The organism is Paraburkholderia humisilvae, from assembly GCF_902859855.1.
Taxonomy (GTDB): Bacteria; Pseudomonadota; Gammaproteobacteria; order Burkholderiales; family Burkholderiaceae; genus Paraburkholderia; species Paraburkholderia humisilvae.
The window spans coordinates 1-56,901 of the sequence record NZ_CADIKH010000021.1; the positions used below are offsets into that span (position 1 = coordinate 1).

Genomic DNA, 56,901 nt, shown 5'->3' on the forward strand with positions numbered 1-56,901 from the left:
CGAATGGGGCGGCAACATGGCGCGCTGGGAGGCGATCACGCCGCTGATGCGCAATGCGCGCGTGAACTGGGAGTGTGAGCTCGAGCGGGTCGGCAAGCTGCAGTGGTGGGATCAGGTGAAGGGCAAGGTTGAAGGGTTTCCGGATAGTCCGGTTGCGCATCACATTCATCCGGTTGCGCTGGTGGGGAATTTTCAGTCTACGCCATTCCTATGTCCTCACTGTGGCAGCGACATGACGATTTCTGCCGGGTTTTTGAAAAAAATATTTCCTGGAATAAGCGATGAAAACGCCGCCGGTTATGCCGTCGCATTAAATCCAGTCTTTGTGAAATATAAGATCAATACCTGTAATCGTATTTCTCATTTTTTGGGACAATGTGACGTGGAATGTGCCGGGTTTACCGCATTCAAGGAAGATTTATTTTATAAGGATGGCGATAAATTATGGGGAACATATCCGAGTCCTCTAAAAAATGGATTGAATCGCCTTCATCCAGATTGGACTGATGCGCAAATCGAAAGCTATGCCAAAGCACATCTTATTCGGAATGATCCGGAATTGGGGATTGTACTGTTCGGAGACAGCGCATATCCCAACTGCGATTATCGGGGGCGAGGACTTATACACCTGACATGGCTCGAGAATTATCGTCGATATAAAGAATATAGCGGCGTGGACGTCGTGACTGATCCGCTTAGGCTGGAATACGACAAAGCCGTAGCTGCAGATTCTGCGGGATGGTTTTGGAGCATGCATTCCATCAACCAGCATGCAGATGCAAACAATCCCAAAAAAGTTACCACCATGATCAATCCCGGACTAAAAAAATTGATCGAGAGAAAGGCTGCGAGTCAACGAGTATTTTCGAAACTGAATAATGGTTGCGAACCATGCCGCGCCCAATGGGAAGCAACCGCAACAGGAGCCAACGGATGGTGATGAAAATATTGAAAAAAACTGGCATTGCCCTTGTGTTTTTGTCTTTGTCACCCTTTGTGTATGCCTATAGCGATTTGCCAGATAGAATACGTGCATCGCAAATAAAGGAAGGATGCTATATAACTTTTTTGGAAGAGGATTATGCGAGGGAGCAAGGAGATCCTAGCCGTCCTTACTACGATGCGCTGATGAAGTGGAGTTGTAAGAATGGCGAAACCACAATAATTGACAGGTACGACGTCGAAGGCGCCAGCCCGGAGATTGTCACCGTTCTCTTCTGGAAAAAGAGAAGCCTTGCCGTCCTTGTGAAATGGTCAATCAATTCCCACGCCGCAGATTTTCAGGGTGATTTTTATAAGGTTTACGTCTACCGGTATGTGCCATCAAAGGCAGGTAACCAATTCAGGAAGGAAGAAGGTGTTATGAAAAAATTCGGTGAAGGATGGGACGGTGAATGGGTTGGAAAAAACGCGGTTCGATATGACTTCAAGGATGCCGCTTCCATCAAAAAGCGACTAAACGAGCTTGGCTATCTGAAATAACCTAATTCCCGGGAGAAGGAGTGGTGATTTATTTAATGCCTCTTTTTGTACCCTGGCTATCTGAGCTTCATTAATGATGTACAAACGTCAATTTTCCAGCATTGCGAAATACCCCATTTTATTTAAAATATTTGTCTTCAGGCAGAAAGTAAATTGAACCGAACACCCACCCAAAACAACAATCAACACATCCCCTACTTCTCGCTAATCCCGACCTACGTCCTCGTCCGCCCCGGCGAGAATGGCGGATATCAAGTCTGTGGCGACGGCCGCGAAGACGGCGCTTCCGTTGGCTGTTACTTATCTCCGCTCCATGCGTTGATCGAAGCCGAATATAACGCGCTTACCGGCAGGCAATATGACGTAGCGCACGCGGGCTGGATTGACCCTCAGGTGTTTCGCACTGCAGATGGAAAAGGGCTCACCGCGGATCTTCGTCTAGGATGGCCAGTCCGTGACGGCAAGATTCTATTGCGCCAGGACGGCGGTCTAGCCTCATTCGCACGCCGCATGGTTCATTCCACAAATACTTCAACTCCACCCCCGTACTTCGAGATCGACCAGGAAGCACTCGACTACATTGACAGCCTTCACGAACGCGCCGGATTGTTCGCATGGCGCGAAGCGTATCGCAACGTGACGAAATGGAGTTCGCGGCGCGTGACCGATGTGGTGACGCGGGCGGTCGCGTCAATGAAAGTGACCGAAGGGGATATCTCGCGATGCGTCGAGGCCGCGCTCTTCGATCCGGAGTTCGAACAGTGGCACATCGTGCCCTACGCGGTCCTCATCGGCTAAACATCGACTGCCGCACACACCAACAGGGAAAATACATGAGCATTCGCTACGACATCTGCAACGGCGACACCACGACTGCCGGCGGCCTTGTCATCGCCACCTCCACTCGCGATACGCTCCAGCATCGCGCTGTCGCTTACGAAGGCGACCTTGTACGCTGCGCAAAATGCAACAGCACAGGCAAGATCGTCTGCAACGGCGCCGGTGCGCGCGATCGAGGCCCGGATGGTCGAATGTCGGCGCTCAGTGGCGATTGGTGCGTATGCAACTGTTCGGAACCTCCGAGACTGATTGCGCTGCAGGATCGCTCCGGCACACACGCTTGAGCGTCCCCGGGCGTAGCGGTGGCTCCATTCGCAAAAGACAACTCAACGAAGAGAAGAGAAAAGAAAAGAAAAGAAAAGAGAGCAATCAACCTACCCCAATCTTCCTCAACCACGGCACCGCGTGCCAACCATGCGCCCAAACATGTGCGACGACAAACCACGCACTGACCCAGGACGCCGCGACAATCAGCAAATCGCAACGTCCGCTATTCCACCAGTTCAATGAATGGCGCCCAACAATCCATGGCACGCCGAGTGGGTTCGGCCAGTCCGCGAGCAGATGCATCAAGCCTCCACACGCAAACCCGAACAGCGGTGCGGCGAACGGGGAATGTCCGAGCCAGTGATAAGCGCCGGCCAGCAACGCAAGCCAGCCAATGCCCCAATGCGTCGCGGTGCGATGCGTAATCCACAAGCGGCGCTTGCGTGACCACCACGCGACCTCAAGCCAATCCGGCGCGGTGCTGCCCGCCACGCCAGCGGCAAACGCCGCGACAATCCACCCGTGATAAGGTCCGCCCGCGCCTGAATGAGCGACCAGCGCCGCGGCGATGACGCCAGCCGCCCAACCGGTCGCATGGTGTGCTGCCGTCGAGGCCACTACGTCGTACAACGCGCAATTGCAAAACGCAGTTCCTCTTCAGGCGGATCTTCCGACGCGCCGCGCACCACCTTCACCACCGTTCCGCCTCGCGACGGCGTCAGCGTAATGAAATACGACCCGTTCGACGAAGACCCGACCGTCAGCTCAGTTGAGCCATTGCTCGTCGACGCATGCACGCGTGAGAGCCGGCTGTCGAGACAGCGCGCGATATCCGAAGTGGTGCGAGCAGATGACAGATAGACCATCGTGTCCGAACCCGAGTCCGGACCAGGGCCGCGAGATGAACCGCATGCGGCCACGAACACGAGAGGCGAGAGTAGTAAGAGTTTTTTCATCGTTCGGCTCGTCAGAATGCCTGTGCCGGCACAGACAACCGCAGGCACAGCGCGTTGACACGTGCGAAGCGTTTCACTCCGCGCTGCAAAAGCATCGCGATTGTCACACGCGATCAAGCCGCGCGGATAGACGGTTTACATCCGGTAACCGGTTTGCGGTGTTGAAACAAAAAAACGCGCACGTCGTAAAGACGCACGCGTTCCTCGATACGGAGCACGATCCAGCAACCCGGTTTCAAACTGCCTTCAGTTGAGCTTCAGGCCGCCTTCACGAAACCAGTCACCCCACTCCGCAAGCGTGACACTTAGAAGCGGTGACGCAAGCCCACCGCAGCGGCGACCTGATTGCCGGTCGACGACGGCTCGAGTGTGTTGATCGTCGCGACGTTCGAACCGAAGTTGCCGAATTCGCCCGACGCGTGCTGATACACGCCTTCGAGGTACACGTCAGTGCGCTTGCTCAGCGAGTAGTCGGTCATCAGCGACACGGTGTGCCACTTCGGATCGCCATTGTTCGCCGTGCCCGTCACCTTGCCGTCCGTGAACGTATACGCAGCTGCCAGGCTCAACGCCGGTGTCAACGCATAGTGGCCGTTGATTTCATAGTTGTCCATATGCAGGTTCATGCCGGTCACGCCCGCCAGCGGAATGCCACCAGCGTCGATACCTTGCACGCCATCCAGTTGCGTGTGCGTATAGACGAAGTTCGCGGTTGCCGGACCGTACGTATAGCCGATACCCGCACCGAACGTACGCTGCAGGTTCGACGCAATGTTCGCGTTGCCGTTCTGCACCGAGATCGCGCCAGTCACGTTGGTACCTGCGCTGTTCAGTTGCAGGTACGATGCCGCGACGTTCAACGGACCGTTGTTATACGACGCGCCTGCGCTCCATGCGCGGTTCTGCGAGAACTGGCCAGCCTGGTTCGAGAAGCCATACAGACCGCCGAACTGGAAACCGGCGTAGTTCGCGCTCGTGTACTTTACCGAGTTCTGCACCGAGAACGAGTTGTCGAGGTTATCGTTGTCGAACGGGTGGGCCGCGAGGTTGTTGCCGTAGCCGCCGCCCGCCTCCGACAGCGGTGCGAGATAGTCGACCATCGAGTCATATTGACGGCCAAGGGTCACGGTACCGTACTGATTGCTCTGCAAACCGACGAATGCCTGACGGTTGAACAGGTTGTTGCTCTGCGAGAACTGGCCGTTGTTCAGGTTGAAGCCGCTTTCCAACGTGAAGATCGCATGCAGACCACTGCCGAGATCTTCGTTGCCCTTCAGGCCGAAATACGTGTTCGAGACGCTGCCACTCGATTGCTGCCAGTTGCTATGGCCTTGCTGATTGTTCGAGTAGACGAGCCCAGCGTCCAGCGTGCCATACAGCGTCACGCTGCTCTGCGCGTATACAGCCGGCGCGGCAAGAGCGCCCATGATGCTCGCAACGAAAAGTGTTTTTTTCATGGTTTGTAAACTCCGAGACAGTGCGTAGAGAATCGCGTTGAACTGTGCATACCGCCGTTCTGCGCGGCCGACAGACGATCCGTAGCGGAGTTTATTCTGCTTATTCCAGGTCTTATCAACGTATCGCGCAACAGTTCGTTCCGGAATTCGGAATAGCACAATTAATCGTCGTAAGTATGGTTAAACAAAGAGAAAATCAGTTGTGTTGCTGGAGATTCAGCAGTGTGTCAACCTCGATGTTGTTGTTCAGGCGCGACGTGTCGTGCTTTCCGGGAAGAGAACCCATATTCGAAAATCGGAAAGGCGCCCCATTATTCGTACGGTTTTTTGCAAAGTACTCTTCCGCATAATGTAGTCGCCGGTGGCGCCGCTTACGCATATAATTGGACTGCCCCTTGACCAAGGGTGGTCTTTTTTATCTGTACTTTTGCACGCGGCTTTCGAGCCGCGTTTTTTTTACCGATTCGATTAGCAAGGCACGCGGATTATTCCGTAATTCGCATTCATTGCCTCATTGAAAAGGCCATATTCGTAAATAAAAACGGCCTTTCAAAAATACAATAACGGGTTACACGTCAGTGAGGTTACGCGTCAGTGGGCAGCGCGGCTTTGATCCGTTCGGCGAATTCGCGCAGTTGTGCGGTATCGGCGGGCACTGCGGCGTGCAGCTTCAGGTCGAGGCCCGCGTGGCGAGGAATCACATGAAAGTGCACGTGCGGCACGGTCTGGCCGGCGGCGCTGCCATTCAGTTGCACGATCATCACGCCGGGCGGATTCAGCGCGGCCTTGACTGCGCGCGCGACTCTGCGGGCCGTGCGCATGCATGCGGCGGCGCCTTCAGCCGATAACTCGAACACTTCAGCAACCGGTTCTTTCGTGAGGATCAGGACGTGCCCATCGGCTTGCGGCATGATGTCCATCAATGCAAGCGTGAAGTCGTCCTCATAGACACGCAGCGAGGGCAGTTCGCCGCGCAGGATGCGGGCAAAGGGATTGTGCGGATCGTATTCCATCAGTCGGCCTCGATAGGGGAGATAGGCGCGACGATTCTAGCCGACCCGTCGCCGGCTATCGCACAAGGCCAGCGTTTTCATCGATGCACCGGAGCGCAACGCGCCGCTGCACGGTTTGTGCGCGGCGCGAATGAATCCATGTGCTGTCAGTGACTTACCGCTGATATGCGCAGCTTCTCCACAGTCTTGTTCAGGGAACCTGTGGACAAGCGCGTCAATCGAGCGGGCAACCGCGCGCGGCCTGCGCCGAACCGCGTCAGCGCCGCTTGCAGAAGATCGCGGTGATATGCGGTCCGACATGATGAACGATCGCGTTGCTGCCGGCCGCGGTGACGGCCGCTTGCACCTTTTCGTCACCGCCGAACACGACCGCGCCATACGCGGACTTCGCGAGCGGCTCGCCTTTACCGTTCCTGAACAGCGGATCGTCCTGCTCGAAACCGACCACCGCAAACACAGTGAACCCGAACGCCGTGAGCCGCTCGCCGCGCGTCGGCTGGAACGCATTGATCGAATTGCTTTCGACCCGCATCGGCTCCGGGTCGATCAACTGCTGTTCGGCGAGATCGCCGATGAACCGGTGAGCGGATTCGCCGCAGGCGAGCGCCGCATCGAGTTCGGCCGCCCGCGAAACCAGCGGCACGGCGGCGGCAATCAGTCCCGCGAAAAGGAGTAATAAAGGGCGTTTCATGTTCTTGTCGAATGCGCGCGATGCGCGCCGTGTCGGAGTGCGATGCGCTGCATCGCCTTACACGGCAGCTAACAGCCGGTTCCGCGTTTCACAACAAATTGGCAACAAACCCGGCACTTTAGCCGGGTTTATCAATTCTTGCTTCGCGTACCTTCGATTTGATCCCGTTATAGCCGACAGTTTTCTGACAAAACGGGCATGAAACCCCAATCCCGTATATATTGCCGGGTTATGACATCGCAACAACACCCCTCAACAACGCCGGGAAACGCCCCGCTTCCCAGAATGTGGGACGCGAGGCTCGCGCGACGGCTCATCATGCCGCTCGTGAATACCCGAGTGACTCCGAATCACCTCACCACGGTCCGGCTGCTGATCGGCGTCGTCGGTGCGCTTTATCTCGCGCGCGGTGGTTACGGGTGGGTTAATCTGGGTGCGCTCCTGATCGTGATCTCGAACTTCGTCGATCATACTGACGGTGAATTGGCGCGGGTCAGCGGCAAGAGCAGCCGCATCGGTCATTTCTACGATCTCGCGTCGGACGCGCTTGTCACGGTGATGTTGTTCGCCGGCCTCGGCTATGGCGTGCAGGCGGCGAGCGTGCACGCATGGATTGGCGTGCACGTGTCACCGTTGCTGCTTGGCTGCGTGGCCGGCATCGCGGTTGCACTGATTTTTTTCCTGCGTATGCGCATCGAGGAAATGGAAGGGAAGGCGGGCACCAAGCAGGCATCGCTTGGCGGTTTTGAAACCGAAGATGTGCTGTATTTGCTGCCGCTCGTGACCTTGTTTAGTGGCGTGACACCGTTTCTGATCGCCGCGTCGATCGGCGCACCGCTGTTTGCCGCGTGGGTGGTGATCGACCATCGGCGCGTCGTGCGCCGCAGCCGTCCTCTACGCGAAGCGAAGCAGAAAGCCAGTCAGATGTGGGTTAGCCGATGAGCACGTCAGCCGAACATTTAGTCGCCAAGCAGGTTTCTTCTCATCGCGCTGCCGGCTCGTCGCCGGCAGCGGCCGTTCCGGACCCCGATCGGGCGGTCGCGAGCCGCACCCGTACCTTCGATAATCCGCGCTTGCGCAAGCAGTTCGCCGACCAGGGTGCGTTCCTCTATCTCGACGATTTCCTCGCGCCCGAAGTGACCGCGCAATTGATCGCGAGCGCGCGTGGGCTGCTGGGTGAGGTCAACCGCAACTATCTGCCGGGCCACAAGCAGGGCGGCAGCGTGAGCCGGCATACGATTGACCGTCTTGCGCCGTTCATTGCCGAGTTGTACCGGTCGAAGGAACTGATCGGCTGGCTCGAGCAACTGACCGGCGACAAGCTGCAGGAATCGCCGGCGGACGACCCGCATGCGTACGCGCTGTATTACTACACGCGCGCCGGCGACCACATCGGCTGGCACTACGACACCTCGTATTACGATGGCCGCCGCTACACGCTGCTGCTCGGCGTGATCGACGAGTCGTCGTGCCGGCTCGACTACGAACTGCACACGCGCAACCCGGATGTGCCCGACGCGCCCGGCTCGGTGCAGATCCCGCCCGGCGGCCTTGTGTTCTTCGATGGCGACAAGCTGCGTCACCGCATTACGCCGGCACGCGAAAACGAAATGCGCGTGTCGCTAACCTTCGAGTACGTGACCGATCCGAACATGCGGCCGTGGCGCCGTGTGATTTCGAACCTGAAAGACGCGATCGCGTATTTCGGTTTTCGCCAGGTATTCAGCCAGTTCGCGAGACGTAACCGCCGGGAGCGCGTGTGAGCCGGGCCGCGATGATTCTGTTGACGATCGGCGGCGCGCTGTTTGTCGCGCTGCTCGCGTGGCAGGGCTTCGGGTCGGTCGCGTCGACGCTGCTCACCGCGGGTTGGGGCCTCGCACTGGTCGCGGCGCTGCATCTGGTGCCGCTCGCGCTCGATGCGGGCGCGATTTCCGTGCTGTTCGACAAACGCCGCGATCCGCTCACCGAACGCGACGCGGTGTTCGCGCGCTGGATCGGCGAATCGGTGAACAGCCTGTTGCCGGCCGGCCAGATCGGCGGGCCAGTGGTGATGGTGCGCCAGCTCGCGCAACGCGGCATGCCGATGCGCGATTCCGCGGCGGCGATTACCGTCAGCACGACGCTGCAGGCGATCGCGCAGATTGTCTTTGCGATGCTCGGGCTTTTGCTGTTCGGCGCATCGGCGTCGCACGGCGCATTCCATAACCTGCAGACCGCGGCGATGGTCGCGACGGCGGTGCTGGGTGCGATGGTCGTTGGCTTTTACATGGCGCAGCGTCGCGGCCTGTTTGGGCGTGCGCTGCGCGCGGTCTCGAAGGTGTTCGGCAAGCGTGACTGGTCATCGCTGACGATGCGCGCCGATGCGGTCGATGCCGCGGTGCACGCGCTATACGGCGAGCGCCGTCGCGTGGCTGCGAGTTTTGCATTGAGCCTCGCTGGCTGGATTGTCGGTACGGCCGAAGTGTGGCTCGCGCTGCGCTTTCTCGGCCATCCGGTCGACTGGGTCGACGCGCTGCTGCTCGAAAGCATCGGCCAGGCGATCCGCGGTGCGGCGTTCGCGATTCCCGGCTCGCTCGGCGTCCAGGAAGGCGGCTATCTGCTGCTCGCGCCGCTCGTCGGACTGCCGCCGGAAGCGGCGCTCGCGCTGTCGCTCACGAAGCGCGCGCGTGAGCTGCTGCTTGGGTTGCCCGGGCTGCTCTATCTGCATTTCAGCGAAAGAAGCTGGCAACGGCGGCGCGCAACGCGCCTGCCGGCCACCGATTGAATCTCCCGAAAACCAGAACAGGAATAACCGCGAATGCGCGCCATCATTCTTGCTGCGGGCCTCGGCCTGCGTCTTCAACAGCAACCCGGCGAACAGTTTCCCAAATGCCTGCTGCGCTTCGACGGCATGACGCTGCTCGAGCGCCATTTGCAGATGCTCGACGCGGCGGGTGTGCATGAGGTCGTGCTCGCGTTAGGCTTTCAGCCCGAGTCGGTGGAAGCGGAATTGAAGCGGATCGGCTGGCCCCGGCCGGTCGAGATCATGCTGAACCCGCGCTACGACCTGGGCAGCGTGCTGACCGTGCATACGGTGGCCGATGCGCTGACGCGTGGCGGTGACGTGCTGCTGATGGATGCGGACGTGCTCTACGACGAACGTATTCTGGCCGCACTGGTGGCAGGCGATCATGCAAACCGGCTGCTGATCGACCGCGACTTTGAAACGGGCGATGAACCGGTAAAGCTGTGCCTGAAAGACGGCGTGCCGGTGGAATTGCGCAAGCAGGTGGCGGCGAATCTCGCCTACGACACGATCGGCGAGTCGGTCGGTTTCTTCCGTTTGCGCGAAGAGACCGCGCAGCGCTTCGCGCAGATCGTCGCCGGCTATATCGACAGCGGCCGTGCGAACCTGCCGCACGAAGAAGCGGTGCGCGACCTGCTGCTCGAACGCAGCCACGTGTTCGAAACGGCGGATGTGACCGGCGCGCCGTGGATCGAAATCGACTTCCCGAACGACGTCGAGCGCGCGAGCGCCGACATTCTGCCGTTGCTGCAACCGCTGGTTGGCGCGCCGCGCTAGCGCGCGGTCGCCCTGTTTTGTCGCGCGGTTTCGTGACCGGTTACGTGTCGTGAACCGCGCTTCCATGCGCTGCCGCATGCGGTTGTCGCTCCGTCTGTTATGCCTCTTGCCTTAGGCGCTTTCATCGTTCCTTTGATCGTCGCGTGTGCGATGTTCATGGAGAACGTGGATTCGACGGTCATCGTCACATCGCTGCCGGTGATTGCCCGCGACTTCGGCACCGACCCGATCACGCTGAAACTGGCGGTCACGAGCTACGTGATCGGCCTTGGCGTATTCATTCCGATCTGCGGCTGGGTCGCAGACCGCTTCGGTTCGCGCACGGTGTTCCGCACGGCGATCGGCGTGTTCGTCGCCGGTTCGCTGATGTGCGCCGCCTCCACGTCACTCGCGACACTCGTCGCTGCGCGCTTCGTGCAAGGCGTCGGCGGCGCGCTGATGGTGCCGGTCGGGCGCATCATCATCTTCCGTTCGATGCCGAAGTCGGACTTCATTCGCGCGGTCAACTATCTGACGGTGCCCGCGCTGCTCGGACCGGTTATCGGCCCGCCGATCGGCGGCTTCATCACGACGTATCTGCATTGGCGGCTGATTTTTTTCGTCAACGTGCCGATCGGCATTTTCGGCATCTGGCTCACGAACCGTCATATCCAGAACTTGCGCGAGCCGCATCCCGGGCCGCTCGACGGGTTCGGCTTCGCGCTGTCCGCGAGTGGCGCGGCGCTGCTGATGCTCGGGTTGTCGCTGATCGGCAGTGGCCTCGTTTCGGGCACCGCGACGTTCATCATGTGTGTGTCGGGCGCCGCGCTGCTATTCGTCTATTGGCTGTATGCGAGCCGTGTCGAAGCACCGGTGCTCGACTTGCGGCTGCTGCGCATCCCGTCATTTCATGCGAGTGTCGTCGGCGGTTCGCTGTTTCGCATCGGTCTCGGCGCGGTGCCGTTTCTGCTGCCGCTTGCGTTGCAGGAAGGACTGGGCATGACGGCGTTCAAGTCCGGGTCGATTACCTGCGCATCGGCGTTCGGCGCGATCTTCATGAAGACGATCGCGTCGCCGGTGCTCGCCCGCTTCGGCTTTCGCACCGTGCTGATGGTTAACGCGGCGTTCGCGGGCTGCGCGATTGCGATCTACGGGCTGTTCTTTCCAGGCATGCCGCATTGGCTGATCTGGTGCATCGTGCTGGTTGGCGGCATCTTTCCGTCGCTGCAGTTCACGTCGCTGAACTCGCTCGCGTATGCGGATATTCCAGGTCGCGATATCAGCCGCGCGACCGGTGTGTCGAGCGTGATCCAGCAATTGTCGCTGGGTCTGGGCGTGACCATCGCCGGCATCGTGCTGCAGGTTTCGCATGTATTGCAAGGGCACAAGACGATCGTCTGGTCCGACTTCTGGCCGGCCTTTCTCGTGGTCGGCCTGTTCTCGTGTGCATCGATTCCGATCACCCGGCGCCTGCCGCACGGCAGCGGCGACGAACTCGCGCGTGGCAAACGGGGCACGGCGTAGCGCGGTAACAGGGCCGACCGCGACGCGGCACGCTGCACCGCTGCACCGCAGCATACGCGACACACGCATGCGGCGGGGTTCGCAACGGCGCATGGGCATGTTATAAGCGCAAGGCAGGCTTTCTCACGAACGTTTGAGAATCGTGTATTCCTTGTCTTGGAGGACAGCCCATGGCGGCAAATAACAAAGCGAAACTCTCCATCGCGGGCCTGGCATTTGCCGGGCTCGTGTCCATTTCGGCGGCCTTTCTCGAGGCCACGCCGGTTTATGCGAAGGGCCCCGCGAAGCAGCCGGCGGTGCTTTCCGCCTCGGCGATTGCGGTTGCGGATAAATACAGTGCGGACGCCGCGGAACAGATCTTCAAGGAAGGCGGCAATGCGGTCGATGCCGCGGTCGCGATTGCATTCACGCTGGCGGTGACCTATCCGGAAGCGGGCAATATCGGCGGCGGCGGTTTTATGACGCTGTACGTGAACGGCAAGCCTTACTTCATCGACTATCGCGAGCGCGCGCCGCTTGCCGCGACTCGCACGATGTACCTCGACGAGCAGGGCAACGTGATCAAGGGCAAGAGCCTGTTCGGTTACTACGCGGTCGGTGTGCCGGGCACCGTGGCCGGAATGTGGGAGGCGCAGCGGCGCTTTGGCCGGCTACAGTGGAAGCAGGTGCTTGCGCCCGCGATCCACTATGCGCGCGATGGCTTCGTCGTCGACGAGCAGTTGGAGCAGCGCCGCGACAATGCCGCGAAAGACTTCGAGGGCAAGACGAACTTCGACACCTACTTCGGCGCCATGAAAGCGGGCGAGACCTTCAAGCAGCCCGATCTTGCCGCGGTGCTCACGCGCATCGCAAACCATGGCGCGAAGGAGTTCTACGACGGCAAGACCGCGGACCTGATCGCCGCATCGATGCAAGGGCACGGGCTGATCACGAAGCGCGACCTGCACGACTACCGAGCGGTCTGGCGTCAGCCGGTCGAGGCGAACTGGAACGGTTACCGCGTGATCACCGCGCCGCCGCCGAGTTCGGGCGGCGTCGGTCTCGTGCAGTTACTGAAAATGAAGGCGGACCTGAAGCAGGACTTCAACGGCGTCAAGCTGAATTCGCCGCAGTACATCCATCTGATGGCGGAGATCGAAAAGCGCGTGTTCGCGGATCGCGCGCAATACCTGGGCGATCCGGACTTCTACAAGGTGCCGGTTGCCCAACTGACCGATGACGCCTATCTTGCGAAGCGCGCGGCCGAAGTCAATCCGGATGCGCCGTCCGACACGAAGAGCGTGCAGCCGGGGCTCGGCACGTCGATGCCCGAAAAGGCGGAGACGACGCACTTCTCGGTGATCGACAAATGGGGCAATGCGGTATCGAACACGTATACGATCAACGGCTATTTCGGCTCGGGCGTCGTCGCGCAAGGCACCGGCATCGTGCTTAACGACGAAATGGACGACTTCGCATCGAAGCCGGGGGTGCCGAACATGTTCGGCGTGGTCGGTAGCGACGCGAATGCGATCGAACCGAAAAAACGCCCGCTTTCGTCGATGACACCGACCATTCTGACCAAAGACGGCAAGGTGTCGCTCGTGATTGGCACGCCCGGGGGCTCACGGATCTTCACGACGATTTTCCAGGTGGTCAACAACGTGTACGATTTCAACATGCCGTTGAAAGATGCCGTTGCCGCGATGCGCTTTCACCATCAACTGCTGCCGCCGAACGCGATCTTCTGGGAGCCGTACGCGCCGATCGACGGTGATCTTGCGAAGCAGATCGAAGCAAAAGGCTATGTGCTGCAAGGCCAGAACTTCAACGGCGACGTTCAGGCGATCAAGATTGACGGCGATACGCCGAACCCTGTGTCCGACCCGCGCGGCCGCGGCGTTACACGTGTGATCCAGTAACACTTTGAGCGCACGTCGTGCTTCGGCGTGCGCTGCGCGCCGTCGCAGTGTAGTCAACGGCAGCCGCTCTCGTGTGGCTGCCGTTTCGCATTGGGGTGAAGGAGGAGCGCACGATGGCCCGCAACCCGAACACGTCCGGGCAACAACCCGGCTCCGTCGACGCGCGCATCGAATCGCGCATCGAATCGCGCATCGAATCGCGCATCGAATCGCGCATCGAATCGATCAACGCGGTGACGCTTGCGACTGCTGACATGGCGCGTGCGGTGCGTTTCTATGCGGCACTTGGCTTTCCATTCGCGTATGGCGGTCCTGATGCGGACTTTACGTCGTACGCGCTCGGCGGATCTCATCTGAACCTGATCGCGCAAACGCATGGGCCGATCAACGGGTGGGGGCGCGTGATCATTCACGTGTCCGACGTCGACGCATTGTATCGACGCGCGCTCGATGCGGGCCTTGCCCCGGAGAGCGCACCGGCCGACGCGTCCTGGGGCGAACGCTATTTCCATATCCAGGACCCGGACGGGCATCAATTGAGCTTCGCAAAACGGCTGCGGTAAACTTTGCGGACACCCAGGTTCGATGACAGCGCGCTGACAGGTAACACGACTGACACCTCGCGCATCGATAATCGACCTTTCGGCGCTGCCGTTCGAGGGCAGTGCGCAACCGTGGAGAAACGCGATGAACGAGCTTGACCGTGAGTCCGACCCAATGTCGCTCGCCGCGCGCCAGCGGCGTTTCGAGGAAGACCTTATCGATGCGTACGATGAGGAACTGGAAATGGAAGTCGACGACCGCATCCTCGACGGCGCGGGCGCGATGACCGACGAAGCGCGCGCATTACGTAAGCACTATTTTCGTGAGCTGTTCCGGTTGCAGGGCGAACTGGTGAAGCTGCAGGACTGGATTGTGCAGACCGGCCACCGGATGGTGGTGATCTTCGAAGGTCGCGACGCGGCCGGCAAAGGCGGTGCGATCAAACGCATCACACAACGGCTGAACCCACGCGTATGCCGCGTTGCGGCGCTGCCGGCGCCGAACAATCGCGAACGCACGCAATGGTATTTCCAGCGTTACGTGAGCCATCTGCCGGCGGGCGGCGAAATGGTGCTGTTCGATCGCAGCTGGTACAACCGCGCAGGCGTCGAGCGCGTCATGGGCTTTTGCAACGACGCGGAGTACGAAGAGTTTTTTCGCTCGGTGCCGGAGTTCGAAAAGATGCTCGTGCGCAGCGGCATTCAGATTGTCAAATACTGGTTTTCGATTACCGACGAAGAACAGGAAATCCGCTTCCAGGCGCGTATTCACGATCCGCTGAAGCAATGGAAGCTGAGCCCGATGGACCTCGAAAGCCGTCGCCGCTGGGAAGCGTACACGCAGGCGAAGGAAGTGATGCTGCAGCGCTCGCATATTCCGGAGGCGCCGTGGTGGGTCGTGCAGGCAGTCGACAAGAAGCGGGCGCGCCTGAACTGCATTCATCACCTGTTGACCCAGGTGCCGTACAACGAAGTCGAGCATGCGCCGATTTCGCTGCCTGAGCGGGTGCATCATCCGGAATACATCCGGCAGCCGGTGGCGGCCGAGATGATCGTGCCCGAGCTGTATTGAACGACGCGTTGTCAGGGCGCGGACACGGCCGCACCGGCACGCAGGCCTCAAATAGCAAAGCGCGGCGGAGTTTGTTCTCCGCCGCGCTTTTTTGTTGCCGCCGCGCCGATGGGCCGCGACGCCCGATCAGAACAGATTGCGGAACAGCCAGTACAAGCCCGCCGACAACGCGATCGACACGGGTAGCGTCAGCACCCATGCGAGCACGAGACTGCGTACGGTGCCCCACTGCAGGCCCGAGCCGTTCGCCGCCATCGTGCCGGCGACGCCCGACGACAGCACGTGCGTCGTCGATACCGGCAGGCCATAGGCATCCGCCGCACCGATCGTCAGCATCGCGACGACTTCGGCCGAAGCGCCTTGGCCGTAGGTCAGATGCTGCTTGCCGATCTTTTCGCCAACCGTGACGACAATGCGTTTCCAGCCAACCATCGTGCCCAGCCCCAGTGCGATCGCGACCGCGACCTTCACCCATGTCGGGATGAATTTGGTCGCATTGTCCATCTGTTTCCTGAAGTTTTCGATCGCCTTCACGTCGTCAGGGGCGAACTCGGGCGTCTTCGCCTTGAGCATCAGGCGGATCGCTTCGGACGCAATGTACATGTCGTTACGGACATTGTTGACGCTGTCCTGCGGCACGTTCGCGAGCGACCCCGATGCGCCGACCTGCTGGCCGATGCGCTCCGACAATTGCTGCAACGCGGGAATCGTGGTCGGTGACAGCTGGCGGGTCTGCACGAAGTGCTCGACATCGTTGCGCGGCGCGACCGACGGCGGCGCGCCGTTCGTGTACCGGCCGAACGCGGCGGCCGCCTGTTGCGACACAGCAAGGAAGGTCTGCGTTTGCGCGGGCGTGACCGCCTTGTTCAACGCATAGGCGGTGGGTACGGTGCCGATCAGGATCAGCATGATGAGACCCATGCCTTTCTGGCCGTCGTTCGAGCCGTGTGCAAACGACACGCCGGTGCAGGTGAGGATCAGCAGCGCGCGAATCCAGAACGGCGGCGGTTCCTTGCCGGCCGGTTCCTTATAGAGCGCCGGCACGCGCACGATGGCTTTCAGCACGAGCAGCAGCAACCCCGCTGCGAGGAAGCCGACGATCGGCGAAAACAATAGCGATTTGCCGACGCCGAGTGCCTGGTTCCAGTCGACGCCGCTGGTGCCCGAAGCGCCGTGCATCAGCTGATTCATCAGGCCAACGCCGATGATCGAACCGACCAGCGTATGCGAGCTCGACGACGGCAGGCCGAGATACCAGGTGCCGAGATTCCAGATAATGGCCGCGATCAGCAGCGCAAATACCATCGCAAAGCCGGCGCTGCTGCCGACCTGCAGGATCAACTCGACGGGCAGCAATTGCAGGATGCCGAACGCGACCGCACCGCTGGAAGTGAGGACACCGAGGAAATTCCACGTGCCGGACCAGACCACCGCAAGGTTCGGCGATAGCGAATGCGTATAGATCACCGTGGCGACCGCATTGGCGGTGTCGTGAAAGCCATTGACGAACTCAAAGCCGAGCGCGATCAGCAGTGCGATACCGAGCAGCAGATACGGGAGGAACGAAGCTTGCCTGACGGCCTGCAGATCGTCGATCAGATGCGTCGCGCAATAGACCACGCCCGCGATGATGACCAGCAGAAAGATGATGAGGCCGACACTGCGGCCTTTTCCGGTTGCTGAACCCGCTTGCGGGAAGGAGAGTTCCGGCATGGCGTGTACCTCCTGGATGGTCGCGTGAATAAACGATGCTGAGTGGCAAGTGTGTCGACAGCATGACAAAGGCATGACCGAGATGCCGCGCTAAAAACTGACAAATGCACCCATTGAATCTGCGATTAAATGGGCGGGTAAGGGCGGGGTTCGCAGTGGAACTGCTGGGTCCGGTTCAACGGCGGCGTGGTCAGCTGGGGATGTGGAAAAACCTCCATAGCGTACAGCGCGGCAAGGATAAGCTGGTAGAATTTTTACCGCATTAAGCACGTCATACTCACCGAACGTCGGTGCGCGCATCGATTGGGTGTCCTTGTCTCCCGCAGTTCTTTGCCCAGGTGGCAGATGGCGTCAGAAACGGATCGAATGACCGAACAACCGGCCGATCTTCCGGCCGGCAGGGGAAAACGCTTTGTCGAGCGTCTTTACCGGCTTCGCATCGTCGGCTTCGGCTTGGGCTTTCTGTGCATCGCTTCGGTTCTGCTCGGCCAGCAGCGCGGCATCGTGCTATGGAGCCTTGCGGTGTTCCACGGCTTTATCTGGCCGCATGTCGCGCGCCGCGCCGCGCTTGCGTGCGAAGTTCCATATCGCGGCGAGCGGCTCAACCTGATGGCCGATTCACTATTCGGCGGCTTCTGGATCGTCGCGATGCAGTTCAACGTGCTGCCCGGCGTGCTGATCCTCGTGATGCTCAGTATGGACAATATCGCGGCGGGTGGCGTGCGTCTGTTCATACGCGGTATCGGCGCGCATGCAGCGGGCATTGCGGTTGGCGTGCTCGTCATGGGTGTCAAGTTCGCGCCGATGTCGACGATGACGACGATCATCGCGTGCCTGCCGCTCCTCATCATCTATCCGATCGCGTTTGGCTGGGCGATGTACCAGGTCTCGCAGAAGCTCGCCGCGCGCACACGCGAGTTCGAACACCTGAGCCGCACAGACGGGCTGACGAAGCTGTGGAACCGCCGCCATTGGGAGGGGCAACTCGCGGTGGAGTTCGAGCGTTGCCGCGCAAACGGCTACGCGTCCTGTCTGCTGCTGATCGACCTCGATCACTTCAAGCGCATCAACGACACGCTCGGTCATCCGGCCGGCGACGCGGTGCTGATCGCGTTCGCCGATCTGCTGCGCCGGCATTTCCGCGCAGGCGACAGCATCGGCCGCTATGGCGGCGAGGAGTTCGGCGTGGTGCTGCCCGGCGCAACGCTGCGCGAGACGCAGGCAATCGTGAGGGAATTGCTGATGCGGGTGCGCGAGCAGGCGCACGAGCCGGGCGCTTCATGCCCATGCACAATCAGCGCCGGGATCGCGCAACTGACATGCGATATGCCGGACTATCACCGATGGCTGCTCGAAGCGGACCGTAGCCTCTATCAGGCGAAGGCACAGGGACGTGACCGCATTGTCGTCGCGGGTACGGCCGCGCCCGTTGCGGCGGCGGACGCGAGGACGTGATCCGCCAGCGTCGCGCTGCGGTGCGTCATGTGAGTCTCACGCATCGTTCAGATCGAAATCAGGTGGAAGAGAATTGCCGCCAGGACGCGATCGCGCGTAGCGTCACTTCGCACGACGATTCCTGTTCGGCCGATTGGTCCGATCGGTCGCGGGACCGCGCGCGTTCTGCCGGCACCGGATCAACTGCATAGCCGCGGCGCTCCCACGCGTCGAGTCCGCCCTTGACCGCGCGCACCTGCTTGAAACCCTTGTCGCGCATTTGCTGCGACAACGTCCGCGCGGTCTCATGATCGGGGCACACGCAATAGACGACGGTATTGTGCTCAACCGATGATGCATCCACCTCGTCCAGCGAATTGCGCTCGACGCGCATCACGCGTGGCAGCCGGTACGGCTCCTGTTGCCGTCGCGGCTCCGGCCGCGCATCGAGAATCATCGGAGGCAGGGCCGGGCGCAACATCTCGTCGAGCCCCTCCGGCGTGACGCTTGAGAGTTCGAACGGAGATTGCATGCGCCAGCGCTGGATCAGCCGATAAAGCAGGTAGAGAAGCGCCAGCGCGACGAGGACGTCGATTGCCGTCCAGCCGTGATGGCGCACTTCGACGATGAACATCCGCAAATGCCGCTCGAACAGCGCGCCGCCGAGCAGCCAGAAGGTCGCCCATGCGGTCACCCCGAGCGCATCCCACGCGAAGAAGATAGCGGCGCTGACGCGCGTCGTACCCATCAGCGGCGGCGTGATGATGGCAAGACCCGGGACGAACTTCGACACGGCGACAATGCCGGGTCCGAAACGGGCAAATAGCGCTCGTGCTTTTCTGACACGCTTGTCGACGGTAACCGATAAACGCGCGAGTCCGCGAATCAGCCGGCGGCCGAATATCCGGCCGGCGGTGAACCAGACGCTGTCACCGGTCAGCGCACCGAGCGCCGCCGCGCCGAGCACGTGCCAGAACAGCAAGCGGTGGTCCATGACCGCGACGCCGGCGAATAGCAGCAGCGGCACCGCTGGAATCGGAATGCCCAGGCGCGCAATCAGCACATTCAGGAACACCACCGCGCTGCCCCATTTCGCGACTGCGTCGGCCGGAAATTCGATCACGGGAAGTCTCCTTGCGGCGCATGGCGGACCCAAGCTCAAGCTAAATGAGGTAAAGCCAATGCAGGTAGTGGACGTCCGGTCCTACGATTGTTGCATGGATGCGCGCCGCATGCATGACGCAGGGGATCACCGCGCAATCAGCGTGATCGGGACGCCTTTGCAACCCATCCCCCGCGACATCTGGAATTCCTGCCATTCCGGTCTGCCTTGATCGGCAATCATAGGGTCGATCCGATGGTCGGTGTACAGAACGTTGAATGGCCACGAAGGACGCAGCAGCCGTTCGTGTACGAGCGAGCCGAGCCAGATCGGCGTCGCGGGCGCGCCGGCCTTGCGCTGCACCGCATAGCCGGTCTGCCAGAAACGCAGCACATCGCGCTCGTCGCGGCGTTCGCGCTCGCGGGCGAAGACAAGGGGCGACGGTACGCCGTCGTTGAGCTTTGGCAGTACCGGCAGGTCCATCGCGGGCACGTCAGGCGAGATGAGTGAAAAGAGGCTGCGCGCGGAGAAACGCGTGCCCGGCACCCAGCCGCGGCTGCTGAGCTGCTGTTTAATCTGATCGGCGTCGCCGGTCCACTGCACGGTGATCGGCTCGCGCCGGTCACCCTTCAGGTCCGAGCGATAGCATGGGAAGGTCTTCCACAGCGAATCGGTCCATTGAGCTTCGCTGACGACAATGGCCGGGCGGTTCACCATCGGCGGCATCGCGAGCGACTCAGGCTGAAAGCGGTATTGCAGCACGACACTCACGCAGATTACCGCGAGCACGACGACCGGCATCCACGGGCGCGGCGACCGGATGCGCGGGTTGCGCCAGACTGCGGTCAACGCGACGATCGCCACCCAGAACGCGGCAAATGCGGCACCCCCGATCGCATCCGAAAAAGCGAAGCGGCCCGAATAGACACCAGCAAATGCAATTGCGATGAGGATCGCGGTACTGACCGTCGTCACGATGATCGCGCTGTAGACGCCGGCCCGGCGCGTGAGAATAAAGCCAAGGAAGCCGTAGATCACCACGCTTGCCGCGACGTGGTTGCTTGGAAAGGCGTATCCGTCGGCGCTGCCACCCCAGGGCGGGGTGCGATGCACGATGAGCTGAATCGCGACGATCAGCGCCTGCGAAAACGTGACCGCGACTACCCAGTAGACGACGGTGCGCCAGCGGCGCTCGTATGCCATCCATAGCACGCCGGTTGCGATCAGCGCGGTCAGCGTTGGCACCGTGCCGAGCGCGGTCACGCGGGCGAGTACGTCGGCAAGCCATGGCGAGTGGATCGAACGCATGAAGCGGTAGACCGACATATCGATCTGCACCAGCGGGTCGCTACGCACGACGTCCTGCAGTACCCCGAAGAAAATTCCGGCGCACAGCAACACGAAGATCGAGATCGCGATGACCAGCACGGCGCTGTGCTGGTCCGGATCGATCATGTGAAGCACGAAGCGGCCGGCGCGCCCACGATGATGGCGCGCCCACTGCACGACGTGCCGCTGTGACGTGATTGCCCATGCGTGCGCATGCGAAAGAAGGAAGTGCGCGACGACGTAGATGACCCACACGGCGCCGACGATGATCGCCAGCGCGGCGACGAGCCGGAACGACACGTCGCCGGCAAGCTGTATCGATGCGCCGAATACGACGCCCGGCAGGATATGCGCGGGCGCCCACAACGCCGCGGAAAGCACGTTCATTGCGTAGAAGCGCGCGGGCGGCATTTCCAGCATGCCCGCCACCACCGGCACGACCGCGCGCAGCGGCCCGACAAAACGTCCGAACACGACCGCTTTGGCGCCGTATTTGTCGAAGTACTGATGGCCTCTGTCGAGTAGTTTCGGATGCGTGCGGAACGGCCATACCCCAGGGATGATGTGCCGATAGCGATGACCGACCCAGTAGCTGATGCCGTCGCCCGCGACTGCGCCCAGGATTCCGAAGGCGAGTACCCAGCCGAGGTTCAGCGAGCCGGTGCCGACCAGCGCGCCCGCAATGAACAGCGTGGTGCTGCCAGGCACGAACGTCCCGATGACGGCGAGCGCCTCGAGAAAGGCGGCAAGAAAGACGACCGCCAACGTCCATCCAGTGTGCCCCCCTAGCAGGTGCAGCAACTGGATGTACGCATGCTCCATAGAAATCTCCCGATCTAGAACAGTGAGGGCGCCAGGCGCCGATACCTATCGGCATGGTGCGGCTTGCATCAACTTAACAGTCTAAGGGTAATACGCCTATGCGCGCAGCAGACCTTGCCTGAGCGCTGCATGGATGGAACTCAAGCGCGCAACCCGAACGTTGCACCGATAGCCGTTATATTCGAAACGTAAGAATGGCGGGCCTCGGGTTGGTTGAAGTGGCGAAGCGGTTCGTGTTGGCATGGTAATACCCGATCATTGAATTGAGGACACCTGGCCCGTGCGGGTAAGCTCACGAACTTTCAAGCAACCTGATTGGCGGATCACCCACACAGTGTCGATTCGATCTCTGGAATTTGCATTGCTGTTCCGGAATGTATCCGCATCTGACCTGAGACCGCACTCTCACGGCGTGTTGCACATGATCGACGTGCTTGCCGTTCTGTTAAAAACGGCTAACGGTTTGCCAGTGTTCATGCGGTGAAATAGGAAAAATGACGGCTTGACTGCCTTGCGCATAATTTCAATAGTCGTGATTCGCTTTTTTACGACGTTTGCTAAGCCTGAAATTGTTGTTATTACCTTACTTTACGTTCAAAACATAGCACTTCAATGTATATCCATGGCATAGTCCGTTTGTATCGTTCAACCAGGAGAGGAGTATGGCCACATTGGAGCAGATCCAGGCGCGTATGAAAAAGCTGCAAGCGCAGGCCGAAGTCATTATTGCAAGACGGGCTCAAAGCGCGCTTGACCAGATTCGCGAACTGATGCTCAAGCATGGGCTTACGACGCACGATATCGAAACGCGCGCGAAGGCCAGACGCGAACGGGAACGGGCGCAAAGGCTCGGGCTTGGCGCAGGCAAGCTCAAAAGCGCCGGCGCGACGAAAGGCAAGCTGCCTCCGAAGTATCGTGACCCGAAGACGGGCGCCACCTGGAGTGGGCATGCCCGGCCGCCGGCATGGATCAAGAACGTGAAAGACAGAAGCAAGTTCTTGATCGATGGCGGCAGCGCGGCAGTCGAGGCTAGCGCTGCGATCAAGACGGCGGCGAAGAAGGCCGCAAGCAAGACAGTGGGTCGTAAAGCGGCGGCTAAGAAGGCGGCGGTCAAGAAGGGTGTGGCTAGAAAGATTGCTGCGGGACACACCGGCGCCAAAAAGACTGCGGCAAAGAAGAGTGCCGGCAGGAAAGCGGCTAAAAAGGCTACCTCTGCGCGGACGGCTGCTGCTGGAAAGACGGCTGCAAAGAAGGGTGCGGCGAGGAAGGCGGTCGCGAGAAAAGCCGTTGCCGGGAAAACAGCTGCGCGCAAAACTGGTCGCGGCACGGCGAGAAAAGCGGTGGCGCGCACCGCAACGGCCGCCGCACCCGTGGCGGCCAATGGTGCGATCACGCTAAGCTAGGCGGCGCCCCAACTGTCGAGCGGTAGTAAAGGGTAACCGGCAGAGTAAAGGGCAGCGCAAAAAGCGGCGGCACGCACGGCGAGACTTCGCCGTCGCGTTGCCGCCGCTTCGCTTAAGCGGGCTTAACCGATGTTTGACGGAAAGACTGCGCGTCCCTGCGTAAGATCGCGCAATGCGTCACGTGCATCGTCAAGCATGGTAACGGGCATACGAATCGCGAAACCAACGGCCATTCCATATGTGCTGCTTTCCAGCGCGTAGTTTAGCTGTTCAATCCAGCGGCGCACCCGCGCTTCGTCCGCATAGCCGATTTCGACGGAAAGCGTGGCGAGTGCGATTCGTTCGACGCGTGGCGCCTCTTGCAACACGCTTGCAATGGCCTCGGTATAAGCGCGCACGAATCCGCCGGCACCCAGCTTGACGCCGCCGTAATAGCGAACGACCGCGGCCAGTACGCCATCGAGATCGTGATGGCGCAGCACCTCGAGAATCGGACGGCCGGCTGTACCTGACGGCTCGCCGTCATCGGACATCCCCGACTGGCCGCCGGCCAGCAACGCCCAGCAGACGTGTGTCGCCGCCGGATGCGCGGCACGCAGACGGCGCAACTCGTCCATCGCGGCATCACGGTCCGCGACGGGAATCGCGTAGGCGATAAAGCGGCTCTTGCGGATCTCGAGTTCCGCGGTCAAAGCACTCGGCAGGGTATAGGTCGGCAAGGCGGGTGATGGTGTCGGCGACGCGCAACAAAGCGATGCGCGAGGTTCCATGTTAACGGATGCGACGCGATCGGTGGGCGAAAGCATTGGCGGCCCCTCCAACGTTATGTCGAAGAGGGCCGCCTGTTTGCGTAACGCCGGCCTCGCTATAGGTACGACCCTTTGATACGGCCTTCGAAGATAGCTGTGTTGATATCCCAGTCGTCGACCGTGCCGACGCCGTGGCCATCGACGCCCACAATCACTGAGCGACCGCCGACGATACGTTTCATTTTGTCCCGCGCGAGCGCGATCCGTCGCAGTTCGCGAATGTGCGGCGCATTCGACGCGTCCGATACGTTTGACACTTCTGGCGAAGACAGGTCGTTGACGACAAGCGTGGCTTTCATGGCATGACTCCTTGATGTGAGGCGAGCACGACGTTGTGCCCGCATCGACTCGCGCAAGGTGAATGCCATTGACGAAACATTGCGTGCGGCAGCGCACGGTTGGGTTCAAAAGCGTTGCGGTTGGTACGTGAGGCGGCAGGTGTCGTGCGTACTGGCCTGTCGAGGCAAGCGGTTCGACAAGCGGCCTGTTGGGTGCCGCCGCACACCCGGACGCTGTCTGTTGGGTGAGCGGGAGCGGATCGCGTGCCGATCGTCCACACAAGCACGCGCACGCGCGTGCATCGCGCGATGTAACGCGGCAGGTCGACGTATTGCGTGCGACGGCTATTTGCGCAACAGGCTTTGCGGTGGAATTCGCTCGTCGACAGTTTGCCGCGCGGAAGAAAAGCCCGGCGGAAAATCGACGACCCTCGCTACCGTAGGGGACGCGGTGGGTTGATCCGTCGCGCCGAACAGGCGCGCACCGAAACGTGTACCACCGACGATCGCGGTCATCGCCGCGCGGTCGAGTTCGACGCTGGCGGACAGGTCTTTGATAACGAGCTTGGCCATGGCTGTTCCCGAAGCTTGATCAGATCACGCGGCGCATGCTGTCGATGTGGAAGTTGCATCGCATCAGACTTCACGCGAACCGCATTCGGCTCGAACAACCAGTATAGGAAAATGCGTACGCTTCGGATACCTGAAAGCGCGCGCTAGCGCACGGTGCGGAGGCCCCCGTGCCTCCACAGCAGACCGTGATTACACGACTGCATTCGTGCTTGCCCAAAGCTTCGGGCTGACATTCAGGTTCGGCGGCACGAAGCCCGCGCCGATCACACCGATATTGTTCAGTGCTTCGACGTTGACGAACTGCATCTGCGTGATGTTCTGGTTAACGCCGATATTGACGTTGGCAACCGGGCCGAGGCCGGCGAGCCATGAATTGCCGGGTGCGCCGCCCGAGACGGCGGACATCGCGCGGCGCTCGAGTGCCCGGGTACCGGACAGATCGCGGATGATGATGGACGACATGATATTTCTCCAAGGAAGCGAAGGGCAAAGGCAGCGGGAAGCGGTGGACAGGCGGACTGCAATGAACGGGAGCGCGTGCGGCATGCGTGCTCCCGGTTCCCGTGCGCGTGTCGCTGCGATCAGTACACGTTGACGTTGTTCGTGCCAGTCATCGTCGGCGTGATCGTCGTGTCGAAATTCTTCGTGAACGCGTTGCCGTTGTTGCTGACGTTGCTGACGTCCATCGACTGGTTTACAAGCTGCTGCGCGTTAACCGTCTTGCTGTTATCGAACTTCAACGACAGGTTCGGGTACGACGGGTACGCGATATAACCACCGCGCACAGCCTTCATGGCCTTGCTGTCGAGTTGTTCGGTCAGGGACAGGTCTTTGATGGTGAGCGATTTCATGAAAGTTCTCCTAACAGGGAAAAGATGGGTCTTGCGGTTCGTTTGAGCATTCTGTCTGCTCGGAGGTCACTTACGCACAGGCTGTGCCAGACGTGCGATCAGACAGCCTTAAAGCGATCAGGCCATTGATGCACAAGGGCCTATCCGCCTGCAACGCAATCGGCGCGCATCGCATGCGATGAACGGCACGCCGACGATGACGGTTCGAGGCCAACGGATTGCCCAAAGTTGTTGGCCGTTTCGCAACACAGCCGGTTCGCGCGGCACTCGGTCAATTCTGTTTGCGAAAGAGAAACGTGCGGGCTACTATCGAACGAGCGCATGTAATTGATTACGACAGGATCCCTCTCATCCCAACAAGCGCCGCATCGCTTTGCACCCATGGCCAACCTTGCGCATCTGATCCGGGATTACCAGAGCGGCGCGCTGTCGCATGATGCGTTCGTCGCTCAACTCGACAACACGTTGACGACCGAAGGTCTCGGTCCGGCGCGGCTGCTGGAAATTCTCGACGAAGCACACGCACGGGTGGCGCTGCCAGCGGATCTTCATGCGGAGGTGCGCCGCAGGATCGAACAGTTGCCGGTATCGAACCTCGCGGGGGGCGGTGAGGAAACGCGTGTGCAAACTCCGCCCGTGCAAACGGGCGCGGCAGCGCCACCCGCGCCGCCGTCTTCGCCATCGGGAACCATTGGCGCAACGCTCGCGCAAGGCGCAACGTCCGACCAGGTGAAAGGCACCGGCGATACGTTGAACAATCGCTTCGTGCTCGAAGAGTGTCTCGGCGTCGGCGGGATGGGCACCGTATACAAGGCGCTCGATCTGCGCAAGCTGGAAGCATCGGATCGCAAGCCGTATGTGGCGATCAAGGTGCTCAACGTGCAGTTCCGCGGCAATCCGAAGTCGCTGATCGCGCTGCAGCGCGAAGCACGCAAGGCACAGGTGCTCGCGCACCGGAATATCGTCACGGTGTACGACTTCGACCGCGATGGCGCGATCGTCTATCTGACGATGGAGTATCTGTCCGGCAAGCCGCTCAGCCAGATTCTACGGACACCGGATTTTCACGGGATGCCGGTTAGCGCGGCGCTGCCGATCGTGCGCGGCATGTCGGCTGCGCTTGCGTATGCGCACGAGCGCGGTTTTGTGCATTGCGACTTCAAGCCGGCCAATGTGTTTCTGACCGAGCAAGGCGAAGTAAAGGTAATCGACTTCGGCATTGCGCGCGTATTTCAGCGTACCGAAGAAGAGAACGACGCAACCGTTTTCGACCCGGGCAGTCTCGGCGCATTGACGCCCGCGTATGCAAGCCCTGAAATGCTCGAACATCTCGAACCCGATCCGCGCGACGATATCTATGCGCTCGGCTGCATCACCTATGAGTTGCTCACCGGGCGCCATCCGTTTGACCGGCTGTCGGCGACCCAGGCGCGCGCCGCGCATCGTCAGCCGCAGCGTCCCGAACAGATCAGCACGCGGCAGTGGCGCGCGTTGCGCGCGGCGCTGTCATTCGACCGCTCGACGCGCATACCCACCGTTGCGCGCTTCGTCGAAGAGTTTTGCATCGACGAGCCGCGCGCGTCGAACGGCAAGACAACGGGCTTTCAGGGTGCGGCGGGAAAGGCGGCAGGCACGTTCGCGTCGCTGTCCAACTGGCCTTTGAAGGCGGGGGTCGCCGGTCTGCTGGTGCTGATCGCGGCTGGCGTGGGTGTGTACCGGTATCGTGCTTCGCCAGTTGAACACGACGCCGATCGACAACTGTCCGCGGCATCGGCAACGCCGGCAGCGGCAGCGTCAGAGGCACCCGCTCAACCGGGTGGCTCCGTAGCGGCGCATCAGGCAGGAACGCAAAACGACGCGCAGGCACCGCATGCCGCTCCGCCGCCGACGCTCGCCATGGTCGCGCCATTGCTCGCGAAAGTGCCGTGTTCGGCGCTTGCGCCTTCGATTCACGATCGGGTAGTGCAACTGCGCGGCTTTGTCGCGCAACCAGGTGATCTCGACAAGTTGAAGGAAACGGTCGGCACGACGCCGGGTGTCGACGCGCTCAAGCTTGATGTGCAGTCACTCGGCGCGGACAAATGCGCGGTGCTCGATGCGTACGCGCCTTACTGGGCGCGCAACTGGCAGGCGGGTCGCGTGGCGACGCTTCACACTCGCGCACCGGGTGGACAACTGACTGAAGGCGACCCGCTGGTCGTCGACATCTCGACGCCGGGTTACGACTCGTATGTGAACGTGGACTACTACGTGCTCGACGGCAGTGTCGTGCATATGGTGCCCGGGCCGCGCGCGAAGGACAATCAGGCGCCGCCGCACTACACGGCGACGATCGGTGCAGCGGGCGACTGGATTGTGTCGAAGCCGTTCGGCACCGAACTGGTCGTGTTGCTGATCACGCCTGCGCCGTTGTTCGACAGCCTGAGGCCGGAAAGCGAACCCAGCGCCGCCGACTATTTACGGGTGCTCGACGCGAGGCTCAAGCAGATTGCGGCCAGGTATGGGCAGGAACGGATCGTCGCGGATATTGCGCCGATCACAAGCAAGGCGCGCGGGCAGTAAAGCATCGATGTCTTTTCGCGTCGCGGGCTGCGGGTTATTTCAGATCCTTCGCGACCCGGAAGCCGTCTTGAGACTGCCGCACGCTCTGGCTGTATTTGAAGCGCGTCGACGTCAGCATATAGTCGCCGCCTTCACGCCATGAACCGCCGCGAATCACGCGCATATTGCAGCCCGGCGTGTCCCACGTGTGTCCGTCGTTCGGTGCGTTCTGATATGAGTTGTGCCAGCAGTCGCTGACCCATTCCCACACGCTGCCGTTCATATCGTGAAGTCCGTACGGATTCGGCGTGAATGACCCGACGCTCTCCGGCCCTTCCTTGTGCCACGGATCACCGCAGTCTTTGCAGTTTGCCTGGCCTTTGCGCATCTGGTCGCCCCACCAGTATTTTGTCGTCGTGCCCGCGCGATCCGCGTATTCCCATTCCGCTTCGGTCGGCAGACGGTAGGGTTTTCCGGTCGCTTTTGCGAGCCATTTCACGTAGAGCTGCGCGTCGTCCCAACTGAGATCGCGCGCCGGCGCATTCTTGACAGAGTTGTTTTCCGGCGACAGACGTGGACAGGCATTCGCGTCCGCGCATGCATTCCACTGCTCGACCGTTACTTCGAACTTGCCGATGGCGAACGGTGCGCTGATTGTGACGTGATGAGGTGGCTTTTCGGAAGGGTCATCGGAGTTGCTGCCCATCGTGAACGACCCTGCGGGCAACGGCACCATCACCGGACAGGTCGCGCAGTCCTTGCCTTCGCCGCTCGCGGTCGCCGTCGCTTTAGCCGACGGTTGCGGAGGCGCCGCGGGTGGGGGGGGCGGTGTTGCGGCGGCCGCGGGGCGCTGTTGCGGTGTCGGCGTGGCGGGCGTCACGGCTTGCGGTGCGGGCGTCGACGCAGCGGCGGGTGCCACCGGTGGTTTCTGTGTGCCCGCGGACGCCTTGAGACGCTCGATACGCGCGCGCGCGAGTGTCGCGAAGCGTCCGTTCGGATACGCCTTCAGATACGCCTCGTAGTCGCTTGCGTAGTTGCTGTCCTTGATCGAGTCCCAGAACGTCAGTTCGTATTGTTCATTGCTGTCCTTCGGCAGGATGCCGCGGGTTTGCGTCGTCGGAGCGTCTGCGGTGGCGATGCGCTGCGCCGCGTCGAATGCAGGCAGGCCGTCGGTCAAGCTGAGCGCGTCGTCGAATGTCGACGCCATCCATGGCTTTTGTTGACCACGCGATACCTGAGCGACTTCGGTTGACGCGCGCTGGAATATCGTCCGGACGTCAGCATCGTGCGCGCTTTCCAGTTCGTGCAGCCATGCGGCGGTCAGCAAGCCATGATGGCGACCGTCCAGCGCGAACCCGCCGGGCGCCGTCGCATACACAATCAGGGTTTGACGAGGCAATGCCGGCAGGGCCGCGCCAGCGTGCGCCGGCGGCGCGAACGGTTGTGCAAGGCAAGCGTCCAGCACCAGCACGTTGCGCTGCTGCGGACGCGCGGCGGACATCGCGCGCAGCACCGCTGCGACGTCGATGCCGTCGCGCACCAAAGCGGCGGGTGCGCGCACGTCGCTGCCCGTCGCGAGCAGCAGCGTCGAACCCGGTGTTTGAATGGCGTGCCCAGCGAAGTAGAAGAGACCGATGCCACCCGCTTGCAGACGCTTGCCGAATTCGGCAATTGCCTCATTCATTTGCGGCGGCGTCGCGTTGGTCGCGCGGATGACCTCGAAGCCTAGTGCCGTTAAAGCCGTGGCGACCGCCTGTGCATCGCGTCGAGCGTTGGCAAGCGGGCTTGTCGGATAGTCGCCGTTGCCGATCACAAGTGCAACCTTGCGGTCGACGGTATGCGGGCCAGGCCTGACCATCGCGGCGGGTCGAACCGCGACTTGCGCACTTTCGTCGACAACCGGGACAAGCTTTGTGTCAACGCCGGCCGCTTGCGCGTAGCCGACCCCGATCATGCACACCAGCAGGAGTTTTCGCCACATATTCAATCCTGTCCGCGTTGGACCGTTTAAATCTAGGGGACGTCTCGCCGGCCGTCATCGAAAAGATAGCACGCAGTCCGAACGTCATAACGTTAACGAGTGTCGCGTATCTTTTTGGCAAGTTACGTCCTAAGCTAAAGCAGAACCGCGAAGCCCTGACCTTCCATCGGGAGAATGCGCCATGCGAAGAACAAGAATGCCGGGCGTGCTAGCCGCGTTGTTCATCGCGTCGGCCGCATGCGTCGCTCTGGGTCCTTCGACTGCACGCTGCGCCGCGCAGACGCCGTCGCCGCCAGGCGCGCAGGAGTACATCATCTGGCCGTACGACGGCGCGGTGATTACCGGCGGCAAGCTGTGGGTCCGGATGGGTTTGCGCAATATGGGCGTGTGCCCGAAGGGCGTCGACATCCCGAATACCGGCCACCACCATCTGCTGATCGACACGGATTTGCCGCCGCTCGATCAGGAAATTCCGTCCGACCGTCAGCACCTGCATTTCGGCGCAGGCGAAACCGATGCGCGCATCGAATTGCCGCCGGGCAAGCACACATTGCAATTGCTGCTAGGCGACCACAATCACGTGCCGCACGTGCCGCCGGTGTACTCGAAGAAGATCACGATCATCGTCAAATAGCGTCCGCGCCGGACCTTGCGGACCATGGGCCCGCAGGCACGATGGTCGCCGACGGAGAACCCAGCTCATGTACAAGTTCCTTGCCGCTGCGGCGTTTGCCGCGTTGATATCCGCCTTCGTGTCGAGCCCCGTCGCGGCCGGCACCACGCCGGCGCCGCGCGATGCGATCGCGTATATCGGCTATCCCAACGACGGGCAGGTCGTACCGGCAAACAAGCCGTTTCGCGTATGGTTCGGGCTGCGCTATATGGGCGTTGCGCCCAAGGGTGTCAAATATCCGAACACGGGCCATCATCATCTGCTGATCGATACCGATTTGCCGCCGATGGACCAGGAGATTCCATCGGATCGCCAGCATTTGCATTTCGGTGCGGGCGAAACCGAAACGATGATCGAGTTGCCGCCCGGTAAGCACACGCTGCAATTGCTGATGGGGGACGACAAGCATGTGCCGCATGATCCGCCGATCTACTCGAAGAAGATCACGGTGATAGCGAAGTGAAGTGTGACGCCGACACTGACACACGCTGGCGTTCTGTTGGCTCCGGCCCATCGGTTCGACGCGGCGATACGCTCGACAAAACGCCCCGGAAAATCGGACGTCAAGCAGAAAGGGCCTTATTTTCAAGGCGTTGCGCGCATCGACGGAAAGCGCGTTCATCACTGGCACAGCCTATGCGTCAGTCAGGCCCGAGCAGACAAAGAATGCTCGAACCTGAAAACGCAATCCTGCGTCCACTTCTTAGGAGAACTGTGATGACCTCGCTGATGATCAAGGACCTGTACGTTACCGAACAACTCGACAGCAGGGCGATGAAGGCCGTGCGTGGCGGCTATATTGCCTACCCGTACTTCCCGAGCCTGTCGTTCAGTCTCGACAACAGCAAGACCGTGAGTGCGCAACAGCTGATCGAACAGTCGCAGTCGATCAACAACGTGAGCGGCAATGGCAACGCGTTCGCGAAGAACTTCGACACGACGATCACGCCGACCATGACCGGGACGAACAACGTCAACGTCCATTAAGCTGGCCTGACGGCGCCGCGGAGGCTGGACCGGGCCTTCCGCGGGCCACGCCGCAAGCTTCATCGCCGTAGCCGCGGTCGCGCATCAAAAAGCCCATAAGCAGAATCGTCCTTTCCTCACGACCCGCGCCCGTGCTTTACTTGAATCGCACGTGTTCGCTGTGCGGCATCGCCGGGATCGTTCGGAGAATATCGTGTTTGCGTTGCCTCGTTCATTGGTTCACCGCTTGCCGGGTTGTATCCGCAGCCGTGTCATGCAACGGCCGCGCGATCGCCGGGTAGCCATGCGCAAGTTCGCGGTGGCCGTTCAAGCGCTACTCGCGGCCACCTTGCTTGGCGGCTGCATCGATGCGCATGTCCCGGACTACCACCGCCCGGACACACCGGAAAAGGCATCGTGGACCGATCACACCGGCACGTCGATTTCCGCCGCGGATACGATTGAACCCGACTGGTGGAAGAGCTTCCAGGACCCGTACCTGAACGCGTTGATTGCGAAATCGATCGACGGCAACTTCGATATCAAGATTCTCGCCGCTCGCATCGACGTCGCGGGCGCGCAGATAGCCGAAGCAAAGGCAGGCGCATTGCCGACAATGGACCTCGGCGCGGGCGCGAACTTCCAGAAGACGACCGGTTCACCGTTTTCACAGCAGTACAACCTCGCGACCCAGGTGAATTGGGATATCGACATCTGGGGCAAGGTCGAGAAGGGCGTGCAGGCGCAAAAGGCCGAATTTCGCGCGACCGAAGCCGATTGGCGCGCGGGCTATCTGGAACTGGTGTCGAACGTGTCGACGACCTATTTCCAGATTCTGCAGTTCGACGATCAGATCGACGAGCAGCAAAAGATGATCGACGCGAACCGGCAGATCCTGACGATCTTCGAAGGGATGAGCGCCAACGGTCTGATCCCGAAGACGCAGGTGCTGCGTCAGCAGGCCGAGATTAACCGGCTCACTAAAGATCTGCTCGATTTGCGCCGCTCGCGCGACCTCGCGAACAACGCATTGTGCACATTGATCGGCGTGCCGGCCGGCGAGTACACGGTGCCGGCGGGGCATTTGCAGCAACGCGTGCAGTTGCCGCCGGTGCCGGCGGGCCTGCCGTCGCAGTTGCTCGCGCGGCGCCCTGACATCGTCGCGTCGGAATTGCGGGTGCTCGAAGCGTACGACCTGGTTGGCGAAGCGAAGCTCGCCCAGCTGCCGACGGTCAGCCTGACGGCACACGGCGGTACCGCGAGCCTCGCGTTGTCCGACTTGCTGAAATCGTTCACGTTCGGTCTCATGCCGAGCATCAACATTCCGATTCTCGACCCCGGCACGCGCGCCCATGTGAAGACAACTGAAGCGCAGGCGACGGTCGCCGAGCAGGAATACCGGCGCACCGTGATGGGTGCCTTTGAAGAAGTCGAAAGCGCGCTCGTCAATCTGGATGCGCACAAGGCGCAGCGTGTCGAGTTGCTGCAGCAGGTTGACCGTCTGCGGATTGTCGCGGACCAGGTGAAGTCGCAGTTGAAGGAGGGCGTGATTTCGCAGCTCGACGTATTCGAGACCGACCGGTCGTACCTCGAAGCGCAACTCGATCTGTTGTCGAACCATCAGCAAATTCTATCGGACACGGTGTTGCTCTATAAGGCGCTTGGCGGCGGCTGGCCGCCGGTCGATATCCAGATGCAAGTGAATGACGTGAAGCAGTAGGGAAAACCCGGCGCGCTGTCCATTCTGAGCACGCCCGGTAAAGACGTGACGCACCGCCTCCAATTCGCTCGAGCAGAAAATTGACTACCGTGATGCGTGACTTACAATCGCTGTGTGCCGGCCGCCCGGTCCTTCGGGCCGCCCGCGCGCCATCCGCCGCGCTTTCTGACGGCATTCCTCTGAGGCTTCGATTTAACGCAAGCGTCAGCGGGTATACGCTTAGTGATGCAGAGAGATGAACCCCGGCGAAGCTCCGATTGCTGAGATGCGGGCCACTCTGAACCAGGAGTTCGATGTCGTGCTCGTGCCGGTCTCGCATCCGGCGCTGGGTGTGATACGCGTCTCCGAGAGCCTGTTTGCGATCGGTCGCAGCGAGGCGCCGTTCGCCGACTATCCGCGTGAGACCGTTACACGTCTATCGCGGCGTCATGCGCGCATCTTTTCCGAGCATGGCGCGGTTTATGTCGCGGATCTCGATAGCAAGAACGGTACGTCGGTCAATGGCGTGAGCGTGTGCGAGTCGCCGAGCCGCGTGCGAGCCGGTGACGAATTGTGTTTTGGCGGCGAACTCGCGTACCGCGTCGGCATCGAGCCGCGCGCATTCGATCCGGCTGCGGCGCGCGCGGCGCAGCAGGTCAGCGTCACGCTGACACCCGAGCGGGCCGATCTCGGCCTCGAGCCGATCGACGTCAGTGCATTTCCGTTTCTCATCAGCAAAACCGATGCGCTGTTCTCGCGCTACAAGGAGCGCTTTCCGCATCAGGTCAACTACATCTCGCGTCGCCATGCGCACCTTTTTTTGCGGGGCGGCGAACCTTATGTCGAAGATCTTGGCAGCACGAACGGCACCTTTGTCGGAGGAACCCGGCTCGACGAATCCGCAGTCGCACTGCACGATGGCGACCTGCTTGGATTTGGCAGCGACCATTTCGTCTATCGGGTGAAGGTGCAGAAGGCGATCGAGATCGAGCCGACCGTCACGCATCTGATGGCGCGCAATCCTCGGCAGGACAACGCTCAGCAGAACAACCCGCCGCAACCGGTTGCGCCGCATGACGGCGCGGCTGCCCGCTCGACGGCCACGCCCTCGCCCGAACCGGCGATAGATATGGACAAGACGACCTTCGTCGGCGCCGCGCATTCGTTCCTCGACATCTTCTACGTGGATCGTGCGGTGCAGCGCGAGGATGAGGTGAACGAAGCCGCGCGGCCCGCCGTCGCCGATCTTCAGGAAGACGAATCGATAAAACGTCAGCCGCGGCATCTGTTCGCCGCGCTTGCGGTGGAGTTTGCTCACACGTTTTCCGGCGGTGATCGCACGACGCTGCGTCGTATCGGTTTCGGATCGATCGTGATGGTCGTGCTGATCGCGGCGGTGGCGACGGTGCTTTATATGAGAGGTTCGTCGCTGCGCGAATTGAAGCACCTGCTGGCGAGCGGCGACAATGAGCAGGCGGCGGCGGTGGCGAACGCCTATTTAACGCGTAATCCGGCCGATGACGCGGTCAAGGCGCTGGCAAGCGAGGCGCTGATGAAGGCGCGCGTGCCCGGGTGGCTCGACGCGTTGCGGACGCGTCAGTTCGACCGCGCGGCCGCGCTGATCGGTGGAATGAGGGCGACGAGCGCGGGCAATACGGATACGGCGCCGCTGATCAACGAATTGCAGTGGGTCGGCGATCTCGAACGGTTCGCGTTGCGTCGCGACAGTGCCGCGGGATCGGGTGGTGAGCCGCCGATCCGTATCTACGGCGACGAGGATCGCATCAACCGTCTGCTTCAGCACTGGGACGACGACCCGAAGAGTCATCAACGCGCGCTCGACCGAATCGCGTCTTACGTGCCGGCATTCGTCGATCCCTACGCGCTCGCGCTAAGCCATTTGCGCAAGCTGCAAAGCGACGATTCGGTCTATGTCGCCGCGATCGATCGCCTCAATGCGACGATCAACGCGCAACTCGCCAGCGACAAGCCGGAAGCGCTTACGCCGGTATTCGACGACTACGCGCAGCATTATCCGCGGCTGGCTGGACTCGATGCACTGCGCGAAGACCTGCGGCAATACACGGGTTTGCTCAATGCGCTGCTCACGCGCCATTTGACGGAACTGCTCGCGCGGATGAAGCAGGCGCGCTTCACGACGCCGCCGTTCGACGCGCAATACCGTCAACTTGCGGCCACGCGCTTGCCGTCTCCCGATGAGGTGCGCCAGCACGACGCGGCGCTCGCCGCGTGGCGGCGTGGCGATGTCGACCCTGCGCTCGACGGTTTGCAACACATTGCAGGCGGTGCATGGTCGACCGAAATTTCAGCCGAATACGCGCACAAGAAGGCGCTGGCCGCTCAATTCGCGGACCTGCGGCGCAATCGCGGCGGCAAGGACTATGAGCAGCGTCTTCTGTCGTTCTATGCGGGGCTCGATCCGGCCGAAGACGGATGGTTTGCGCGCGCGATCGAGCCGGACGTCGCGGCGGTGCGTGGCAACGCGTTGGCGCATGCGCACGATCAGCTGGAGCATGCGCAGACGCTGTGGCACCAGTATCGTGCGAACGGCTCGATCGGCGGCACCCAGCGGCTCGAATCGGGCATTTCCGACCGTTTCCGCAGTCAGGCCCGCTTACTGTTCGACGCGCAGGCTTCCGCTCGGCAAGGAATGCGCGTGTATACGCAGCTCAAAGCCGACCATCCGTCACAGTGGGACCAGATGCTCGAAGACATCGATGCCGAAAGCGCACTGCAGCGGCGTTCGCTCGAAGAACTGCGGATGGTGCTGGAGCCGAACCTGTTAAAAGCGAAACTCGCGTTGATCGGAGGGGATGACGGTGAAGCGCGATCCTCACCCTAAGCCGCTGCATGAGGCGCTGGAGGACCACAGCGTCGAAGGCATCGCGATTCTGACGGCCGAACCGGTACGCATCGCGCAGGCGCTCGTGCTTGCGATGGTCGCGTTGGTCGCCGCGGGTTTGCTATGGTCGTTCATCGGCCGCGCCGATGTGATCGTCACCGCGCAGGGCACGTTGTCGCCCGAATCCGAGGTGCGGCGGATCTACGCGCCAATCGACGGCGAACTCGCGGACCTTTATATCGCTGAAGGCCAACCCGTATCGAAAGGCGATGTGCTTGCGCGCCTGAACGCGCGCGGTGCGATCGAAGCGGCGACCAATGCGCTGCAAGCACAGTTGAAGCTCGATGACGCGGAGCGCGAATGGAAGCAGTTCCCCGAAAAGAAGGAACTGATGGAACGCAAGGCGGCAGCGCTGAAGGAGCAGCTTGAAGTCGAGGAACGGTTGCACGAAAACCGCGTGTCGGAAGGCACGACCAAGCTGGCTGAAGGACAAAAGGCTCAACTGGAGGAGGCGCGCAGCAATCTCGACAATGCGCGTCGCACGCGCGATGCCACGCGTAGCGAACTCGACAAATACTCGCGGCTGTTCGCGCAACCCGGCGGCGGTGGAGTGGCCGAGCTGCAGGTCGAACAGAAACGCAATGCGTATCTGGAGGCGGATAACGCGTACCGTGTGGCGCAATCGAAATTGACTGAACTGGATTTCCGCCTGAGCCACGACTTTGCCGAAGCGAACGCGCAGCTCGAAACGAGCGGCCAGCAGGCGACGAGCCTCAAGCTTCAGTATGACGCCGCCGTGCGCGAGATTACCAGCACGGAAGACAAGTTGCGCTTGCAATTACAGACTGCGCGTCTCGTGTCGGATGCGGCCGCGCGAATCCGCTTCGAGAATATCGACAAGGACAATTTCCTGCTGGTTCTCGCGCCGGTGTCGGGTGTGATCACCGACGTCACGTCGACGCAGACCGGCGACAAGATTCAGGCGAATGCGCCGCTGGGCGGCATCGCGCCCAAGGATGCGCGCCCGGTGCTGAAAATCGAAATCGCCGAACGCGACCGCGCATTCCTCCACGAAGGGATGGCGGTCAAGATGAAGTTCAACGCGTTTCCTTACCAGCGCTACGGAATTATTAAAGGCACGCTGGCGTACATCTCGCCGGCGACCAAGCCGTCCGGACCGGACAAGCAGCCGGTGTACGAGGGCCGCGTCACGCTCGACAAAGATTACTACCAGGTCGCGGACAACCGTTATCCGTTGCGTTACGGCATGACCGCGAGCGCGGAGATCGTGGTGCGCGAGCGCCGGCTGATCGATCTGGGGCTGGACCCATTCCGGCAACTGGCCGGCTGACGGTACACAACTTGAGCACAACCAGAGCACAACCTCGAGCCCGTTTCGCCTGCGCGGGCCACAACCTGAGGAGCGAATAAGATGACCGCGATTGTACGAATCGACGATGAAGTCGTCGATGATGCCGAGTTCATACGTTTGCTGAAACTGACGGGCCAGTTCGAAAGCCTGATCGAACAACTGGTGCGCGAGAAGCTGACGGTGCATGCGGCGAAAAAGCATGGCGTCACGATCAGCGCCGACGAAATCCAGCAGCGCGCCGACCAGTTTCGCCGCGTGCGCGGCCTGCATCGCGCGGCCGATACAAACCAGTATCTGGATGCGATGGGGGTGTCGCTCGACCAGTTCGAAGCGTTTATCACGGACGGACTGTATCAGGAGAAGATGCTTGACAGGATTGCCGACGAAGGCGCGATCGAAGCGTACTTCTCGTTGAATTCGCCGAAGTTCGACGCGATCGAAGTCAGCCATATCGTGCTCGACAGCGAAGGCAAGGCTAAGGAGATGATCTCCTATCTGCATGACGATCCGGACGGCTTCGCGGAGATGGCGCGCGAGCATTCGATTGCCGACACGGGTGCGGCGGGCGGCGTGATTGGCAAGGTATTGCGCGGGTCGCTGAAGCCTGACATTGAGGCGAAGATTTTCAATGCGGCGGTCGGCGATCTGCTCGGGCCGTTTGTATCGGCCGACCGGTCATGCTTCGAGATTTTCGCGGTCACCGCGAAATATCCGGCGGCGCTCGATGCGGATGTCGCCGCGGAGATCAAACGGCTGCTGCGTGAGGAATGGCTGATGGCCCGCGCGCAGGAACACATCATCGAGGCACGCTAACCGCGTCTGGACCGCACTGATATGGACGCTCCGCAAACCTCGCCGTCCACCGCCGAGTTCCTCGCGACGGTCGAGATCCTGTCGCCGTTTTCGCGCGACGAACTCGAGCGCCTCGCGGCACATGCGCAGTCGCGTTTCTATACGTTCGGTGAAACGGTATGCAATGCCGGTGATCCGGCCGACGGGCTGTTTGTGATCAAGTCGGGCTCGGTGCGCATTTTCACCGACGAGCACGGCAAGGAAATCAGCATGGGCGTGCGCAAGCAGGGCGAGATCTTCGGCGAGATCGCGATGCTGCGCGCTTATGTGCACGAGTCGTCAGTGCGTGCGTCGGCGAAAACCGAGCTGCTGTTTATTCCGCATGCGGCGATCGAGCCCGTCATTCTGGCCAATCAGGCCGCGCATGCGTTCGTTGCGAGTTATGTGGCGATCAATTCCGCGGGTGGTTTTGTCGCGCAGCTATTCGATCTGCGCGGCAAGCTGAACAAGGCGGAACTCGAAGAGTACGTGCGTAGCGTCGGCGTCAAACGCGTGAGCGCCGGTAAGGAAATCCTCAAACAGGATGCGCGCGATGACCGCCGGCTCTATGTGGTGCGGCAGGGCGAAGTGAAAATCGTGCGCCACGAGGAAGGGCACGACTACACCATTGCGACGTTGCGCGACGGCGAGATTTTCGGCGAAAAGGCTTGCCTGATGCGCCAGGAGCAAATGGCGTCCGTCGTGGCGAGCACGGATACGCGTCTACTTGTGATTCCCGAGCGTACCGTGCACTTTATTCTTGAGCGCAACCCGAAGCTGCGCGAAGTGCTCGATGACCGGATACGCTATTCAGACCGCGAACTCGAGCGCCAGAAGCGGCTCGAACAGCGGCGCAAGCGGCCGCTGACGCTCGATCTGCACACGAAGCCCGAATTGGGCGAGCGCGTCATTCGCCGTTTTGCGCTGGTCGAGCAAGCGGAAGAGATGGACTGCGGCGCCGCGTGCCTCGCGATGGTCTGCCGGCACTACGGCATTCCGATGACGCTCGGCAAGCTGCGCGAGCTGGCGAACGTGACGACGCAGGGCGCGACACTGGACAGCCTCGCTCGCGCCGGCGAGTCGCTCGGATTCGCGACGCATGGCGTGCAGTGCACGTTCGACTCGCTGCGCGGCTTCGACTTGCCATTTATCGTCCATTGGGAGGGTTACCACTATGTGATCGTGTACGGTGTATCGCGCGACTATGTATGGCTCGCAGACCCGGCACTCGGCTTCAGGAAGCTCGCCGTCGAAGACTTCGAGCGCGGCTGGAGCGGCACCTGTCTGCTGTTTTCGGCGGGCGCGAATCTGATTCAACTGGCCGCATCGCGTTCGCCGTGGCTGCGCTTCATCGGGTATCTGACGCCGTATCGCAAGATTCTTGGATACCTGTTCATGGCGACCTTCGTGATTCAGGTGCTTGGCGTCATTCCGCCGCTGATCATCCAGAATATCCTCGACGGCGTGATCGTTCACCAGAACATCGGGCTGCTGCATCTGCTGATTATCGGGCTGATCATCTCGAACGTGTTTTCGCAGCTGATGTCGACGATTCGTGCGTATCTGTCGAACTTTATGGTCCGCAATATGGACTTTGCGATGATGTCGCAGTTCTTCAAACACACGATGTCGCTACCGTTTTCATTCTTTGCTAAACGCAAGACCGGCGACATTTTCGCGCGCTTCCAGGAGAACCAGACGATTCGCGCGTTTCTCACCGAGTCGACGGTGACGACGGCGCTCAATCTGCTGATGGTGTTCATCTATTTCGCGATCATGTTTTTCTACAACGTGAAGATGACACTGACGCTGATTGCATTCGTTATTCCAATCATCGCGTTGACGGTGCTCGCGACACCGAAAATCAAGGCCTATGCGCGCGAAGTGTTCGCGGCGTCCACCGATTCGAAAGCGTTTCTGATGGAAGCGTTATCGGGTGTCGAGACCGTGAAGGGGATGGGCATCGAGCGTCCGGTGCGCTTGCGCTGGGAGAAGAAGTACGCAAAGGCGCTTGAGGTGCAGTACCGCGCGCACGCGTTCAACATCATGGTCGGCTTCGGCAGCCAGCTGCTGAACGCTGCGACGACGATCGCGATTCTTTGGGTTGGCGCGAATCTCGTGCTCGCGCGCGAAATGACGATCGGCCAGCTGATCGCATTCAATGCATTCATGGGCAGCGTGTTAAGCCCGTTGATGGGCCTGGTCGGCCTGTGGAGCATGCTCAACGATGCGGGCGTCGCGATGGAGCGGCTGGGCGACGTGCTCGATATCGACCCTGAGCAGAAGCCCGCGGATCTGCAATCGCGTGTGATGCTGCCGGATCTGCAGGGCGAGATCAGCCTGAATGGCGTCTACTTTCGTTATGGCGATGCCGATTCAGCGTATGTGCTCGAAAACATCAGCTTCGATATCAAGCCCGGCGAACTGGTGGCCATTGTGGGCCGCAGCGGCTCAGGAAAGACCACGCTCGCCAAGCTGCTGGTCGGGTTCTATGCGCCGAGCGAAGGCAAGATGACGGTGGACGGCTACGACCTGAATATTATCGACAAGGCGTACTACCGCGCGCAGATCGGCTATGTGATGCAGAGCAACCTGCTGTTCTCGGGCACGATCGCCGAAAACATCGCGAGCGGCGACGATACGCCGGACCGCCGCCGTATCGAAGAGGTCGCGAAGATGGCGGATGCGCACGCGTTTATCGCAAAGATGCCGCTCGGCTATGAACAGGTGGTGGGCGAACGCGGCGTCGGTCTGTCGGGCGGGCAGATCCAGCGGCTCTGCATCGCGCGGGCGCTGTATCACGACCCGCGGCTGCTGGTGTTCGACGAAGCAACGTCGGCGCTTGATACACAATCGGAAAGCAATATTCTCAGCAATATGCACGACATCCTGAAAGGCCGCACCGCGGTGATCATCGCGCACCGGTTGAGCACGATCATGCGGGCGGACAAAATCCTCGTACTGTACGAAGGCGCGATCGTCGAGCAGGGGCGGCACGAGGAACTGGTCAACCGGAAGGGCATGTACTACCAGCTCGTCCAGAAACAGTTGAGCGCATGATGAAGATACTCGACCAGCCGGAAGACAGCAGCCCCGCGATTTCCTATGCCGGGCTGATCGAAAAGATTGAAATACTGCGCTCGACGCTGCGCTGGTCGTCGCGGCTCGAACGTGCGGACATCGAAAAGCTGTTGCGCCAGGCCAGTACGCTGCGCGACGAAGTGATGCAGATGTCGCACAAGGAGCGCTTTGTACAGGCTGCGGCGACGGCGGACCCGGAAGGTCAGGCGGATCTGTCGCGTGCGGCACGCCGCGAAGCGTTGCTCGCGCGCAGTTTCATTTTCGAAGGGACGTTCGGCGATAACCCGAAGCTGCTTGAAGCGCTCGAAATCGCGGAAAAAGCGGCGCCTACCGATTTGCCGGTGCTGATCGACGGCGAAAGCGGCACGGGCAAGGAGCTGATGGCGAAGGTGATTCATGCGAACGGCGGTCGTGCGGACAAGCCGTTTATTTCGGTAAACTGTGGTGCGATCCCCGAGAATCTGCTCGAATCGGAATTGTTCGGCCATCGCAAGGGCGCGTTTACCGGGGCGGTGGGCGACCGCAAGGGCAAATTCGAAAGCGCGCATACGGGCACGATCTTTCTCGACGAAATCGGCGAGCTGCCGTTGCCTGGTCAGGTGAAACTGCTGCGTGTGCTCGAAGCGCATGAAATCCAGCGGGTCGGTTCCGACGAACCGATCGCGGTGGACACACGCATCGTCGCCGCGACGAACCGGAACTTGCGCAAGCTGAGTGAGCAAGGGATCTTTCGCGAGGACCTGTTCTATCGGCTGAGTGTGATTCACGTGACGTTGCCGCCTTTGCGCGAGCGCCGCGATGAAATTCCGCTGCTCTTTTCGTATTTCGGCGACGAAGCGGCGGGTATGCTTAAGCGACGGCCGGTCAGATTGACCCCGCGCCTGCGCGATTTCCTGCTGACCTATGCGTATCCGGGCAATATCCGCGAGTTGCGCAACGTCATGTATCGCATTTCGTGTCTCGCTGGCGATATCGCGGATATCGAGCATTTGCCGCTCGACGTGCGGCCAGTGGAGCACATGCCTTCGGCCGCGGCGGCGGCGTTTGCGCCGCCGATGAACGGCGAAGCGGGGGGTGTCTCCAATCTGCTTTCGCTAAGCGATGCAAAGCGTGCGGCCAGCGACGAAGCGGAGAAGGCGTTCCTGCAGCGCGGCTTGCGTGAAGTCGGCGGTACCGTCGCGGAACTGGCGCGGCGGGTCGATATGAATCGCTCGCACTTGCAGATGCTGCTTAAGAAGCACGGGCTGCATTCGAAAGACTTTCGTCATCCGCAGCCGGCGCGTGGCGTTGTGCATAAGAGCAACGTGAATGACGCGGATGATGGCGAGGCTGATGCGCTTTAAGCCATGGACGTGTGCGCGGGGTGCATCAGCTGGTTGGATTGATCAGCGTCTTATCTGATGCAAGCGGGTCTTCCGCCTGTGCGACGACGACCGTGATGTTGTCGCGCCCGCCGTGTGCGAGCGCCATGTCGACGAGTTCATCGGTGACGCGTCGGCAATCGAGCGGGGCCGCTGCGAGTGTGGCGAGAATCTCGACGTCGGTGAGTTCATTCGACAGTCCGTCGCTGCACAACAGGAACACGTCGCCGTCGGCGACTTCGATCGCGTCCTCGTCCAGAGACAGGCTGTCAGTCGCACCCACCGCGCGCGTGATGATGTGATGCGCCGGATGATTGCGCGCCTGTTCTTCGGTCAATTGGCCGAGCGCGCGCAATTCCTCGACCTGGCTGTGATCGCGCGTCAGTTGCCGCAGTTGCCCCTGCCGGTATAAATAGATGCGGCTGTCACCGGCCCATAGATAACCGCAGAAGCGGTCGCTGGCGAGCAGCACGACGACGGTGCTGCCGATGCGCTGCACCTGGCGGCGCGCCGCTTCGTCGCGCAACTGTCGGTTTGCGTCCAGCAACTGTGAGCGCGCCTGCGCGCAAGCCTGCTTGATGCCCGCCGTGGCGGGCATCTTCTCGAGCATATCGATAACGAGCCGGCTCGCCAGATCGCCGACCGCATGGCCGCCCATCCCATCGGCGACCGCCCAGCGGCCTTGGGCCGGCTCGTCGAGACAGGCGTCCTCGTTGATGTCGCGTACGGGCCCAGTATCCGAGCGCGCTGACGACACCCAGTGGAAGTGGCTCGCGCAACTCACGGCATCGGTCACGCGGTGTTGCGGCTGAGCGCGTCTGGCGACACGTGGATATTCGAGTTCGCGCCGTTGTTGCTCACGTCGACGGTCTGAAACTGGTTGATCATCTGGTTGGCGTAGAAATTGTTTTGCACATCGTACAGATTGACGACCGGACCGATGGTGGGCGTGCTGCGCACGTACGGCGTGATCCAGCCGAACACCCATGTGCCGTCGCTGTTGCCGCCGCGTATCGCGGACATGGCTTTGCGGTCGAGCGCGAGGCTGTGCGAGAGGTCGTGAATAGCGATCGAAGCCATGGCCAGTCTCCGGAAGAGCCGTTACTGCGCGGCTGAAAGTCAAAGGATAGCTGCGGCAAATGTCGCAAGGGGTATGCCAGTTTGTATCCGTTGCGGCTAGGGTGCGCTAACGCGTTGATTGCGTGGTGATCCTGGCGCACGGAAGGCGATTTTCGCGCGCTGTCGCGTGGCTTTGCGTTCCATCGACGCCAACACAATCATGCACGCAGCGTTGGTGGACCCAACACATTAGCGATTGGATCAACGCTGCGCCGGAGCAGCGGCGGGAACGTCACAATGATCAATCGAAACCAACACTGAATGCTCGAATGTGTTGGGTTCTGGCTGACTGCGTATGGTCGCAACCGCCGCGATTTGCTGCCGTTCCCTTATAGATCAATGGTTTGCACGTATTGGCCCGGTTGATGCAAAAGAGGGTGCAACAGTGTTGGACTCTTGCAGCGGAATCGGGACAAGCCATGAACACCCTCCACCAGGCAGTGAGTATCGAACAGCAGGCCGCGGATCGCGCGTCTGGCTGTGTGGTTTCCGATGTCACCGTCTATGGCTTCGACGACGAACCGGCACTCGGCGCCCACCTCGTCACGCAACGCCGCGGGTATGCGCATCACGGCATCTATGTCGGCGGCGGCAAGGTGGTTCACTACGCCGGATTCGCCGGCTCCACGCATCGCGGCCCGGTTGCCGAAATTACGCTCGATGAGTTCGCCTCCGGTCATACGGTCGCGGTGCAACCGCATCCGCTGCCGCGGTTCTTTGGCGCTGAGGCGGTGCGGCGCGCCCGTTCGCGGCTCGGCGAAGACCGTTATCGGCTGCTGACCAACAACTGCGAGCATTTCTGCACGTGGTGCCTGTTCGGCGAAAGCCGCAGTGAACAGGTGCATGCATGCCTCACGCATCCGCGTGCGGGCCTGCGCGCGCTGATGTGCGTCGTCGCGGCACTTGCCGTTCGCGGGCTGAAGGGGAAGGGCGGCGAGCTTGCCGCTCGCGCCGCATAAGTGGCAAGTCGCGATCGACTGCCTTTTAAGGGACCAATATGAACAGCACCGGAAAAACACTGCACTGGGCAGTGGACAAGTGGCTCGCACCGACGCCCGCGATGCCCGCGCGCGTGACACGTTTGTCGCGTATGCGCGGACATGGCGGCCGATGTGTGTGCGTCGAGACGGCGCGGCCCAGCGGGTTGCTGGCGATCTTCTTCTTCCGGCACGCCGACGGCTCGTGGAACGTGTTTCCGCCTGCCGCGCAGCGGCCGGCGATGAACGGGATGCGGGTTGCGTGAAGATTGCGCGAAAGTGACTCGGAAACGAACCTTCGTGTGCCGAACATGTCCGTTGCATCGTTGACCGGCACCGCGGTTCGCGGTGGTCTCATCCGGTTTTGATAGCTTCAGGTAACAAATGAGCCTCGCGCATCGCACGATCAATATACCGCTGCCATGCCTTGCGGCCGATGTTTGAAGCGTCGATGTACCCAGTAATACTGGGCGGGAAATTTCAGTATCTGGGTCTCGAGAAACGCATTCATGCAACGCGCGTCGTTGATGTCGCTTGCCGATGGGAAGTCGCTGAGCGGCGCAAATACGTTCAACCGATACCCTTTGAAATCCGGCAGTACTTCCGTAACGAACGGCACCACGCGCGCGCGGCCCATTCTCGCAAGTCGCGAAACTGAAGTCAGCGTGCACGCGGGGACATCAAAAAAAGGCACAAAGACAGAGTTTTCGATGCCGTGATCCATGTCCGCCGCAAGCATGACCGGCTTGCCCTCGTGAAGGAGTCTGACGATCTTCCGGGCGCTTGTCGACCGTTCAATCATCTCTGCGCCGAACCGGCCGCGTTGCCGCCTGGCCAGGTCGCAAAGACGGGTGTTCGACATGTGTGTGTACAGCGCAGCGACGGGTGACTGCAGCGAATAAAGCATGCACCCCATCTCGATTCCCACGAAGTGAAATCCCATAAAGATGGTAGGCGGAGGGTTCTCCTCTTCGAGGTCAATCTCGCTCTCGACCTCGACGATATTTCTGATCGTTTGCTCGCTGCCAAACCATTGAATGCCTCGTTCGAGATAGCTGCGAACGACGTGCCGGAAGTGTTCCCTCGCGAGTTCATCGAACTCACGGACTGATTTTTCTGGAAAACAGAGACGCAAGTTGACGAGGACGATATGTTTGCGACGACCAGGAAGCGCATACAGTGCCGCGCCGAGCGCGCTGCCCAGCCTGGCGACCCATTCGTAAGGAAGTATGGAGAGCGAGCGAAGTAAAGCTACAACGAACAAATGACCGAGTTGTTCCAAGATTTCTGCCGTTAGCCGCGTTAAGCGCACACGGCGGAGTATGCGCTTTTTTGTTTCGAACAGGTGCAGATCTGGAGACGGCCGAATGTCGGCTTTCACTCTGCATGAATCGGCCGTTCGGCCGTAGCCAAGCCGCGCGTGACTATTTTGTGTGGGTTGTATCGCGCACATCCGCAGACAAGGCGACGATCATCAATGAACTGGAGCAGCAGGTCTGGCCGTACATCGAGCGCGGAAAGTTCAAACCGGTCGTCTACAAGACCTTTGCGCTTGCCGACGCTCGCGGTGCTCACGAGTTGATCGATTCCGGCACGCACTTTGGAAAAATCGTCCTTACGACAGGTGCCGATCTCATTGGCTGAGCCTTGGATTACTGGCAACGCGGAGGTGGTAAGGGTTTGCCGGTTTCATGATGGACGTCGTGGAAAAACGCTTGTCCGGTAGATCACCCTGTGGTCGAGGGCTCAGCCACCCGTCGGGCGCGTCGGAAGGCGCGCAGGCGGGGCCTATGAGCCCCGGCTTGCGCCCGCATGCTCAGGGGCGGATCTCATGCCGTTGGGCGCCGAGATGCTCGATGCCGCATTCGAGCACGTCGCCGACTTGCATAAAGCGGTCTTTGCCGAAGCCGACGCCTGGCGGCGTACCCGTGGCGAGCAGATCGCCGGGTAGCAGCGTCATGTGGGTCGAGAAGTAGGCGAGCATCTCGCTGATTCCGAACAGCATGTCGCTCGTATTGCCCTGTTGTTCGAACTGGCCGTTCAGCTTCGTCCATACATCGAGGTTCATGCCGTCGACACCGGTGACAAGGTACGGCCCGATCGGCGAGTAGCCCGGCCGGGATTTGGCACGCACGAGATGCTGCTGGCCTTCGGCATCGACCTGGGTGGCGCGGTCCGAGATGTCGTTGATGCAAACGAAGCCGAAGATGTAGTCGGCCGCGTCCGTCGCCACGATGTCGCGAGCCTCGCGGCCCACCACGATCGCCAGTTCGACTTCCCAATCGAGTTTCACGCCGGAGTTGGGACCTCGTGCGATTGCGTCGTTTGGTCCGGTAAGCGACGTGACCGCTTTGAGAAAGACTTCTGGCTCCGTCGGCGGCTTCATCTTGAACTCCTCGATGTGCTTGCAGTAATTGAAGCCGGTCGCCGCGATCTGCCGGATGCCGGCGATCGGCGTCAGGTAGCTGAATTCGCCACTCAGCGGCGCGAGCGCAGCCATATCGACATGGTTCAGGACGCCGCTGGCGATCGCTTCGGGTGTAATGTCCACCACGACCGGGCGCAGGTCCAGATGTTGGTCACCTTTGACAATGATTGGAATAGCCTCGTCTTTCACGAGAACTCGGGCAAATTGTTGCATGATCAACTCTCCTTGATTTGAGGCCGCACGCGGGCCTGTGTCGCAAAACCCAACTCAATTTCCGTCAAGCTCGGTAGATCGCGTGATAGTCGTTCGGACAATATCGTGGAGCGCTGAAGGGGGTTTTTTGAATCGCACGATGCGGTTCTGCATCGATATGCGACGGCTCGTCGCTCGTGCCCGCGCTAAGCCGCGATCTATATAACGTGCAAGCATTTCTGATCTCTCCAACGTTTCGGCGTAGTGCCGACGATTCGCGCAAAGACTGTCGTAAAGTGAGACTGTGATCGGAAGCCGACACGCTGTGCCACATCGATGAGCGGGATGTGCTTGTCAAACAGCAATTCCAGAGCGTGTTCGATGCGCCTTTTCAACAAATACTCATGCGGCTAACGCCCATGGCAGCACGAAATTGCGCCGCAAAATGCATTCGTGTAAGCCCTGCCGCGTTTGCAATGTCTTGCAGGCCGATGGGAGTTGCCAGGTAAGCGTCGATATATTCGATTGCGCGCTTTAGCCGCCATGCCGGCAGGGCGCCATGACGTCCCCGTGACCGATGCCGGATAGGGTGTCCCCGCAGTTCAATCAATCTGCTAATTAAAGCCATGCTGATGCCATCGGCGTATAGCTGACCGTATTCCAGGAAGGATCCGTCGGCGACTAGCAGGGCATTCGCTAACCGTTCGAGACATGGGTCGTGAACCAGACCTGGGTTGCCCCGTAATAAACTGGATGGATCCTTTGCCGGACACGCTTCATTCGCGAACGAATGCAAGAGCGGACTCGGGACAAGCAGATGCATGACGTCGCACGCGCCGTAAAAAATGGCACGAGCGGTGTCTCCCGGGCAGGTGACCTGAAACATGCCTGGAAGAACTTGCCCATTGAAGGCAAGCGTGTCTTCATGAAAAAAATTGACTCGCGATAGGCGCAAGCTGATACCAATCACGTAAGCGTCGGCATGCGTTGCGTGACCCGTATCAACTTCATGCTCCCGTCGTCGCGTCCACCGCGATATCACGATCCGGTCAGCGTCGCGTTTGTCTTCCAATCGCTCAACGATCGGGCTGCGCCACACCCTCTCATCCACGATGCTCAACGTGCAGGGCGGCTGCTGCGCACTTCTTTTCATGGTCGATTCGAACATGGTTTTGTAGGCAAACTAAACAAATAGCCGAGATCACGACGATCGCGGAAAGCGACACCGACAACCACGGTTGCCGCTTATCACATGCGGGACTATAGCGGCGGCTCGCCATGCGTTCTCGTCCGAAACTGCGGAATTCGTTCGAAATGAAGATAAAGTTCGTCGGACCCGTTTAACGGCGACGCGCTCATGCTTGCGAAGGGATGGACGGTGTAATCGTTGCTTTACTTACAGGGCCGCAAGACAATGGATGCCAGAGCTGTCGCTTGCAGTCCCAGTCGGTGGTCCCAGTCGGGCAGGTCCTGTGAGGAGCTATCGTGCAATCCAGCATGCCCAGTGTTCCACGCGTGGAAGCGTCAGCAGGAACCCCAGCGCCCATGTTCAGCGCCCCAGGTCATCCGGAGACCATATGGTCGGACGTAAGCGGAACCGTCAAACAGTCGAGGCAGATTAAATGGGCGGGAGGCACGGCCGCCGCCCACAAGATCGGTTCTGTAGCCGGCGCCGCAAAAATCATCACGCGCTCCGTCGCGTTGCAATTTTCGTGGAACGGTGGATTCGTCGAGGCCGACGCGGAGTCGGGAAAGCACGTCTTCAGCTATCGAAACCGACCGCGTTATGGGCTTGTACTGCCGCCAGGCAGCGAAGTCGAGTTTAGAATCAAGGAAAAGTCGAACTATCGCTTTCTGTCTATCGAGCTCGAACCCGAATACATATTGCGGAACTGTGAACTGCAACATCTCAGTGCGATGGACATCATCGAGACGTGGGGTTACAACCATCCCCTTTCATGGCAACTCGCGCACTTGCTCTACGAGGAATGCGAACGCGAAGGCCGACAAGGTCTTCTCTACCTCGAGACAGCGGTTATGTTTCTCTCGCTTCATCTCGTCAGGCACCTTTCAACCTACACCGGAACAAGCAATCTTTCGCGCCGCGGGGGGCTGCCGCCAAACGTCTGCAAGCGGGCCTGCGATTACATGATTGCGCGTCTCCAGGACGATCTGTCGCTCACCGATGTTGCGAGCCTGTGCGGCTTTTCCGCCGGACACTTTTCCTTCGCCTTCAGGCAATCCATGGGAATGTCGCCTCACGCCTGGCTGCGCTGCCAACGCATCGAAAGAGCAAAGGCGCTGTTGCGCGACCATACGTTTAGCTTTTCAACAATCGCACTGGCAGTGGGATTTGCCAATCAAAGCTCATTCGGCGTGGCCTTCAAGAAGGAGACCGGGTTGAGTCCATCAACCTGGCGGCGTAGCTTGCGCTGACTATTTTCCTGAGTTGCCGGATATCTTCGGGCCAGTTACCCGTAACCTGTAAAGACCATCGTTTCCGGGAAAGTGCCGAAGCCGGAGGGAGGGTAACGGTCTGGCGTGTGAGCGCATGGGAGCGGTGAAGTTCGCGAAATATATCGTACGAGAAGGCATGGACGTGTCGTGCATGGCGGTAACACGGGCCTTCAGCGACGGGGCTTTGGGCACTCGGCAGCGAAATGACGGCGAAATCCCCTACTATCAGCGCTGGGTCGTGGCCTTTGCCCATATCCTCTTCCGGAAAAAATCCTCGCGCCGACCGAACTCGCTCTCAAGGTGAAGGAGGTCGAGGCTCGCGTGGGGACGCAAGTCGGCGCCCGGCGATACGGGCTCGGAGCACTCGTAACCATGACAACAGAGCGCGCGCAGACATGCTTCTTCGAGAAGGACCCGACCTGTTCGCTCGCGTCCCGTGCGCTTGCCGAAGGAGTCGGGACATGCCTGCTGATGCTCGTTGCCGCGGGTTCGGGGCTTAGCGTCCATAGGCTATTCCCGAACAGTCCGGTGCTCGCGCTAGCAGTCAGTGCAGCCGGGATCGCGGGCTCCCTTGCTGGCCTGATCGTAGCGTTCGGTTCAGCATCAGGTGGCCATTTCAACCCACTGATCAGCGGCCTCCAATGGCTCGGTGGTGAGCGAAAGCTCAGATGCGCTCTTGCTTACATCGCCGCGCAACTGGTCGGCGCGGTCCTGGGCGTGCTGCTGGCCCACGCCGTCTTTGGAACGCCTGTGCATCTGGCTCACCCGCAAGTGCCGAGTTGGTCGCTCGTCGCTAGTGAGCTGATTGCCTCCTTCGGGCTATTGATGGTTGTCTTCGGCTGCGCCCGCGGCGCCCGGAAAGAAGTCGGCCCTTTTGCGGTCGGCGCATGGCTCTTCGGCGCGATCATCGCGATGCCATCGACCTCGTATGCCAATCCGGCCATCACCTGCGCGGCTTTACTGGCCAATGGTTCGATCGGGCTGAATTCGACCACGGCCGGTCTCTACTTGCTGGCCGAACTCGCTGGCGCGCTACTCGCATATCCGGTTTTCACCGTCATCTATCCGCAGCGTCACCCTGAGGTGGCTTCGTTCAAGCGGCGTTGCAGGGTGACCGACCGGGGCGAACGATGATGACAAATCCGTTGCTTTGTCGAACGACGACGTGGAGCAGAAGGCGATCCCCGGCGAGCACCATGCGCGCCGATGTGGCCCCATTCGCTTTGAAATGCATAAGGGTTTATACCTATTTCGACAACTTTCAATTGTTCCGCAGGGGCTTAATCACAAGCCGCCTCCGGCCTAGACTGCAAGCACTGAAACGCAAACGGGTGTTTGCGGAAAATCAAGCCCGGAGGTAAGGATCATGAAGCTTGTTCAATCGCTCGTGGTTGCCGCTGCTCTTGCTATTCCCGCTGTATCGTCTTTCGCTCAATCGAACGAGGCGGCAGCACCGGTCAATTCTCAGGTCGTGCATGTTAACGATGCTGCCGGAGATGCCGGCGGTGTTGCGGACGGCACGTCGGCGTCGGGAACCCATCAGCATCTGCGTTCGTTCCGTACCGATGTTTCTCGCCTGGGCCACGAAATCCAGGGTTCGATTCGTCCGGATGCAAACGATGGGATGAAGCCGGTCTATTTCGGCTCGTAAGTCGCCCGGGTTGAATGCTACAGACCACCGTTGACGTCATTGCTTCAGACCGTGGGTATTCTGTAGTTGCAATGCATCGAAGCGCGCAGATCAATCTGCGCGTTTTCGTTTTTTTGAAAGCTGTTCCGCTGTGCTTGCAGGCCGTTACAACGCTTGATCGGGAGTCGTCGCTCGCGGTCGACTGGCCGCATCCGCGGTGCGGTGACTATCAGGTGACCGCGATGAGTGTGAGCGGGACTCGCGGCGGCTGCATCAGGTGCGTAACGGGGCCTATAGGCGATATTGCCCGTCGAATACAATCCGCTCGTCGAACTGAAGCGTGCCGGAACTGAAGATCAAGTCCAGGTGATGACTGCCCACGGCACCGCCACCCAAGCCGAGGTGCAGCCCGCAGTGCCGTTCCTCGAATCCGGCGTTGCGTCCATAAAGGCTGCGCACGCCTTCGTTTGTACCGATTCCCAGTTCCTCAATCGTGCTGTTGGAAGGATGGGCCGACAGATAGGCCTCGAGGTCGCGCCTGAGCCCTTCGCTTTCACAAGCGACACGAACAATACGGGACTTCTCGACGACGATCGTGACCGGAGAGGAGATAACGCCGTATTTCACCGCGAACGGTATCGTGCTGAGGAACGTACCGGTGAACTGCAGGCACGCGTTGATGTCGTCGCAATGCGTGGCGATTTCACCCGGGACGAGATCGAAATTGCCTTTACCGTTGATGCTGGTCCATTTTTTCGCCGAATGTAACGGTGCGTTGAGCCAGGACCCTTTGCCGTTGGAGAACGCCAGATGCGTTGCGCCGGCGGCAATGCCGATAAGCTGGCTGTTTAGCGCATCGATTCGCTCGGGCTCGACGCTGAATGCTTCGCGGAAGTATGGCCCGTAGTCCTTGAACAAAATGGATTTGCGCCAGTGCTCGGTCATGGTTGATTGCAACTGACGTACAAACCCGGGACCGCCCGGTTGCGGTCGAGGCAGCGTCGACGAATCGTAGAAGAAAACGAATACGTCGGCCTCGCGAATCGCGTTGCTCAGTACCTCTTGAGGAGCATGATCGAGTTCGAAACGACGCAACTGATAGCCCGGAAGACTACGCGTGCCGTCCTCGATTTCGGTTGCGATGTCCTCATACCCGCTGGTGTAGCCGAGCATGACAGTGCAGTTGGCTTTGCCGAGAACAGCCGGATGGTGGGACAGATAGTAGGCAAAGTGTGCAACAGACGCATTTTGGACAATGGAAGTCAACGCACTGGCTCCTTGCAGAAGGACGGAACGTTCCGGCGGCGGACACCTTGATGGCATCCGCCACCGGAGGACAAGCTTAGAACGGCCACATCGCGGTGCCGAACGGCACCACGGCGTCAGACTGCATCATTTCTGCTGCCGCTTCGTGCGTTTCGGCGTCAAACCAGTCTTTCAGGTCGATCTCTACCTTTTCCTGTTGCATATTCGCCTCGTCTGGAAGGTAAGCACTATTGAACATGATGGAGGCATTACCCAATGCCTGATAGCACGTGGGATTGCCGCCGGAAAGAAGCCTATCATATCAATTACATTTTGCTTTAAAAATTAAAACGTCATCTTATAAAACGCTTATTGCATAAAAATAATAATTCGCATAATGCGAATCGGGTAGTGCGACAGTCGCTATGCGAAGTAATTGGCCATGCAATTTACATTCACCCCGCTCTGATCGCGTGGCGGCCGCCTGTCGTTGACAGGCTTGGGCGAACGCTTCCCGTCGTGCCTGCGATCCGGCTGGGTGGTCAACGCGACTTGGCCAATCGATCCGGTCGAGGATTGCACCGGTCGTTTGATACGTTCAGGCAACTTATCGAGTCAGTTGAGTATTAAAAGCAAGGCTCCTGACAGACATACTGGTTGCACTGACGAAAGCGAACCAACGAAAGGAGTTTTCAATGTCGCAAATCCAGATCTCTGCGGTTCAGGCCGCCACCGGCACCGAAGGTGTCATGGCTTCAACGCGGAGGAAATCATGAATTACATCGTCGATATACTGGGGCGTTCGGGTCTCCTGAAACGCGACCTCGACTACCACCTGCTGCGCGCCGCGATGGTGGTTATTTTCGCGTGGTTCGGCTACGACAAATGGTTTGATGCTGAAATCACAGGGCTGATTCCATTAATCACGCACGGCCCGCTGATCTTCTGGATGATTCCGGTCCTGGGCGTTGGAGGCACGAGCATCTTGCTTGGAACTGCGGAATGGACCTTTGGCTCGCTACTGTTTCTTGGGTTCTGGAATAAGAAGTTGGGAGTGCTGGGCGCTCTCGGTTCTACGTTCAGCTTCATTGCCACGTTCACGATCTTTCCATTTGCGCCTGGCGCGTGGGAACCTGCCGCTGGAGGGTTTCCTGCGATGACAATAGTGTCGGCCTTCCTTTTGAAGGATCTTGTCTTGCTGGTGGTTTCTGTCTACCTGCTCAAGCAAGACGTTTCCCGAGTGATGGAGGCCCGGACTCTGCGGAGTAGCGCAACGCCGTCCGTTCCGCAAACCGACCGCGTAAGGGTGTGAGGAACACGCTCCTGGCCCACGTTCGGTGGGCTCAGGGGGTCGGTCTGCCTGCGTAGAAATCCTAACGATAATCTGAGTGAACGAAGTGATGCAAGTCATGGAGCACGTAGCCCATTGGCTTACAGCGTGCAATGTAAAGCCTTGAAGAGTGGTCAACCCCTTCAGTGAGTCTCATCAGTTCCGGAAAAGTCTGCAGTGCCAGCGCCGCAATTCTTAAATTTCGTAATTCGTTATTCACTGGTTTGACATGGATAGTTCGTAACGTCTGTGGCGCGCTATATCGGCAGCATGCACTCATTTCATTAACCTTGGTTTGACTTGATAAATGGCAACGAAAGCGACGTTTAGGTTACTTCCAATTACAGTTCTGGTCTCGACGCTATTCGGATGCGGAGGTGGGAATTCAACTACGCCGCAATCCAGTGCCGGCGGCACTGCACCTGCTTCTGTCAGCAACTTCACCGCCGGGAATCTGCTGGTCTCTCGCTCGACGTACGATCCGGCGAATGTCGTGAGCGGCACGCTGCCGTTTAACGCAACACCTGAGACCACCAATTCCACGCCCGTGACCGCCGTCACGCCCGGCACATTTCCGAACGTATTCACCAACGCCACGAACGACGCGAATTTCGGCGTCACCTCAGAGGTGCTGCTGGATCAATGGGCGCCGGGCGCAGCGAGCGCCGCGCAAACGATCGACATCACGTCGATGGCCGCAAAAGCCCAGACCAACTTTGCGACCAGCTTTTCATCGAAATCCGAACTGGCATTAAACGTTTCACTCGATCATAAATCGATGACCCTGGTCGCTTACAATAGTCCAATTGATCAGCTGGATATTTCCAATAGCAATACCCCTGGTGTTGTCGATCCGACCAATAACGACATTGCAACGCCAACCTTCCGCACTGTCGCTCAGTTGAATTTCGCTGATAGCAGCATGTCGTTTACGAATACGAATGCTTTCAGCGGCGATAACGGCCGTGGGGCAATCCTCGCGACTGGCATGTACTACATGGTCGGTAATGCGGGCGATTCGGGAAAAACCCCGAAGCCGACTACCGCGCAGCTCGATATGTTGACGATGGATACCGGCGTGCAAAGCATTGTTCCGGGCAGTTCATGTCCGTTTACGCAGGTCATCGGCGCGTTTCAATCCAGCAGCGGAGGCAGCTATAGTCCCGCGCCTGCGGGAACCGCATGCTCGCTGGCGGACATGGGCACCATTACCGGTGGCAATTCCACGGGTGACCAATTTGGCTTTTCGGTTACCAGTCTGGGCCAGCCGGCGGACAAGACGGGTAAGGATGACAACTTCCGTGGCTTGTTCGTAGGTCCGGATGGAACGATGTATGTCACGAAGGGAAGCGGCAGCAATGGCGTGAATACCGTCTATCAGGTGGGTGCCACGGGTGCGCTGGCCAACGGCGGTCTGTTGCCTCAGAACGCCACGTTCACGATCGTTCCCGGCTTCACGACTGCGTTGGCAAGCAATCCGCCGCCCACTACGATTACCGGTACGCTTTTTCCTTTCGGCCTCTGGATTCCGCCGTCGAACCCGTCAATCATGTTCGTTGCTGACGAAGGTGACGGCACAGCGGGTGATCAAACGACTGGCAGCGGCGGTCTATGGGTGTACCAGAATCAGAACGGCACGTGGAAGCCTCTGGCTCATTTGACGGCGGGCCTTAACCTGGGGACCCCCTACACGGTGACTGATAGTCTGGGCCTGTTCGGAACCGCTGGGGCCAACTACACCACCACACCGGACGGTCTTCGCAGTATCACGGGTCAAACCAATAGCGACGGCTCGTTTACGATCTTTGGGACGACCTCGACGGCCGGCAACAGCCTCGGTGCCAACTTCGATTCGGGCGCAGACTCGAACCAGCTAGTCAAGATCACGGTGAACGTGAGCGGTGCGACAGCCACGTCCGCAAGCGGATTTAGCGTGATGCAGACGGCTCCGTTCGGTCAAGTCTTGCGCGGTGTGGCGATTGTGCCGGGCGCCTGAAGCGGCTGACGTACCGGACTCACGCCCGATCTTCCACCAACCCCGGGATATTGTGCCAGCCTCGATTCCCGGGCGTCCCCGGTCATGACACATGAGCCGGGTCCGTCCTTCTGGAGCAGGCACATTCCACCCGCTCCGAATGCCTGCCGGAAGGACTATCGTGCGATGCGGCGCAGCGTGACGATCTGGCTGAACGTACCATCCGGCATGGGTTGGGTGACTAACACCCCGCCGTATTGCTGATAGGCACCGGTGGCGCCTATCACTGGAAGCGTCGATGGCCCCGACGCTGCCTCCTGCCCACCGACCGTGATCGTCCCATCGGCAAGCTGCAAGGTCCATTGGCATTGCGAGAAGACGCCCGGCCTGACCGTGATACAGAATCCGCCATTATTGCCAATGACCTTATGACGCACATCCAGCAATGGCTGATCAAAAACCAGCATATCGCCTTGCGACGGACCGGGCGCGCCCAGATCGACGGGCGTCTTTGTCCCTGCGTTCGCATCGGCGAACGTTTTTAGCACGATCGAGCTATCCGAAGCGAAAGCAGGCAATG

Annotated in this window: 55 protein-coding genes; 32 read left to right on the forward strand and 23 right to left on the reverse strand. The window is 60.3% G+C overall.

All coding sequences use genetic code 11. From position 1 onward, the window contains the following. The 4 genes from HV796_RS21890 to HV796_RS21905 all read left to right on the forward strand — a co-directional run. Positions 1-940 (forward strand): glycoside hydrolase family 19 protein (locus HV796_RS21890; protein WP_425497097.1); only part of this gene is annotated, 940 nt, incomplete at its 5' end. Next, positions 934-1,482 carry a hypothetical protein gene (locus tag HV796_RS21895; protein WP_175228605.1) on the forward strand — a complete coding sequence of 183 codons (549 nt, stop codon included), beginning with the start codon at positions 934-936 and terminating at the stop codon, positions 1,480-1,482. The genes HV796_RS21890 and HV796_RS21895, both read left to right, overlap by 7 nt. Before the next feature lie 153 nt (positions 1,483-1,635). Then, positions 1,636-2,280 carry a hypothetical protein gene (locus HV796_RS21900; protein WP_175228606.1) on the forward strand — a complete coding sequence of 215 codons (645 nt, stop codon included), beginning with the start codon at positions 1,636-1,638 and terminating at the stop codon, positions 2,278-2,280. 35 nt (positions 2,281-2,315) lie between these two features. After that, positions 2,316-2,606 (forward strand): PAAR domain-containing protein, encoded by a 291-nt coding sequence (locus HV796_RS21905; RefSeq protein ID WP_175228607.1) that lies wholly within the window; start codon positions 2,316-2,318, stop codon positions 2,604-2,606. An 85-nt stretch (positions 2,607-2,691) separates the two neighbouring features. On the opposite strand, the gene HV796_RS21910 is transcribed toward HV796_RS21905, so the two are convergent. From HV796_RS21910 to HV796_RS21930, 5 genes are all read right to left on the reverse strand, one after another. Continuing rightward, the gene (locus HV796_RS21910; protein ID WP_175228715.1) at positions 2,692-3,207 is read right to left on the reverse strand and encodes a metal-dependent hydrolase; all 516 of its coding nucleotides are present in this window, start codon (positions 3,205-3,207) and stop codon (positions 2,692-2,694) included. Next, positions 3,207-3,545, reverse strand: a complete 339-nt coding sequence (locus tag HV796_RS21915; RefSeq protein ID WP_175228608.1) for a sugar ABC transporter ATPase — start codon at positions 3,543-3,545, stop codon at positions 3,207-3,209. The genes HV796_RS21910 and HV796_RS21915 overlap by 1 nt, the downstream gene beginning before the upstream one ends. Before the next feature lie 305 nt (positions 3,546-3,850). After that, positions 3,851-5,002 carry a porin gene (locus tag HV796_RS21920; protein WP_175228609.1) on the reverse strand — a complete coding sequence of 384 codons (1,152 nt, stop codon included), beginning with the start codon at positions 5,000-5,002 and terminating at the stop codon, positions 3,851-3,853. Between the two features lie 584 nt (positions 5,003-5,586). Next, entirely contained in the window at positions 5,587-6,015 is a 429-nt protein-coding gene (locus HV796_RS21925) for an HIT family protein (protein ID WP_175228610.1), read from the reverse strand. A gap of 256 nt (positions 6,016-6,271) precedes the next feature. Then, on the reverse strand, positions 6,272-6,706 hold the full coding sequence (locus HV796_RS21930; protein WP_175228611.1) for a hypothetical protein: 435 nt from the start codon (positions 6,704-6,706) through the stop codon (positions 6,272-6,274). A 231-nt stretch (positions 6,707-6,937) separates the two neighbouring features. Here HV796_RS21930 and HV796_RS21935 point away from each other — a divergent pair, with 231 nt between their 5' ends. The 8 genes from HV796_RS21935 to ppk2 all read left to right on the forward strand — a co-directional run bounded on the left by HV796_RS21935 (position 6,938) and on the right by ppk2 (position 15,286). Beyond that, complete coding sequence (locus HV796_RS21935; RefSeq protein ID WP_246355980.1) at positions 6,938-7,648, forward strand: CDP-alcohol phosphatidyltransferase family protein; 711 nt, start codon at positions 6,938-6,940, stop codon at positions 7,646-7,648. After that, complete coding sequence (locus HV796_RS21940) at positions 7,645-8,469, forward strand: HalD/BesD family halogenase (protein WP_175228613.1); 825 nt, start codon at positions 7,645-7,647, stop codon at positions 8,467-8,469. Before HV796_RS21935 ends, HV796_RS21940 begins: the two co-directional genes overlap by 4 nt. Continuing rightward, positions 8,466-9,470, forward strand: coding sequence for a flippase-like domain-containing protein (locus HV796_RS21945; RefSeq protein ID WP_175228614.1), 1,005 nt, complete (start codon positions 8,466-8,468; stop codon positions 9,468-9,470). The genes HV796_RS21940 and HV796_RS21945 overlap by 4 nt, the downstream gene beginning before the upstream one ends. A gap of 33 nt (positions 9,471-9,503) precedes the next feature. Continuing rightward, a complete protein-coding gene (locus HV796_RS21950; RefSeq protein WP_175228615.1) occupies positions 9,504-10,268 on the forward strand; it encodes a phosphocholine cytidylyltransferase family protein in 765 nt (254 codons plus the stop codon). Between the two features lie 99 nt (positions 10,269-10,367). Next, the gene (locus tag HV796_RS21955) at positions 10,368-11,771 is read left to right on the forward strand and encodes an MFS transporter (RefSeq protein ID WP_175228616.1); all 1,404 of its coding nucleotides are present in this window, start codon (positions 10,368-10,370) and stop codon (positions 11,769-11,771) included. A 170-nt stretch (positions 11,772-11,941) separates the two neighbouring features. Then, a complete protein-coding gene (gene ggt / locus HV796_RS21960; protein ID WP_175228617.1) occupies positions 11,942-13,672 on the forward strand; it encodes a gamma-glutamyltransferase in 1,731 nt (576 codons plus the stop codon). Positions 13,673-13,785: 113 nt separating this feature from the next. Beyond that, positions 13,786-14,235 (forward strand): VOC family protein, encoded by a 450-nt coding sequence (locus HV796_RS21965; protein WP_175228618.1) that lies wholly within the window; start codon positions 13,786-13,788, stop codon positions 14,233-14,235. Positions 14,236-14,359: 124 nt separating this feature from the next. Continuing rightward, complete coding sequence (ppk2, locus tag HV796_RS21970; protein ID WP_175228619.1) at positions 14,360-15,286, forward strand: polyphosphate kinase 2; 927 nt, start codon at positions 14,360-14,362, stop codon at positions 15,284-15,286. 126 nt (positions 15,287-15,412) lie between these two features. Here the strand turns inward: ppk2 and HV796_RS21975 are convergent, their stop codons facing one another. After that, a complete protein-coding gene (locus HV796_RS21975; RefSeq protein ID WP_175228620.1) occupies positions 15,413-16,999 on the reverse strand; it encodes an inorganic phosphate transporter in 1,587 nt (528 codons plus the stop codon). A 366-nt stretch (positions 17,000-17,365) separates the two neighbouring features. Between HV796_RS21975 and HV796_RS21980 the strand changes: the two genes are divergently transcribed. Further along, complete coding sequence (locus HV796_RS21980; protein ID WP_175228621.1) at positions 17,366-18,454, forward strand: diguanylate cyclase; 1,089 nt, start codon at positions 17,366-17,368, stop codon at positions 18,452-18,454. 58 nt (positions 18,455-18,512) lie between these two features. Here HV796_RS21980 and HV796_RS21985 read toward each other — a convergent pair whose 3' ends face one another. Further along, positions 18,513-19,556 carry a VTT domain-containing protein gene (locus HV796_RS21985; RefSeq protein ID WP_175228622.1) on the reverse strand — a complete coding sequence of 348 codons (1,044 nt, stop codon included), beginning with the start codon at positions 19,554-19,556 and terminating at the stop codon, positions 18,513-18,515. A gap of 126 nt (positions 19,557-19,682) precedes the next feature. Further along, positions 19,683-21,686 carry a bifunctional DedA family/phosphatase PAP2 family protein gene (locus tag HV796_RS21990; RefSeq protein ID WP_175228623.1) on the reverse strand — a complete coding sequence of 668 codons (2,004 nt, stop codon included), beginning with the start codon at positions 21,684-21,686 and terminating at the stop codon, positions 19,683-19,685. Positions 21,687-22,348: 662 nt separating this feature from the next. On the opposite strand from HV796_RS21990, the gene HV796_RS21995 reads away from it, so the two are divergent. Beyond that, positions 22,349-23,089 carry an H-NS histone family protein gene (locus HV796_RS21995; protein WP_175228624.1) on the forward strand — a complete coding sequence of 247 codons (741 nt, stop codon included), beginning with the start codon at positions 22,349-22,351 and terminating at the stop codon, positions 23,087-23,089. Positions 23,090-23,211: 122 nt separating this feature from the next. On the opposite strand, the gene HV796_RS22000 is transcribed toward HV796_RS21995, so the two are convergent. From HV796_RS22000 to HV796_RS22020, 5 genes are all read right to left on the reverse strand, one after another. Then, on the reverse strand, positions 23,212-23,859 hold the full coding sequence (locus HV796_RS22000) for an IMPACT family protein (RefSeq protein WP_175228716.1): 648 nt from the start codon (positions 23,857-23,859) through the stop codon (positions 23,212-23,214). Positions 23,860-23,954: 95 nt separating this feature from the next. Beyond that, positions 23,955-24,197, reverse strand: coding sequence for a hypothetical protein (locus tag HV796_RS22005; RefSeq protein ID WP_246355981.1), 243 nt, complete (start codon positions 24,195-24,197; stop codon positions 23,955-23,957). 324 nt (positions 24,198-24,521) lie between these two features. Beyond that, positions 24,522-24,749, reverse strand: coding sequence for a hypothetical protein (locus HV796_RS22010; protein ID WP_175228625.1), 228 nt, complete (start codon positions 24,747-24,749; stop codon positions 24,522-24,524). A gap of 189 nt (positions 24,750-24,938) precedes the next feature. Continuing rightward, positions 24,939-25,211 (reverse strand): hypothetical protein, encoded by a 273-nt coding sequence (locus HV796_RS22015; protein ID WP_175228626.1) that lies wholly within the window; start codon positions 25,209-25,211, stop codon positions 24,939-24,941. Between the two features lie 119 nt (positions 25,212-25,330). Further along, positions 25,331-25,600 (reverse strand): hypothetical protein, encoded by a 270-nt coding sequence (locus tag HV796_RS22020; RefSeq protein WP_175228627.1) that lies wholly within the window; start codon positions 25,598-25,600, stop codon positions 25,331-25,333. Positions 25,601-25,981: 381 nt separating this feature from the next. Between HV796_RS22020 and HV796_RS22025 the strand changes: the two genes are divergently transcribed. Next, a complete protein-coding gene (locus HV796_RS22025) occupies positions 25,982-28,162 on the forward strand; it encodes a serine/threonine protein kinase (RefSeq protein WP_175228628.1) in 2,181 nt (726 codons plus the stop codon). A 34-nt stretch (positions 28,163-28,196) separates the two neighbouring features. Here the strand turns inward: HV796_RS22025 and HV796_RS22030 are convergent, their stop codons facing one another. Next, positions 28,197-30,122, reverse strand: coding sequence for an SUMF1/EgtB/PvdO family nonheme iron enzyme (locus tag HV796_RS22030; protein WP_175228629.1), 1,926 nt, complete (start codon positions 30,120-30,122; stop codon positions 28,197-28,199). A gap of 181 nt (positions 30,123-30,303) precedes the next feature. Between HV796_RS22030 and HV796_RS22035 the strand changes: the two genes are divergently transcribed. The 9 genes from HV796_RS22035 (at position 30,304) to HV796_RS22075 (ending at position 42,950) form a co-directional block, all read left to right on the forward strand. Then, entirely contained in the window at positions 30,304-30,756 is a 453-nt protein-coding gene (locus HV796_RS22035; RefSeq protein ID WP_175228630.1) for a DUF4399 domain-containing protein, read from the forward strand. 67 nt (positions 30,757-30,823) lie between these two features. Then, positions 30,824-31,258, forward strand: a complete 435-nt coding sequence (locus HV796_RS22040) for a DUF4399 domain-containing protein (RefSeq protein WP_175228631.1) — start codon at positions 30,824-30,826, stop codon at positions 31,256-31,258. Between the two features lie 254 nt (positions 31,259-31,512). Next, entirely contained in the window at positions 31,513-31,782 is a 270-nt protein-coding gene (locus HV796_RS22045; RefSeq protein WP_175228632.1) for a hypothetical protein, read from the forward strand. Between the two features lie 283 nt (positions 31,783-32,065). Beyond that, a complete protein-coding gene (locus tag HV796_RS22050) occupies positions 32,066-33,481 on the forward strand; it encodes an efflux transporter outer membrane subunit (protein ID WP_246355987.1) in 1,416 nt (471 codons plus the stop codon). Positions 33,482-33,716: 235 nt separating this feature from the next. Beyond that, positions 33,717-36,323, forward strand: a complete 2,607-nt coding sequence (locus HV796_RS22055; protein WP_175228634.1) for an FHA domain-containing protein — start codon at positions 33,717-33,719, stop codon at positions 36,321-36,323. Beyond that, a complete protein-coding gene (locus HV796_RS22060; protein WP_175228635.1) occupies positions 36,301-37,674 on the forward strand; it encodes a beta-barrel domain-containing protein in 1,374 nt (457 codons plus the stop codon). Before HV796_RS22055 ends, HV796_RS22060 begins: the two co-directional genes overlap by 23 nt. A gap of 81 nt (positions 37,675-37,755) precedes the next feature. Then, positions 37,756-38,508: a peptidylprolyl isomerase gene (locus tag HV796_RS22065; RefSeq protein ID WP_175228636.1), complete on the forward strand. Its 753-nt coding sequence runs from the start codon at positions 37,756-37,758 to the stop codon at positions 38,506-38,508. A 21-nt stretch (positions 38,509-38,529) separates the two neighbouring features. Next, positions 38,530-41,586 carry a peptidase domain-containing ABC transporter gene (locus HV796_RS22070; RefSeq protein WP_175228637.1) on the forward strand — a complete coding sequence of 1,019 codons (3,057 nt, stop codon included), beginning with the start codon at positions 38,530-38,532 and terminating at the stop codon, positions 41,584-41,586. Further along, positions 41,583-42,950, forward strand: a complete 1,368-nt coding sequence (locus HV796_RS22075) for a sigma-54 interaction domain-containing protein (RefSeq protein ID WP_175228638.1) — start codon at positions 41,583-41,585, stop codon at positions 42,948-42,950. Before HV796_RS22070 ends, HV796_RS22075 begins: the two co-directional genes overlap by 4 nt. A 25-nt stretch (positions 42,951-42,975) precedes the next feature. Here HV796_RS22075 and HV796_RS22080 read toward each other — a convergent pair whose 3' ends face one another. After that, positions 42,976-43,752, reverse strand: coding sequence for a PP2C family protein-serine/threonine phosphatase (locus HV796_RS22080; protein ID WP_175228718.1), 777 nt, complete (start codon positions 43,750-43,752; stop codon positions 42,976-42,978). 8 nt (positions 43,753-43,760) lie between these two features. Then, positions 43,761-44,048, reverse strand: a complete 288-nt coding sequence (locus tag HV796_RS22085) for a hypothetical protein (protein ID WP_175228639.1) — start codon at positions 44,046-44,048, stop codon at positions 43,761-43,763. A gap of 458 nt (positions 44,049-44,506) precedes the next feature. Here HV796_RS22085 and HV796_RS22090 point away from each other — a divergent pair, with 458 nt between their 5' ends. After that, positions 44,507-45,046 (forward strand): lecithin retinol acyltransferase family protein, encoded by a 540-nt coding sequence (locus HV796_RS22090; RefSeq protein ID WP_175228640.1) that lies wholly within the window; start codon positions 44,507-44,509, stop codon positions 45,044-45,046. A 38-nt stretch (positions 45,047-45,084) separates the two neighbouring features. Continuing rightward, a complete protein-coding gene (locus HV796_RS22095; RefSeq protein WP_175228641.1) occupies positions 45,085-45,330 on the forward strand; it encodes a hypothetical protein in 246 nt (81 codons plus the stop codon). Between the two features lie 140 nt (positions 45,331-45,470). Here HV796_RS22095 and HV796_RS22100 read toward each other — a convergent pair whose 3' ends face one another. Next, the gene (locus HV796_RS22100) at positions 45,471-46,346 is read right to left on the reverse strand and encodes a lipid A biosynthesis lauroyl acyltransferase (RefSeq protein WP_175228719.1); all 876 of its coding nucleotides are present in this window, start codon (positions 46,344-46,346) and stop codon (positions 45,471-45,473) included. Between the two features lie 104 nt (positions 46,347-46,450). On the opposite strand from HV796_RS22100, the gene HV796_RS45850 reads away from it, so the two are divergent. Then, positions 46,451-46,708, forward strand: a complete 258-nt coding sequence (locus tag HV796_RS45850) for a zinc-binding dehydrogenase (protein ID WP_377691875.1) — start codon at positions 46,451-46,453, stop codon at positions 46,706-46,708. 172 nt (positions 46,709-46,880) lie between these two features. Here HV796_RS45850 and HV796_RS22110 read toward each other — a convergent pair whose 3' ends face one another. From HV796_RS22110 to HV796_RS22120, 3 genes are all read right to left on the reverse strand, one after another. Further along, positions 46,881-47,705 (reverse strand): fumarylacetoacetate hydrolase family protein, encoded by an 825-nt coding sequence (locus tag HV796_RS22110; protein ID WP_175228642.1) that lies wholly within the window; start codon positions 47,703-47,705, stop codon positions 46,881-46,883. 197 nt (positions 47,706-47,902) lie between these two features. Then, the gene (locus HV796_RS45855) at positions 47,903-48,082 is read right to left on the reverse strand and encodes a helix-turn-helix domain-containing protein (RefSeq protein WP_377756705.1); all 180 of its coding nucleotides are present in this window, start codon (positions 48,080-48,082) and stop codon (positions 47,903-47,905) included. Continuing rightward, entirely contained in the window at positions 48,076-48,837 is a 762-nt protein-coding gene (locus HV796_RS22120; RefSeq protein ID WP_175228644.1) for a helix-turn-helix transcriptional regulator, read from the reverse strand. Before HV796_RS22120 ends, HV796_RS45855 begins: the two co-directional genes overlap by 7 nt. Positions 48,838-49,229: 392 nt before the next feature. Between HV796_RS22120 and HV796_RS22125 the strand changes: the two genes are divergently transcribed. From HV796_RS22125 to HV796_RS22135, 3 genes are all read left to right on the forward strand, one after another. Then, positions 49,230-50,120 carry a helix-turn-helix domain-containing protein gene (locus HV796_RS22125; RefSeq protein ID WP_175228645.1) on the forward strand — a complete coding sequence of 297 codons (891 nt, stop codon included), beginning with the start codon at positions 49,230-49,232 and terminating at the stop codon, positions 50,118-50,120. A gap of 393 nt (positions 50,121-50,513) precedes the next feature. Then, the gene (locus tag HV796_RS22130) at positions 50,514-51,275 is read left to right on the forward strand and encodes an aquaporin (protein WP_175228720.1); all 762 of its coding nucleotides are present in this window, start codon (positions 50,514-50,516) and stop codon (positions 51,273-51,275) included. A 232-nt stretch (positions 51,276-51,507) separates the two neighbouring features. After that, entirely contained in the window at positions 51,508-51,792 is a 285-nt protein-coding gene (locus HV796_RS22135; RefSeq protein ID WP_175228646.1) for a hypothetical protein, read from the forward strand. A gap of 270 nt (positions 51,793-52,062) precedes the next feature. On the opposite strand, the gene HV796_RS22140 is transcribed toward HV796_RS22135, so the two are convergent. After that, positions 52,063-53,037, reverse strand: a complete 975-nt coding sequence (locus HV796_RS22140) for a CgnE/CgnB domain-containing protein (protein ID WP_246355982.1) — start codon at positions 53,035-53,037, stop codon at positions 52,063-52,065. A 76-nt stretch (positions 53,038-53,113) separates the two neighbouring features. Next, entirely contained in the window at positions 53,114-53,239 is a 126-nt protein-coding gene (locus HV796_RS45450) for a hypothetical protein (protein WP_281369817.1), read from the reverse strand. Between the two features lie 549 nt (positions 53,240-53,788). Between HV796_RS45450 and HV796_RS22145 the strand changes: the two genes are divergently transcribed. Beyond that, entirely contained in the window at positions 53,789-54,328 is a 540-nt protein-coding gene (locus HV796_RS22145) for a YkgB family protein (RefSeq protein WP_175228647.1), read from the forward strand. Positions 54,329-54,839: 511 nt separating this feature from the next. Continuing rightward, complete coding sequence (locus HV796_RS22150; protein WP_175228648.1) at positions 54,840-56,342, forward strand: hypothetical protein; 1,503 nt, start codon at positions 54,840-54,842, stop codon at positions 56,340-56,342. A gap of 155 nt (positions 56,343-56,497) precedes the next feature. Here the strand turns inward: HV796_RS22150 and HV796_RS22155 are convergent, their stop codons facing one another. Beyond that, entirely contained in the window at positions 56,498-56,869 is a 372-nt protein-coding gene (locus HV796_RS22155; RefSeq protein ID WP_217477978.1) for an allene oxide cyclase barrel-like domain-containing protein, read from the reverse strand. Between the last annotated feature and the right edge of the window lie 32 nt (positions 56,870-56,901).

Excerpts from the sequence above, each read along its gene's own strand:
- ggt (WP_175228617.1), top strand. The coding sequence starts at position 11,942 with ATGGCGGCAAATAACAAAGCGAAACTCTCCATCGCGGGCCTGGCATTT.
- HV796_RS45450 (WP_281369817.1), bottom strand. The coding sequence starts at position 53,239 with ATGCAACAGGAAAAGGTAGAGATCGACCTGAAAGACTGGTTTGACGCC.
- HV796_RS22000 (WP_175228716.1), bottom strand. The coding sequence starts at position 23,859 with ATGGAACCTCGCGCATCGCTTTGTTGCGCGTCGCCGACACCATCACCC.
- HV796_RS22020 (WP_175228627.1), bottom strand. The coding sequence starts at position 25,600 with ATGAAATCGCTCACCATCAAAGACCTGTCCCTGACCGAACAACTCGAC.
- HV796_RS22090 (WP_175228640.1), top strand. The coding sequence starts at position 44,507 with ATGAACACCCTCCACCAGGCAGTGAGTATCGAACAGCAGGCCGCGGAT.
- HV796_RS22135 (WP_175228646.1), top strand. The coding sequence starts at position 51,508 with ATGAAGCTTGTTCAATCGCTCGTGGTTGCCGCTGCTCTTGCTATTCCC.
- HV796_RS22130 (WP_175228720.1), top strand. The coding sequence starts at position 50,514 with ATGACAACAGAGCGCGCGCAGACATGCTTCTTCGAGAAGGACCCGACC.
- HV796_RS22050 (WP_246355987.1), top strand. The coding sequence starts at position 32,066 with ATGCGCAAGTTCGCGGTGGCCGTTCAAGCGCTACTCGCGGCCACCTTG.
- HV796_RS21980 (WP_175228621.1), top strand. The coding sequence starts at position 17,366 with ATGACCGAACAACCGGCCGATCTTCCGGCCGGCAGGGGAAAACGCTTT.
- HV796_RS22120 (WP_175228644.1), bottom strand. The coding sequence starts at position 48,837 with ATGAAAAGAAGTGCGCAGCAGCCGCCCTGCACGTTGAGCATCGTGGAT.
- HV796_RS21895 (WP_175228605.1), top strand. The coding sequence starts at position 934 with ATGGTGATGAAAATATTGAAAAAAACTGGCATTGCCCTTGTGTTTTTG.
- HV796_RS22055 (WP_175228634.1), top strand. The coding sequence starts at position 33,717 with ATGAACCCCGGCGAAGCTCCGATTGCTGAGATGCGGGCCACTCTGAAC.
- ppk2 (WP_175228619.1), top strand. The coding sequence starts at position 14,360 with ATGAACGAGCTTGACCGTGAGTCCGACCCAATGTCGCTCGCCGCGCGC.
- HV796_RS21930 (WP_175228611.1), bottom strand. The coding sequence starts at position 6,706 with ATGAAACGCCCTTTATTACTCCTTTTCGCGGGACTGATTGCCGCCGCC.
- HV796_RS22040 (WP_175228631.1), top strand. The coding sequence starts at position 30,824 with ATGTACAAGTTCCTTGCCGCTGCGGCGTTTGCCGCGTTGATATCCGCC.
- HV796_RS21975 (WP_175228620.1), bottom strand. The coding sequence starts at position 16,999 with ATGCCGGAACTCTCCTTCCCGCAAGCGGGTTCAGCAACCGGAAAAGGC.
- HV796_RS21990 (WP_175228623.1), bottom strand. The coding sequence starts at position 21,686 with ATGGAGCATGCGTACATCCAGTTGCTGCACCTGCTAGGGGGGCACACT.
- HV796_RS22025 (WP_175228628.1), top strand. The coding sequence starts at position 25,982 with ATGGCCAACCTTGCGCATCTGATCCGGGATTACCAGAGCGGCGCGCTG.
- HV796_RS21995 (WP_175228624.1), top strand. The coding sequence starts at position 22,349 with ATGGCCACATTGGAGCAGATCCAGGCGCGTATGAAAAAGCTGCAAGCG.
- HV796_RS22145 (WP_175228647.1), top strand. The coding sequence starts at position 53,789 with ATGAATTACATCGTCGATATACTGGGGCGTTCGGGTCTCCTGAAACGC.
- HV796_RS22065 (WP_175228636.1), top strand. The coding sequence starts at position 37,756 with ATGACCGCGATTGTACGAATCGACGATGAAGTCGTCGATGATGCCGAG.
- HV796_RS22095 (WP_175228641.1), top strand. The coding sequence starts at position 45,085 with ATGAACAGCACCGGAAAAACACTGCACTGGGCAGTGGACAAGTGGCTC.
- HV796_RS21965 (WP_175228618.1), top strand. The coding sequence starts at position 13,786 with ATGGCCCGCAACCCGAACACGTCCGGGCAACAACCCGGCTCCGTCGAC.
- HV796_RS22075 (WP_175228638.1), top strand. The coding sequence starts at position 41,583 with ATGATGAAGATACTCGACCAGCCGGAAGACAGCAGCCCCGCGATTTCC.
- HV796_RS21940 (WP_175228613.1), top strand. The coding sequence starts at position 7,645 with ATGAGCACGTCAGCCGAACATTTAGTCGCCAAGCAGGTTTCTTCTCAT.
- HV796_RS22010 (WP_175228625.1), bottom strand. The coding sequence starts at position 24,749 with ATGGCCAAGCTCGTTATCAAAGACCTGTCCGCCAGCGTCGAACTCGAC.
- HV796_RS21955 (WP_175228616.1), top strand. The coding sequence starts at position 10,368 with ATGCCTCTTGCCTTAGGCGCTTTCATCGTTCCTTTGATCGTCGCGTGT.
- HV796_RS22070 (WP_175228637.1), top strand. The coding sequence starts at position 38,530 with ATGGACGCTCCGCAAACCTCGCCGTCCACCGCCGAGTTCCTCGCGACG.
- HV796_RS45850 (WP_377691875.1), top strand. The coding sequence starts at position 46,451 with ATGAATCGGCCGTTCGGCCGTAGCCAAGCCGCGCGTGACTATTTTGTG.
- HV796_RS22005 (WP_246355981.1), bottom strand. The coding sequence starts at position 24,197 with ATGAAAGCCACGCTTGTCGTCAACGACCTGTCTTCGCCAGAAGTGTCA.
- HV796_RS22045 (WP_175228632.1), top strand. The coding sequence starts at position 31,513 with ATGACCTCGCTGATGATCAAGGACCTGTACGTTACCGAACAACTCGAC.
- HV796_RS22085 (WP_175228639.1), bottom strand. The coding sequence starts at position 44,048 with ATGGCTTCGATCGCTATTCACGACCTCTCGCACAGCCTCGCGCTCGAC.
- HV796_RS22035 (WP_175228630.1), top strand. The coding sequence starts at position 30,304 with ATGCGAAGAACAAGAATGCCGGGCGTGCTAGCCGCGTTGTTCATCGCG.
- HV796_RS22015 (WP_175228626.1), bottom strand. The coding sequence starts at position 25,211 with ATGTCGTCCATCATCATCCGCGATCTGTCCGGTACCCGGGCACTCGAG.
- HV796_RS21935 (WP_246355980.1), top strand. The coding sequence starts at position 6,938 with ATGACATCGCAACAACACCCCTCAACAACGCCGGGAAACGCCCCGCTT.
- HV796_RS21920 (WP_175228609.1), bottom strand. The coding sequence starts at position 5,002 with ATGAAAAAAACACTTTTCGTTGCGAGCATCATGGGCGCTCTTGCCGCG.
- HV796_RS22125 (WP_175228645.1), top strand. The coding sequence starts at position 49,230 with ATGTTCAGCGCCCCAGGTCATCCGGAGACCATATGGTCGGACGTAAGC.
- HV796_RS21905 (WP_175228607.1), top strand. The coding sequence starts at position 2,316 with ATGAGCATTCGCTACGACATCTGCAACGGCGACACCACGACTGCCGGC.
- HV796_RS21915 (WP_175228608.1), bottom strand. The coding sequence starts at position 3,545 with ATGAAAAAACTCTTACTACTCTCGCCTCTCGTGTTCGTGGCCGCATGC.
- HV796_RS21925 (WP_175228610.1), bottom strand. The coding sequence starts at position 6,015 with ATGGAATACGATCCGCACAATCCCTTTGCCCGCATCCTGCGCGGCGAA.
- HV796_RS21950 (WP_175228615.1), top strand. The coding sequence starts at position 9,504 with ATGCGCGCCATCATTCTTGCTGCGGGCCTCGGCCTGCGTCTTCAACAG.
- HV796_RS22030 (WP_175228629.1), bottom strand. The coding sequence starts at position 30,122 with ATGTGGCGAAAACTCCTGCTGGTGTGCATGATCGGGGTCGGCTACGCG.
- HV796_RS22110 (WP_175228642.1), bottom strand. The coding sequence starts at position 47,705 with ATGCAACAATTTGCCCGAGTTCTCGTGAAAGACGAGGCTATTCCAATC.